Below are 55,913 nucleotides of genomic sequence, written 5' to 3'. Positions count from 1 at the left end.
CTATGGCCAGTTGATGCAGATATATTTCTCGGTCATTACCGATCCGACCATGTTAAATGCCCAAGGTCCGGACCGCGGCAAACATTATCGTAGTGCGCTGGTCCCGATGAACAATGCCCAAGCAAAGGCTGCGCGCGCTTATTTGGTGCAGCTTGGCAAAGGTAAATATTGGACAAGCCCGATCGTGACCAAGATTGAAGCCTATAAAGCCTTTTATCCGGCGGAATCCTATCATCAGGATTTCATGCAGAAAAACCCGAGCCAAGGCTATATTGTGCGCTGGGACAAGCCAAAAGTCGCCAATCTTAAACGCCATTTTCCAAAACAATATCGCGCGACACCGGTCGGCTAGCGCAGAGACCACCGGCCAATTAAAATCGCGTCAATTTAACCCACCGTTAGTTTTGCCGTCCTATTGTGATGTTATCGTTCATCCAGAACGCATATAAAACGGATAGGTCCATGGTATCGCACAATTTCGAATTTGCTATCGCGCTGACGTCCATAATAGTGGGTGCGGCTTTGGTCTGGATTGCACATAAGCATCCAGGTTAATCGCCTACACCAGTCTATTTAGGGCACAGCACCATAAGCATCTGACGGCCTTCCAATTTGGGATAGGCTTCGACCTTGGCGGTCTCTTTCATGTCTTCCTGCACCCGCTGCAACAATTGCATACCGAGTTGCTGATGTGACATTTCACGGCCACGGAAACGCAGCGTGACTTTGACCTTGTCGCCATTGTCGATAAATTTGGTGACGTTCTTCATCTTCACCATATAATCATGGCTATCGATATTGGGACGCATCTTGATTTCTTTAACGTCCTGCACCTTTTGCGTTTTACGTGCGGCATTGGCCTTTTTCTGGGCCTCATATTTGAATTTGCCGACATCCAGATATTTCGCAACCGGTGGCACAGCGTTTGGAGAAACCTCCACGAGATCAAGGCCAACTTCCTTAGCCCGATCAATCGCTTCGCTGGTATTCATCACGCCGAGGTTTTCACCTTTATCGTCAATGACTCGCACAGTATCGGAAATGATCAGATTGTTGAAACGCGGACCGCCTTTGACGGGCGGTGTTGGACGGCGTGGTGGTGCAGCTATGTTAAATACTCCTAATGTGTCTATTGCAGCGGCCAATAGCGGTAAATCGCAAGGGTCGCAAATTCTATTCACTATTTAATGTCTGAAGGCCTTGGGATCAATGGCCAGAATGATTATATGGCATAACATAGTTTTGCCGGTTGCTCTATTCTGACACATTTCCTTATCGGCCATGACTATTAAGAAGCGGTTATTTAGCGCTAACCGGCTTTAAATCCGGTGCAAGAGCTTCTTCTTTCAACAGCGCGACTGCCTCGTCCACAGTAAGGAACAATTGTTCTTTCTGCCCCAGTTTGCGCAGTGCAACCTTGCCTTCTTCGGCTTCGCGCATGCCAACCACCAATATATTCGGCACTTTCGCCAAACTATGTTCGCGCACTTTATAATTGATTTTTTCGTTACGCAGGTCGGCTTCGACGCGGATGCCGGAGGCTTTCAGCTTTGCGGTCAGTTCTTTTGCATAGTCATTGGCATCGGTGACGATGGTCGCGACAACAGCCTGAGTCGGGGCAAGCCATGCGGGCATGCGCCCTGCATGATGTTCGATCATGATACCAAGGAACCGCTCAAACGTTCCCAATATCGCCCGGTGTAGCATGACGGGGCGGTGGCGCGCGCCATCTTCGCCAATATAGCTGGCATCCAATCGTTCGGGTAGGACATAATCCAACTGGATCGTGCCGCACTGCCACGTCCGGCCAATGGCGTCGGTGAGATGGAATTCGAGCTTGGGCGAATAGAAAGCGCCTTCGCCGGGCAATTCTTCCCACGCATATTCTTCGCCATCGCGGCCTGCCTCTTGAACGGCATCGCGCAAATTCTGTTCGGCCTTGTCCCACATTTCATCGCTGCCGAAACGCTGTTCGGGGCGCAGAGCCAGCTTGATCGCATAGCTTTCAAAACCAAGATCCTTGTAAATTCTGTCGAGCAAATCACAGAAATGCCGGACTTCATCGACAATCTGGTCTTCGCGGCAGAAAATATGTGCGTCATCCTGCGTAAATTGGCGAACGCGCAGCAATCCGTGCAACGCGCCGTGTGGTTCGTTGCGGTGGCAGCAGCCAAATTCCGCCATTCGCATCGGCAGGTCGCGATAGCTCTTAATCCCCTGACGGAAAATCAGCACATGGGCAGGGCAGTTCATCGGTTTGAGCGCCATCATATCAGCATCGGCTGATATCACCGGTGCATCATCATCAATGCTGGGCACTTCGTCTGGAACAACGAACATATTTTCGCGATATTTGCCCCAATGGCCGGAGGCCTCCCACTGGCGGGCGTCCATGATCTGCGGGGTTTTGACTTCTTTGTAATCAGCGGCATCCAGCTTGCGCCGCATATAGGCTTCCAACTCGCGCCACATGATATAGCCTTGGCTATGCCAAAATACCGACCCCTGCGCTTCGGGTTGAAAGTGGAACAGGTCCATTTCCTGGCCAAGCTTGCGGTGATCGCGCTTGGCGGCTTCTTCTAACCGTATCAGATGGGCATTAAGCTGTTTCTTGTTGAGCCAGCCGGTGCCGTAAATGCGCGATAATTGCGGATTGCGCTGATCGCCGCGCCAATAGGCACCGGATACGCGCGTTAATTGAAAGGCTTGCGGGTCCAGCTTGCCGGTGGAAGCAAGATGCGGCCCACGGCACATATCCATCCAGTCGTCGCCGGACCGGTAAACCGTAATTTCGTCATCTTCGGGAAGCTCGGCGGCCCATTCCGCTTTGAACGTCTCGCCGTTCTTTTTCCAAAGCGCGATAAGGTCATTGCGCTCCCAGACTTCGCGGCGGAGCGGTTTGTCTGCCTTGATGATCCGGCGCATTTCTTCTTCGATCTTGGGCAGATCATCATCCGTAAACGGATCACCCATAGGCGCAAAGTCATAATAGAAGCCGTCATCCGTGGATGGACCAAAAGTGATTTGCGTGCCGGGATAGAGGCTTTGTACCGCCTCAGCGAGCACATGGGCAAAATCATGACGTGCCAGTTCCAGTGCTTCGTCTTCATCCCGCGAGGTGATCAGAGCCAGCTCGGTATCCACTTCCAAAGGCCGCATGATGTCGCGAATCTCGCCATCAATGCGCGCGGCCAAAGCAGCCTTGGCTAGGCCCGGCCCAATGTCGGCAGCGATCTGTGCCGGTGTAGTGCCCGATGCCACTTCACGCGCGCTGCCGTCGGGAAGGGTGATTTTGATCATATTCGTCATGGGCGTTCTATCTCTTATTTTTCTTAATCTTCACATTCTTCACACCAAGGAACCTTGGAAAACAGCTATTCTTGGCTTTTGATTGCCTTAGTCCATGGCCGCGTCAAGTCAACTATAACGACCACAGTTATGTGGGATCATGTAGGAAAGACCTTTGCCGCGATTTCAGGATGTCAGTCCAGCCAGAATAGTGGGTCTTTGCGACGGAAAGGTTTTCGCAATATATTGATGATAAAAAGGAATAACTCGCTACAACAAATGGATTAATCCGTTATGAGCAATGATTTCCCTGTCTGGCACCGCGATGGTAAAGGTGCGCGCAAACGAACGGTGCGGATTGAGACAATCGGCAAGACATTTCTGTTTTTCGAAAATCAATGGCGCAGCGAAGCTTATTATTTTGGCGATCTTGTCTATCGCGGATTAAAGGGCGGTTCGCATGTCTTTGGGCTGGATGACGGTATCAAGGCGCGGCCGCATTGGGAATTGGGATTTACCGGTACCCCTCCAGCGGAACTGACAACCATGTTGCCCAAAATCAAACAACCCGTGTTGAGCGGTGTCGGCATGCTGGTCATGGCGTTTCTGTGCCTCGGGATTGTTTATTACGGCTCTCCGCCTGTTTGAGTTCACGTTTGAGTTGATGTCGTCTGCGCTCCTGCGTAGGCAGAGGGCCGAAACAGCAGCGGAAACGAAAAATGGACGACGAAATTTCATATATCCAGCGCCCCGGCAGCGCGGACCTTGCTTATTGCTATCGTGCGGCCAAGCCGGGCGTGAAGGGTAGCACGCTGGTTTTCCTGCCCGGCTATATGTCGGATATGGAGGGCAGCAAGGCGCTGGCGCTCGACGCATGGGCAAAGGATCAGGGGCGCGCGATGCTGCGGCTCGATTATGCCGGATGCGGGGCGAGCGGCGGTGAATTTGAAAAACAAAGCCTGACTGACTGGCGCGACGACGTGCTGTTTTTGATCGAGAAACTAACGTCTGGTTCGATCACCTTGGTGGGAAGTTCGATGGGCGGTTGGTTGATGCTGCTCGTTGCTCTCGCCCGGCCGATGCGGGTTAAGGCGATGGTTGGCATTGCCGCCGCGCCTGATTTTACCGACTGGGGTTTTACGCAGGAACAGAAAATGACGATCCTGCGTGAGGGCAAGTTAGAGGAACATAGCGAATATAGCGATGATCCCTATGTCACGACCAATATTTTCTGGCAATCGGGTGAAGCCAATCGCATGCTGCATAAGGAAATTGCCTTTGATGGCGCGGTCCGGCTGCTCCACGGGCAGGGCGATGATGATGTGCCTTGGGCCTATGCGTTAGAGATTGCCAAGAAAATGCGTTCAGCCGATGTGCAGGTCCATTTGGTAAAGGACGGCGATCACCGCTTGTCACGCGATCAGGACATAGAGCTTTTGATCGACGTGGTATCGCGGCTTCCCTGAATCTGGAATTTGGATAGCTGTCATGATTATTTCTCTCGCACTGGCCCTTGCTGCCCCCGCTGATTTGTCTGTTCCGATGACGATGACCGAGGTGCGCTTTAACGAATGTGTGGACCTAGCGGTCGATGATCCAGTGAGCGGCGTTGTCGAGGCGAATAAGTGGCGCATTGAGGGCGGCGGATTTCTGGCGCGCCATTGTCTGGGCTTTGCCTATGCTGAGCAATTTAATTGGACAGCAGCGACGACGGCGTTTGTGGAAGCTGCGCGGGAAGCGGAGATTGCAAAATATCCCCGCGTCGCGAATTTCTGGGCGCAGGCTGGTAACGCAGCGCTTGCCGGCGATCAGCCGGAAAAGGCGCTCGAATATCTCAATGCCGCGCTGGTTCAGGGTAGCTTGCTAGGTCTGGAAAAGGGCGAAGTGCATCTTGACCGCGCCCGCGCCCATGTTGCGCTGAACCATTATGATGCTGCGAAATCCGAATTTGCGTCAGTCCATGAATTGGCACCGCAAGATCCTTTAGCCTGGCTATTATCTGCGACATTGGCGCGGCGGATGGGTGACTTGCCGCTGGCAAAAGCTGATATTGCAGTGGCGGCAAAGCTTGCGGCGCGCGATCCCGCCATTGCTCTGGAAGCTGGAAATATTGCCTATGATGGGGGCGACACCGCAGAAGCCAAGGCGAATTGGGAAAAAGCGGTCGAGATCGATGCAGAGAGTCGCCCGGCTAAAGCCGCAAAGAAATATCTCGCACAACTGGTGACGACCGCGCCCGAATAGTTATATATGCAGGCCTGATTCAATCTTTTCGGCAAGCGATCCTATCGCCGCATAAAATTACAGAGAGCACCCTGTCTATGATCCATAAAATCCTTCTGCCACTGCTGGCGGTTCCTTTGACACTATCAGCATGCAGCGGGGCGGATGAAGGTCCGACGGCGGGCCAGTATAAACAGACGGTCAAAATCACCGAACTGGATTTTCCTGGCCTATCCGATAAGGCCAAAAAGCAGACCATAGTTCAGATGGAACAGGCCGCCGGTGGAGGAACGGGCGGATTATTCTGCATGAAGGGCAGCGATGATGGGCAGCAATGGAAAGAGGCGGCGTCGCAAATGTCCGGCGCTTTGGGCGGCAACTGCGATACGATCAAGGATGAAGGCACTGTCACCTCGATTAACCTTGAGATGACCTGCAAGGGAACCGGCAAGGGCGACATGAATATCAAGATGACCGGACAAGCCCACCCCGAAGGTTATGAAAGCGCGATGGCGTTTGACATTAAAGACCCCGACAACGGTGAAACTGCCAGACTAGCTATGAGCATCGATGCGCAGCGGCAGGGCGATTGTCCTGGCTAATCTAGCAGTTTTATCAAGATTGCTGTGCCTGTTATCCCGTTAATCCAGATAGAAATTCACCGTCGTAACGACCCGCACTTTTTTATAGGGCGTGTCGGTTACACCGTATCCGCCGCCGTCACCGTCACGTGAGTTGATGGAGAAATAGCCTTGGGTGGCAGATTTAATCCCCCCGACATCGGTGCCGCTATCCTTAGCAAATTGTTCAGCGGATTTGCGGGCATCTTTTGTGGCGGCTGCGACCATCTCCGGTTTAATCTCGTCAAGCTTGGTGAAGGTGTAGCTCATGCCCGATCCATCCTCCAGCACTACGCCGCGGCGGACCAGATCAAATTGCCGCGCAACGGCGGCCTGCGCTTTATCAATATCGTTCGTGCGCAAAGAGAGGCGTTGGCGGATCGTATATTGGGGAATGCCATTATTCGAATATTGGTTCACATTGGCGCCGGTGGGTTTCAATGCATCGGCTTTAAAGCCGAGCTCGGTGAAAAATTTTCCGATCGCGGCGGTATCCTGATCGATGTCGGCCTGCGCGGCGGCAAGATTGCTGCTTTGCGCGCTATAAGCGATCGTCCAGGTTGCGAGATCAGCGGTCACTTCCCGCTCTGCCAACCCCCGCACCGTAACGCTGCGATCGGCCATTTTGGAACGGAGCAATCCGTCGCCCAACAAATAGCCACCCGCGATTAGGCCGATGGTCAGCAAGCTCGCGCTGACCAGCATGACATTATTCTTTTTGTCCAAAAATCTTGTGCCTTCAATATTATCTGCCATTAATCTTTCCCTCGCGTTCCAAGCCATCTAAACTGTCTCTATCGACCCGGTTCGGATGTGCCGTATCTGCGATGAACCGTTTCTGAATAGAGATGAATGGAGTTTTCCCGATGCCGATAAAATATCTACATACGATGCTGCGCGTCACCGATGTCGATGCGACGATTAAATTTTTCAATCTGCTGGGTATCGAAGAAGTCCGCCGTTATGATAGCGAAGAGGGGCGCTTTTCGCTAATATTCCTCGCTGCACCGGGGCAAAAGGACGTTGCAGAGGTTGAGCTTACTCATAATTGGCCCAATGAAGACGGCAGCGTCGAAGATTATGATGGCGGCCGCAATTTTGGCCATTTGGCGTATAGCGTCGATAATATTTATGCGCTCTGTCAGACATTGATGGATGCCGGTGTGACGATCAACCGTCCGCCACGCGATGGGCGCATGGCCTTTGTCCGGTCCCCCGATAATATCTCGGTGGAACTATTGCAGGCCGGTGATAATTTGCCAGTGCAGGAACCTTGGGCGAGTATGGAAAATATCGGCGAGTGGTAGGTTTTTGAAAGGCCTACGCGGCAGCTGAATCTGACCCAAATTTTGCTCTCATGTCGGATAAGTCAAAACTGACAACCTGATTGCGACCGTTATTTTTGGCACTGTAAAGCCGCTTGTCGGCTATCGCCATCACCGCACGTAACGATGCTCGTTTGGGAATCGCTGTCACGCCAACGGAAAATGTGACGGGTTGTTTGATGGTCGGCATCTGTTGATGAACTGCCTTGATTAAATTTTCACATATTGCGGTGAGCTGTGCTGCCGGGTTTCCCTTGCGGTTGTCGTCGCTGTTATTGCTCAGGAGCAGGGCAAATTCCTCTCCGCCAATCCGGGCAGAAAAATGACGCGATTTTGCAAGTTCCTTGCCGACTATACGTAACACATCATCGCCAACTTCATGCCCGTATAAATCATTGACGCGCTTGAAGTAATCAATGTCTAAAATGGCCAAATGACCATAGCTACGGTCGTTCAAATTGATCTGAAACGCTTTTTCAAACGCACGGCGGTTGCCAATTGCGGTAAGGCCATCGGTCTCCGCTAATATTGTCAGCTCAACCTGCTTCCGCATGGTATTTTCGTGCCTGAGGCGTAATTGTAATATCCGGTTGGCGACACCGAAAGCCAATATGATCGTTTCAAGCACAAGCGCGAAATAGAGACCATAGTCAAGCTCGGGAAACCCGACGTAGAGGTTCAGGCCGCGGGCGATTCGGTCTAAGGCAAATAGTGAAATCGGAGTCCATGCCGCGATCTGGAACCAGATGGCTTTGCTGCCGCGGCGTACCGCGTGGACCATTGTATAGGCTATTACGGCAATATAGGGCAGGAAGGACGCGTGATAATAGTCACGCGCATATAACTCATATCCTTCATCAAACCGAAGAAATATCGCGGTTACAAAGACCGGTATCATCGCAGAGACGAAAATAATCGGCTGTAACCAATCGGCGATTTTCCCGCGTTCTACAAAGCGGACCAAGAAAAACCCACTGGCAGCAACAGCAATAGCCAAGGTCCAATAGTTAAGAAGGAATTTTATCGTTAGATTCGTGTCGGGAAAGGCAATGAAGATCAGGCCAGAGGAGCTGAACGTATAAACCACTGTTCCGGCGATCATTAGGCTGTGCCACAACATGAAGCTGTGGCGCAGCGCTCCGTAAAAAAATACGTTGTAGATGAACGGCATGATTGCCATGCCACACAAAAGTCCGAACATGGCGGATAGTGGTAATTTGAGATTGTCCCAGATCCGTTTAGAGGCCAACTGGATCAGTGAAATCGAACTGATAATTTTGGGGTTGTCGATAACAATATAGATATTCTTGATTTTTTTGCGGATGCCCGGGACTTCGGATCCGGGCACAGGCAAGCCGTAATGACCTTTGGGACGCCAGCTGTCTACGATTGCGCGCTCCGAATAGCTAACCGATTTCACGCTACCGTCGTCTAGAACAGAGTGTATGGCCATGGATGTTAAGCCATTATTATCGCCCTGCACTTCAACTGTGCCTTTTGCTATGTCCTGATCTCTAAAAGGAATTTTTACCCAGACACGCGACCCCGTAAACGCGTATTTCCGGTCCGAACAATCAAATTTATTTTTAATCTTCAGAATGTCGTTTATCGAAATATTTTTGGATGTGCCATAGGTGCATAGCTCGTCAGACAGCGGAACCGCAGCGTGGACAGGGTTGGACAAAAGCGGCGTAAATCCAAAAATTATAAATGCCAAAATTATGGCCAATAAGCGCAATGTGCAAACCTTCCCAAAATTCCATTCGTCTAAGTCTTTGTCACGTAACGTAAAATGGTTATTTTGCGGTTAACCCTCGACAGCAAATAATGAGCGGCGTAAACATTCCACCATGCTTGAAATTATCCGCATCCCCGTATTGTCCGACAATTATGTTTGGTTGGTTCACGAACCGGCGTCCAAAGAAACGATGGTCGTCGACCCTGCTGTGGCTGAACCGGTGCTGGCGGAAGCCGAAAAGCGCGGTTGGAATATCACCCAGATATGGAACACGCATTGGCATCCTGACCATACGGGCGGCAATGCCGAAATTAAGCAAGCGACAGGATGCCATATCGTCGGACCGCAAGCGGAAAAGGATCGTATTCCGACGCTGGAAACATTGGTAAAAGAGGGCGATCTGGTCCGTTTGGGAAATGTTATAGCCGATGTCATTGACGTACCGGCGCATACGGCCGGGCATATCGCGTTTCATTTTTCCGACGAAAAAACTGTGTTCGTTGGTGACACGTTATTTGCAATGGGTTGTGGCCGCCTGTTTGAAGGTACGGCGGCACAAATGTTTGACAATATGCGAAAACTTTCCAAATTGCCCGGCGATACTATGGTCTATTGTGCCCATGAATATACCCAGTCCAACGGCGAATATGCGTTAGTCGCAGAACCGGATAATGAGGCGCTGAAAAAGCGGATGGAGGCGGTTTTGGCAGCCCGCGCGAAAGGTGAGGCCACTGTCCCGACGACCATTGCGCTGGAAGCCGCAACTAACCCATTCATGCGGGCGGCGACTGCCGAGATATTGGCCGAGCGGCGTATAGCCAAGGATGCGTTCTAGTTACGGATTTCGGTTTTTCTCGATTTATGATATTCTGCCGCATTGATGGGGGACATCAAAGGAGAATTCGCATGCGTAAAATTATTTTTGCATTGCCTCTGGCGTTGATGCTCGCAGCCCCAGCGGCGCACAGCGGCACTACTGAAGTCAAGCTGAGCGAAAAGGAACAGGCCAAGTTTGACAAGATTGTCGCTGGTCGTACAGCCGGAAAACCGGTGAGTTGCATCAACCGGAATGATCAGAGGAATATGACCGTCGTTGGTGACAAATATCTGATCTATAGTAGTAGCGGCAACTCAAAGACCATCTATGTGAATGAACCCTATGGTGGATGCAGAAATGTTGATCGTAACACATTGGTGACACGCAAGTCATCTTCGCAGCTTTGTCGCGGAGAGATCGCACAAGTTAAAGATTTGACCAATAATATGTTCGTCGACAGCTGTTCGTTCAGTAATTTTGTGCCTTATACCAAAATAGAAGATTAAGTTTGCATGGCAGCTGAGACGCGAGCCTATTTTTTGTAAAGCGCGGCTAGCCGGTCCTGATAGCGTTCGCGAATGACATGGCGCCGGATTTTCATGCTCGGTGTCAATTCTTCATTCTCGATTGCGAAAGGTTCATCGGAAAATTCAAATCGCCGGACCTTTTCAGTCACGGACAGGCTTTTATTCACCCGATCAACGGCGATTCCAACTGCGGATTTAAAGGCGGGATTTGCCTGTAATTTCAGGAAGTCATAGGTCATGCCTTGCGTGCGGGACCATTCTAGCGCCCATTCGGGGTCGGGCACGATCAGGCCGACCATATAGGGCCGTTTGTCGCCGGCAATCATCGCCTGCAGGATTTCCGGCTGCAGAGTCAGCATGCCTTCGACCTTTTGCGGCGCGACATTTTCGCCTTTATCATTGACGATCAGGTCTTTTTTGCGATCGGTAATCGCGAGCCGCCCCGCTTTGTCGATCAAGCCGATATCTCCGGTATGTAACCAGCCGTCGATAATGACCCGATCAGTTTCGGCTTTGTTACGCCAATAGCCTTTCATGACTAGCTCGCCGCGCACCAATATTTCGCCATCCTCGGCAATTTTTACTTCGGTATCGATCATCGGCGGGCCGACTGTGTCCATTTTTAACCCCGTGCGCGGTCTGTTGCACGCGATAATCGGGCCGGACTCGGTCTGGCCATAGCCTTGCAGCAATGTCAGCCCCAGCGACTGGAAAAAAACGCCAATTTCCGGATTAAGCGGTGCCCCTCCGGAAACCATGGCTTTGATCCGTCCACCAAAGCGCTGTTGTACTTTAGGGCGAAGCGTTTTGTTCAGGAATATATCCATCGGCTTGTCGCGCACCCGCTTTTTACCATTCGCCTGCCGTGCGCCCATGGCCACTGCTTTGCCGAGTAGATAATTAGGCATTTTACCCTGTTTCTCGACCGTTTTAATCAGCCGCTGACGCAGCACTTCAAATAGTCGCGGAACGACGACCATGATGGTCGGCCTGACGTCCTCGATATTCGACGCGAGTTTCTCCAGCCCTTCGGAATAGAAAATCTCTGCACCCAGTCCGATGGGAAAAAATTGTCCGGCGCTATGCTCATAAGCGTGGCTGAGCGGTAGAAAAGACAGAAAGACTTCGTCATCCCAGCCAAAGTCACTCTCGATCACTTCCGCCGGACCTTTAACATTATGCAGGATCGCGCCATGGGGCTGCATCACGCCGCGCGGTTTGCCGCCTGTTCCGCTGGTATAGATGATACAAGCAACGTCGTCGCGTTTTATGTCTGCCGCCTGCGCCGTCACTTCTGCGACGTCTCCATCGCTGCCGTGGATCAGGTCATTCCATTGGTGGATGTCAAATCCGCCGGATTGGCCAATACGAAGATCGGTCATGCCGATAACGATATCCGCATCCGATGATTTTATGACGGACGGGATAAGATTTTGTGCCAGCTTCTGGTTGGACACAATGACGGCCCTTGCGCCGCTATTGTCCAAAATATGCTGATGGTCGCCCGGTGTGTTGGTCGTATAAGTTGGAACAGTGATGCATTTCGCGGCCATGATCGCAAGGTCGGCAATGCACCATTGCGGACAATTGTCCGATACCAGCATGACACGGTCACCGGGGTTTAAACCGATTCTCTTGAAAGATTTGGCGAGCGCTGCTACTTGCCGCGCAGCCTCGGCCCAGCTGGTGGCTTGCCATTCACCGTCTATCTTGACGTTTAAAAATGGTTTGTCTCCGCCTTCGGCAGCACGCTGGAAAAACATGGAAACCAGATTCGGAAACCCGTCAAATTCGAGATAGCGGTTCTTTGTTTTTTTCGCCGACACTAAATTACCCTCTCGTGCGACCAGCCCGATTAGTGGCAAGTCCTTATGTGGTCACAGGCTAGCGCGGATAAAAGTTTCGGGCAATGGCTTATGGACGTCGCCTAAGAAAAGCCGGATTTTAAGGCAGTTCGCTGACCGCTTCACCTGTACTGCGCGGGTCGACCGCACCGACCCAGCCCTTGTCTGTTTTTTGTGCACCGGCAAGCTTCGATGGCAGATTGGTTGTCACTACAATATGTCCCAGCCGCGCTAAGTCGGGCTGTAGCTTCACCAGGTCGCTGCCATTTTCGATGAGCAGGCCCGATCCTCCGAAAAAGATATTGGGCAGCGCCATCGCGTCTTTGAGCGGCAATCCATAATCAAGAACACCGATAAGGGTCTTGGTTACATGCATGATGATACGCTTTCCGCCAGCGGACCCCAGAGCGAGAATGGGCTCGCCCTTCGCATTATAGACAATGGTGGGAGACATGGACGAGAGGGGGCGTTTGCCCGCCTGCACACGGTTGGCCACCGGCGCGCCGTCTTTTTCCGGCGCGAAGGTGAAATCGGTCAGTTCGTTGTTCAGTACCATGCCGCGGGCCAGCAACTGGCTGCCAAAGGGGCCTTCCACGGTCGAGGTCATGTTGGCAATATTGCCTTCGCGATCAACAGCGGTGAAATGGGTTGTTCCCGCCACTTCCGATGAAATGGCGGCTGTGCGCGGTACGGCTCCGGGAGGATTACCTGCGGGATAAGTCTCGATCCCCGGCAATTGCGGCCGCGTGCCTTGCAAAGCGATCAATTGCGAGCGTTTGGCGAGATATTTTTTGTCGATCAGGCCAGCGACGGGAACAGAGACAAAATCCTGATCAGCGAGATATTTTTCACGGTCTGCATAGGCGAGCTGCATGGCTTCCCCGATGACATGCCATGCACGGGCTGGGTCTTTTTCATAGAGCGCGCCCATATCAAATCGTTCGATTGAGCCTAAAATCTGAAGAACGGTTGTCGCACCCGAAGAGGGCGGCCCCATACCGCAGATGCGATATTCGCGGTAGCTGGAGCAAACCGGCTGGCGCAATATAGCGCTGTAATTGGCGAAATCCTGCTCGGTCAGGGTGGACGGGTTGCTCGGTGCATTAGCGACAGCATCGGTAATCGCTTGGACGGTCTTGCCGGTGTAAAAAGCATCGGCCCCGCCTGCCTGGAGTTCGCGCAGCAACTTGCCAAGTTCAGGATTTTTGATGATAGTACCGCGCGGCGCAGGCGCGCCATTGCGCCAGTAAAGCTTTTGCATTTCTGGGAAATTGACCCAGAGCTTCTCAAGCCGTTTCATCCAGTCATATTGTGGCGCGCTGACCGCATAACCTTGTTCGGCCAGTTTGATAGCGGGCTCAAACAGTTTTTCCCAAGGCAGCTTGCCCCATTTTTTATGGGCCATTTCCATCAGCCGCATATTGCCGGGAACACCGACGGATTTGCCGCCGGGTGCTGCCGCTAGAAAATCCATAGGTTGACCATCTTTGTCCAGGAAACGGTCTGCATTTGCCGTTGCAGGAGCCATTTCTCGTCCGTCAATTGTTTCCATCCAGCCGCTTTTCGCGTCATGGTGCACCAAGAATCCGCCGCCGCCAATGCCGCTCGATTGCGGTTCGACGACCGTTAGTACCAACATCATCGCCATGGCCGCATCGCTGGCAGACCCGCCTGCTTGCAATATTTGAAAACCCGCTTTGGTGGCTTCTGGATGTGCGGAGGCAGCCGTGCCTGCATTTTGGGCGTTGGCCGGAACGACCAAGAGCGTGAGCAGGGAAAAAGCGAATAAAGCTAGGAGTCTTTTCATGGCGTCAAGTTTTATGGATGGCTTGCCTTTTTAGCAAATCATTTGTCGCTCCCCTATATTCCCCCCTAGCTCCCCTATATTCCCCCCTATACGTCGTCAGCCCCCACAGCTGCGGCGACGGACGAAAATCCATCCTGCTTCAAAAGCCGGGCCAGCCCGCAGCTCATGGCGCGGGCCATGGCCGGGCCCTCATATATCATGGCGGTATAGAGCTGCACCAGAGACGCCCCGGCGCGGATGCGTTCATAGGCATCTGCGGCATTGGCGATGCCGCCAACTCCAATAAGCGGAATCTTTCCGCCGCTTGCCTTGCGAAAATCCTTTAGCCTTTGCAGGGCCAAGTCTTTCAGGGGTGCGCCCGACAGACCACCGGTTTCCTCTTTATTCGAGGAAATCAGGGAAGGTCGCGTGATAGTTGTGTTAGAAATGATGAGCGCATCTATTTTCTGTTTCATGCTGACATCGACAATATCGTCAATATCCGCTGGTTCCAGATCGGGCGCGACTTTCAGGAATACCGGCACTTTGGAAGTCCCGCGTGCCTGCATGACCGCCGCGAGCAATTCTTCTAGCGCGCCCTTGTCCTGAAGCGCTCTTAGACCCGGCGTATTGGGTGAGGAGATATTGACTGTCAGATAGTCCGCGAGGGGCGCCATATTTTTGACGCCGATAACATAGTCAGCAATCCGGTCTTCGCTATCCTTATTGGCACCGATATTAATGCCCAGCACGCCGTCACCCATGCGTCCGCGCATCCGTTTCAAGCGCGGCGTAGCTTTTTCCTGACCCTGATTGTTAAAGCCCAAGCGGTTGATCACTGCCTTGTCTTCGGGAAGCCGGAATATACGTGGCTTGGGATTGCCCGGCTGGGCGCGCGGTGTCAGCGTGCCGACCTCGGCATAGCCAAAGCCCATACGGATCAAGGCATCAGGCACTTCGCCATTTTTGTCAAAACCGGGCGCCATGCCAATCGGATTGGTGAAATCCAGACCAGCGACCGTGGTGGCCAGTACGGAATCGGATTTGGGCGCCGCCCCCAAGGGCAATGCCTTTAATCCGGCGATAGTCAGACCATGGGCTTTCTCTGCTTCCAGAGCGAAAATAAACGGGCGTGCGAGATCATATAGCATGGCTGCGCCTATGGCATCACTGGACAGAATCGGCAATGCTTCCCGCATTAAGTTTCGGTCAGAAATCGCGCCCGATTTTTTGGGCGCAGCGGCACGTAAATATGATATGGCCGATATGATTAAGTGCGTCCGAGCGAGAAAGAGGCATGAATGACCTACACGTTGATTACCGCCAATCGTAACTATTCCAGCTGGTCGCTGCGGCCATGGATGCTAATGTCTGCTCTCAAAATTCCATTTAAAAATGAAATTATCTATTTTGAAGAAGATAATTTCGAGCGGTTTCGGGAATTTGCACCAAACGGGCAAGTTCCTTGCTTGCAGGACGAGGACCGTACGATTTGGGATTCCCTCGCGATTGTCGAATATCTTGCCGAGCGGCATAAGGGCGTTTGGCCCGTGGACGAAAAAGCGCGGGCATGGGCGCGCTGTGCGGTCGCCGAAATGCATGGCGGCTTTGCGGCGCTGCGCGATCAATGCCCGATGAATATCGGGGTTCGTGCCAAGCTGAATGAGGTTGACGCGCCGCTTCAGCGCAATTTGGACCGGATCAGCGAATTATTTGCAGAAGGCTGGGATAATTTCGATGGTCCGTGGTTGGCTGGTGATCGCTTTACAGCGGTTGATGCCTTTTATGCGCCGGTCGCTTATCGCGTGCGGACATTTGACCTCGATATCGGGGCCAAAGGCCGCGCTTGGGTCGATTATATTATCGCGCACCCCGCGATGCAGATTTGGGAAGCGGAAGCCTTGGCCGAAGCGCATCGCGAAATCAGCCATGAAGAAGAAATAGCCGCGAGTGCTTCTATAATTGACGATTTAAGAGTGCCGGTTTAGTTTGGAACGCTGTTAAAAATTTATGTTCTCTGTGGCGTGTGGAGCAGGCTGCGCGATGCTTGACGGGTGCAAATCAATAGTTCATGGCCGCGCTAAATGATGCCGCATTGCAGCAATTGATCTAAAATTCCATCCGGGGGGAGAGCTATATTATGGCATTACACAGCGATTTTAAACGCGACTGGCTATCCAATCCGAAAACCGAATTTTTGGCCGGTCTGGTCGTGGCGCTCGCTCTGATTCCTGAAGCTATCGGCTTTTCAATCATTGCAGGTGTTGATCCGCGTGTAGGGCTTTATGCCAGTTTCTCGATCGCTGTGATTATATCCATGGTCGGCGGACGGCCGGGCATGATCAGCGCGGCGACTGCTGCGGTGGCGGTGCTGGTGGTTCCGTTGGTGCGCGATCACGGCGTGGAATATCTTTTTGCGGCGACCATCTTAATGGGGATTTTTCAAGCCATAGCCGCCTTGCTGCGACTTGACCTGTTGATGCGTTTTGTTTCCCGGTCGGTGATTACCGGCTTTGTGAATGCGCTCGCGATCCTGATTTTCATGGCGCAATTGCCGCAACTGACCGGCGAAGCCTTTACGTGGCAGACCTATGCTATGGTCGCTGCCGGTCTTGCGATTATCTATGGTTTGCCAAAGCTGACAAGCTGGGTGCCGTCCCCATTGGCGGCGATTATCGTGCTTGCCGCTGTCAGCATCTATTTTAAAGCGGACGTATCGACCGTGGGTGATATGGGTGAATTGCCGAACAGTCTGCCGTGGATTCATATTCCGCAAATCCCGATTACGTGGGAAACATTGGCGATTATCGCACCTTATTCTTTGGCGATGGCGGCTGTCGGCCTGCTCGAATCCTTGCTTACCGCATCGATTGTCGATGATATGACGGAAACGCGTAGCGATAAGAAACGCGAAACCTATGGTCAGGGTATTGCCAATTTCGTGACCGGCTGGATCGGCGGCATGGGCGGCTGTGCGATGATCGGTCAATCGGTGATCAACATTAAATCCGGCGGTCGGCGGCGTCTTTCGACCTTTGTCGCTGGCGTTATGTTGCTGGTGCTGATTGTCGGTCTAGGGCCGCTTGTGGCGCAAATTCCAATGCCCGCGTTGGTTGCTGTTATGATTTTTGTTGCTGTCAGCACTTTCCGCTGGAAAAGCTTTACCGAAATTACCCACCATCCATGGCCATCCAATGTCGTCATGATTGCTACTGTGGTCATGGTGGTTGCAACCCATGATCTGTCCATCGGTGTACTGACCGGTGTATTGCTGTCAGGTATATTCTTCGCCTGGAAAGTGCGTCAACTCGTCACGATTCAGGATGTTGTCGAAGGAACAACGCACCGTTACGTTTTTGCGGGTCAGATATTCTTTGGTTCCGTCGATATGCTTTATGAAGCGATGGAGTTTAATGAAGAAGGCATTGATACCGTAGTTATTGATGTTCACGACGCGCATTTCTGGGATATCTCGGCCACTGGTATACTTGATAAGATTGTCGACCGGCTCAAGAATGAAGGCAAGACAGTCGAACTCATCGGTATGAATGAAGCCAGTGCAACATTGGTCGAAAAATATAGCGAGAATGAACGGCCGTTTGAAAGCCTGGGCATCATCGGACATTGATTTTGAATCGCCGTGCTGCGTTATTATGCGCGGCGCGGCAATGCAGAATAGTTCCGTGCGGTGAGCATTGTTTTGTTGTTTGTGCGATTAACTGTATCTACGTTGTAGAACAGAAAATTGTTCAAACCCCATAGGAGCATAGCCCATGATCAAACTGCACCATCTGGAATATAGCCGTTCGACACGCATCATTTGGCTGCTGGAGGAACTCGGTCTGGAATATGAAATGGTGCGGCATCAGCGGCATCCCGAAACCATGCGCGCGCAGGCTGACCTTGCCGCGATTCATCCGCTGGCAAAGGCCCCGACGGTGATTATTGATGATCATCTTATGATGGAATCGGGCGCGATAATAGAATATATTCTGGAACAATATGGAGAAGGGCGATTAGCCCCTGCGCCGGGTTCAAAAGATCGGGCCGAATATCTCGAATGGTTGCATTTTGCAGAAGGCACCTTGGCCAATCCGGTGATTATGCAGATGCTTGGGCCCCGTTTCGGCGGATTAGGTGACGGCTATGCGCCTTTTATCGAAGGGGAAGTCGTCAAGCTGCTGGACTATGTTGAACATCATATCGACAACCGTGAATTTCTAGTGGGCGACGGGTTTACCGGCGCTGATATCAATATCACTTATGTAATCGAACTTGCTTTGGCGGCAGGGATGCTCGCCAATCGTCCTGCATCCATGGATTATGGCAAGCGGATGATGGCACGGGCTGCCTATAAGAAAGCGATTGAGCTGGGCGGCCCGGTTGTATTCGCGCTCGCGGGTTAGTGTCTGCTTTTGCGGCGCTGGGCGGCTTCAAACCGCGCTTGCGGACTCTCTGACCACAGCCTGTCCGGTTTCGCGCTGCACCTTTAATTCGGCCTTTAGTTTGGTGGGATCACGGGCGAAGACAAAGCCAAAGCTCACGCCGCCGTCCTTACCGATGGTGGCGTGATGCAGCTTATGTGCCTGAACCAATCGCTTGGCATAGCCGCGTTTGGGCACATATTTGAAATAGCGCTGATGCACCAGACCGTCGTGGATCAAGGTATAGATGATCCCGTAGCATAATATGCCTAGCCCGATCCATGTGCCAGGTTCCCATGCGGAACTGCCCATGATCATCGGACTGCCAATCACAAACATCGAAATGCTCATTATGGCTCCGGCAATGCCGTAAAGATCATTTTTCTCAATCGCCTTATCATGGGGCTCATGGTGGTCGCGGTGCCATCCCCAGCCGAAACCGTGCATGATATATTTATGAGCGCCCCACGCGATACATTCCATCGCGATGACGGAGGCGAGTATCGTGGTTATGATTGCGAAAATGTTCATATGACGAAGATACGCCTTTCGATGCGGCTTTTGAAGTCACTTCTGACTTGCACAGACAATTGATGTAGGTAAACGAAGCACCATATTGGTAAAAAGGATGATATAGACACGGCATGACCGAAGCAAAAACCTTGTATGAGAAAATCTGGGACGCGCATGTCGTAGACCAGCGTGACGATGGCACGGCGCTTATCTATATTGACCGGCATCTGGTCCACGAAGTCACGAGCCCGCAGGCTTTTGAAGGACTTCGTAAAGCGGGACGCAAGGTTCGGCGCCCGGATTTGACGCTGGCTGTTCCTGATCATAATTTGCCGACCACGGCGCGCCTTGATGCAAATGGAAAAAAAATCCCCATTGCCGATCCACAAAGCGCAGCGCAGCTTGAAGCTTTGGAAGCCAATGCGCCCGCATTCGGGATTAAATATATTGGTGCGAGTGATGCAGAGCAGGGCATTGTCCATGTGATCGGACCGGAACAGGGATTTACCTTGCCGGGTACCACTTTGGTTTGCGGGGACAGCCATACTGCGGCGCATGGCGCTTTGGGTTCGCTGGCATTTGGCATTGGTACGAGCGAAGTCGAACATGTGCTTGCGACGCAAACTTTGCAGTTATCGCGCTCGAAATCGATGGAAGTCCGGGTGGAAGGTCTGCTTGGCCCCGAAATTAGCCCCAAGGATTTGATCCTCCACATCATTGGCGTGATAGGCACAGCGGGCGGAACTGGCCATGTTATCGAATATCGCGGTGAAGTATTTGAGAAAATGTCGATTGAAGGCCGCCTGACGGTATCTAACATGTCGATAGAAGGTGGCGCGCGCGCTGGTTTAATTGCGCCGGATGACAAGACGTTCGCTTATCTGAAAGGCCGCCCCATGGCGCCCAAAGGGGCCGATTGGGATGAAGCGGTCGCTTATTGGAAAACGCTGCCGACCGATGAAGGCGCGCGCTTTGATAAATCGGTTACGATTCAGGCAGCCGATGTTGTGCCAACTGTTACCTGGGGGACGAGCCCGGAAGATGTTGTCGCTGTTACTGGCCATGTGCCAGCACCAGAAAGCTTTGCCGATCCTGCCAAACAGGATGCTGCTCGCAAATCACTGGAATATATGGGGTTGACCTCTGGTCAGGCCTTGGCCGACGTTACGGTTGAAAATATCTTTATCGGCAGCTGTACCAATAGCCGGATAGAGGATTTGCGCGCTGCTGCTAAAGTGCTGGACGGACGCAAAAAGGCGGATGGTGTGAAATGGGCGATCGTAGTTCCGGGATCAGGCCTCGTTAAAGCAATGGCGGAAGCAGAAGGATTGGACAAGATCTTTACTGCTGCCGGATTTGAATGGCGGGAACCGGGCTGTTCAGCCTGCCTTGGTATGAACCCGGATAAGGTGCCATCTGGTGAACGTTGTGCATCTACGTCCAATCGCAATTTTGTTGGTCGTCAGGGCCCGGGTGCTAGAACCCATCTTATGTCTCCGGCCATGGCTGCTGCGGCTGCTGTAACGGGCAAACTGACAGACGTTCGAGAATTAATAGGATAAGATTTAGATATGACAGACGATAAAAAAGGGCCTGAGGATAAAGGCACAGACCATATTGACGCTGGCGAAAAGAACGACAAATGGTCGACTGGTGTCAAAGTGGGCGCTGCTGTCGGTTCGGCGGCTTTGGCTGCGGCGCTTATTTATGCCGGTCGTCATAAAATGCGCACATTGGATGAATTTAAGACACCAAAACCAAAGCCGGGTACCCGCTATGAAAATGAACCCGTCGATGATGCAGATGAAGAGGGCGCAGAATGAAACCTGTTAGCAAAGTGGAAGGCCGCGCGATTCCCTTTGGCCGGAAAAATATCGATACCGATGTGATTATTCCCGCGGCATGGCTAAAAACCATTTCACGCGAAGGCTTGGGCGAGGGCGCATTTGAAACTATTCGCAAGCAAGAAGGTAATATTTTTGACGATCCCGAATATGCTGGCGCGTCCATCCTTATCGCGGGCGATAATTTCGGATGTGGGTCAAGCCGTGAACATGCCGCTTGGGCGCTGGATGACATGGGCATAAAAGCGATTATTGCACCGAGTTTTTCGGACATATTCTCCAGTAACGCGTTTAAAAATGGGTTGTTGGCGATCCCGCTGCCACAAGAAGCAGTTGATCGTTTGATGGAAGTTGCAAAAACCGATCCGATCACCATTGATATGGAAAGCATGAGTGTCACCACACCATTTCAGGATCGCTTCACTTTCGAGATGGACCCGTTTCGGCAACAATGTCTGATGAACGGTCTAGATGAAATAGACCTGACAATGGCAAAGTCGGACGCCATAAAAACTCATGAAAACAGGGTCGATGCTGAACAAGCTTGGCTTAGACCAGTTGCTGCCTGAGCAGAGCTGACGAGATTACAGGAAAGAGGATGAAATTATGAAAGCATTAATGTCCACAAAAGTGGGTGGCCCTGATAGCCTGGAAATGCTGGAGGTTGATAATCCGGTTGCTGGCGAGGGGCAGGTGGTCATCGATGTAAAAGCATGTGCGATCAACTATCCTGATGTCCTGATCATTCAGGATCTCTATCAGTTTAAACCGCCCCGGCCTTTCGCTCCCGGCAGCGAGGTTTCCGGTGTTATCGCAGAGGTAGGCAAAGGCGTTACCGGCTTGAAAGTTGGTGACCGTGTAGCTTCCGCCACCGGCCATGGCGGTTTGGTTGAGAAAGTTGCAGCTGATTATAACAGCGTTTTTAAAATTCCCGATTCCGTCAGTTTTGAAGACGCGTCTGCTCTCTTGATGACTTACGGCACGTCTATTCACGCTCTGGTTGATCGGGGTCATATCAAAGAAGGCGATACACTATTGGTGCTTGGCGCATCTGGCGGCGTTGGCATCGCTGCGGTTGAACTGGGCAAAGCCTTTGGTGCGCGTGTTGTCGCTGCTGTCTCGTCCGAAGAGAAAGCAGAATTTGCCAAAGCCGCTGGTGCTGACGAAACCGTCGTTTATGGCCGCGCGCCTTTTGACAAAGATGAGTCCAAAGCTCTGGCAGCGCAGTTTAAAGCAGCCGTAGGCCCCGATGGCGCGGATATTATTTATGATGCGGTTGGCGGCGACTATAGTGAACCTGCTGTTCGGTCCATTGCTTGGGAAGGTCGTTTCCTGGTGGTTGGTTTCCCAGCTGGAATCGCGAAATTGCCGCTGAACCTGACATTGCTCAAATCATGTGACGTTTGTGGAGTTTTCTTGGGCGCTTACGCTGCGCGCGATCCAGCAGGCAATCGGTCGCACGTGAACCGGCTGTTCAAGCTTTGGGGACAGGGTATGATCAAACCACGTGTGTCAGAAGTTTTTGACTTTGCGGACGCCGGAAAAGCGATTCAAAAAATGGCAGATCGCGGTGCGATGGGCAAATTGGTCGTGAAAGTTGCAGACTAAAGGGAATTGGCCCTTGCTGGACATGCAACCAGTACCTATTTCTATGAAATATGATCCAACAGGGGATCAATGCCGATAAGGAAATATTATGAGTGGTTTTGATGATCGCGAAAAAGCATTTGAAGCGAAATTCGCACATGATGAAGAACTTCAGTTCAAAATTACCGCTCGCCGCAATCGTTTGCTAGGCGAGTGGGCTGCAGAGAAAATGAATCTGACGTCGGAAGAAACCGACGCCTACGCGAAATCGGTCGTGCAGGCGGACTTTGAAGAAGCTGGCGATGAAGATGTTATTCGCAAGCTGCTTGGTGATTTAACCTCTGCTGGGGTCGAGATTGACGATGCTGGTATTCGCACCGCGCTAACCGACAAAATGGTCGAAGCGCGGCGCCAGTTTATTGAAACAGCTACATAGGAACATATACAATGCCAATGGCGAGTGACGACATTAAGGCAATGATATTGGAAGCCTTTCCGGACGCGATGGTCGAAATTCAGGATCTTGCCGGTGACGGGGATCATTATGCGGCCAAAGTGTTGGCACCGGCATTTGCTGGTATGAACCGGGTCAAACAACATCAGGCCGTCTATGCGGCTCTCAAAGGTAAAATGGGTGGAGAGCTGCACGCGTTGCAGCTGACTACTGGAGTGCCCGGCTAGGCCGGATTGCAGCCTGCACCCCAAAAGGAGAATGAAGATGAATGACGCCGTAAATGCAAAAATTGATACCATGGTCCAATCCAGTGATGTCGTATTGTTCATGAAGGGCACGCCGCTTTTTCCGCAATGCGGATTTTCCAGCAAAGCGGTTGCGATATTGGAACATCTGGGCGTCGGCTTTGAATCCGTCGATGTCCTTCAGGACATGGAAGTGCGTCAGGGCATTAAGGAATTTTCCGAATGGCCCACCATCCCCCAGCTTTATGTCAAAGGCGAATTTGTTGGCGGTAGCGACATCATGATGGAAATGTATGAAGCTGGCGAATTAGGCGAATTAATGGCCGAGAAAAAGGTTGCACCAGCAGAAAGCTGAGCCGCTTTTTTAGCGGGATTGGCCTGACTTAATTGTCAGGCATTTCGATCAACCACATACCAATGGCAAGACAGATGCTGCCAGTCGCCATGGCACCGGCGATGAGTTGCAGGTTCATGCCCTTCATGGGTTTGGCATCATGTGCGCTCATCCGTCTTTGCACGCGGCAGCCGTTGCGCTGTGCCATGTAAAAAATGAAGATACCGATCAGAATGAACAGGCTGGCAATCGCTCTGGGCAGCCAAAAGGGCTGAAGCTTTCCGAACAGGGCGTTAAACCCCAGACCGATGCCGACCGCAGCTAAACCGGTTCGCATCCACCCGGCGAATGTCCGTTCATTGGCTAGAACTGTGCGGTCTTCGGCCCAATCGGTGCGGCTTTTGGCTAGATCGGTGCGGTTCTCAGCCAAATCAATTTTGCTATTTTGTTCTTCCGCCACTTTTTCTGCCCCATCTGTTTCCTGTCTTTAGATAATGGTTACAGAGCCATAATGTTCCACCAACCAATCAGAAGAATCAAAAACGGCCCGGATTAGGAGATCCGAGCCGTTATGATTTGGGTATCAGTGTAAGTAGTCTAAAATCTTTAATGAGAGGGGACTGCGGAGACCAGTACGCTGTCCCTCTCATTGGCGTTTCATGGGTGTGAAACATAGGAACATAGATAACCTTGCACCGCGCGTGCCAGTTTCCATCGAGATTGATATTATAAGCACTTAGATGGTTAAAGATGCGTTAACTTTTTCGGAATTGTAAGATTTTTCGACATAAAGGCAGATGCGCTCTGGTTCGTATCCAGATTCAAGACTTTTCACCACTCATCGCAGAAATCCAATTTTACATTTACAAATTCGGCTAAAGAAACTACAGATGTAGTCAGTAGCGAGTCTCATTGCGTTATATAGGGAGAAACGGGATATGGTCGAACGTATCAGCGATGCCGAACATGAGATTATGGAAGTGCTTTGGCAAAAAGCACCGCTCACCGCTACGGAAGTGGCCGACCGCGTTGCCGATGCAAAAGGCTGGTCGCTGCAAACTGTCAAAACCCTGTTATCCCGTCTCGCTGCAAAGGCCGTAATCGGCACGGAACGCGAAGGTCGACGGTTCCTATATTCACCATTGGTAGAGCGCGATACCTATCTGGCGGGTGTTTCCCGCAAATTTGTCGATCGTCTTTTCGGCGGAAAAGTAACGCCTCTTGTTGCGCATCTGGCCGAAGCGGATCAGCTGACCGACGATGATATCCGGGAAATCGAGGAGCTATTGAGGGAGTTGAAGGGATGATCAACTGGACGATAGATACGATGGTGTCGATGAGCTTGCTCATGGCATTGGTACTGATAATCCGGAAACCGGTCAGCAATTTTTTTGGGGCACATATCGCCTATCTGCTTTGGGCTTTGCCGCTCGCGCGGTTGTTCATGCCGACATTGACGTTACAAGCACCGCCGCCCGTTGATGTTGGCGAAGCTGCTGCTACTGCCACCACACCGCTATTGTCTGAAATCGCAATGATTTCACCGGGTCAGACCGACGCCGTCAGTGCTCTTGCCTCTATCGACTGGGCTATGATTGCGCTGGTTATCTGGATCGGCGGCGCAGGCCTGTTGTTTATCAGCAAGTTGGCCGCCTATTTTCAGTTTCGCGAAGATATAGTCTCTGATGGCCAGTTGGTTGGCCGCCATGGGCGGATAAAGATTCTTGAAACGGCTGCTGTTAGCGGACCTTTGGCTTTCGGAATTTTCGAAAAATATATTGCCGTCCCGACCAATTTCTCCCGCGATTATGCCCCGCGGGAGAGGGAGCTGGCGCTGGAGCATGAAATTTCCCATCATGAATCCGGTGATCTCGCCGCGAATTTTGTCGGTCTGTTGGTACTTTCGCTCCACTGGTTTAATCCGGTTGCATGGTATGCGTGGATAGCCTTTCGTCAAGATCAGGAAACCGCCTGTGATGCGCGCGTTTTGCAAAATAGTGGCCGTGAATTGCGGGCTATATATGGGCGCACCATTGCTAAATCCGTGTCTGGTCATCAGCTTGGTTTGGCCAGTCCGCTCAACCAAAAGAACAAGATTAAGGATCGGCTGAAAATGCTGGGTCAAAAGGAAAAGTCCACTTTTCGCAAGCGGGTCGGCGCATTGATGGTCGGTGCCAGCACGGTGGTGGCATTACCGTTAACCGCGACGGTGACCTATGCCGAGGAAGTCTCAGCAACTCCGCAAGAAAGTGCGATGGCCGTGGACAGTGACAATGTCACAGGTGCTGCCGGATACCAGCAAAATAACCATCATAATAGCGAGGGCGGCAGCAGCATTATCGTCGCTGTAAAAAATGCAGATGGTTATAAATATAAGATCGATAATAATGGCCGCAGTTTCGAGTTCCAGTCGCCACGGAAATTGAAAAATGAGCAAATATCTGAAAAATTGCGCGAAATGGGCGGGTCTGGGCAAAATATTAATATTCCTGTGGCGCCTATTCCGCCAGTTCCACCGGTACCGCCTGTAGCCCCTGAGCCATTGAATATCACGATGCTGAACGGTGAAAAAAACTGGGCACAGGTTCGGGCCAGCGGGAACGAATATGTCCACAAGATCCAACATAATGGCCGGACCGTGATATTGCGGACCAATAAACAGTTAAGCAAAGATCAGGTTCGCTCTATGGTCGAGAAAGCCGAAAAATCACGCCGCGAAGCGGACGAAGTGCTGCGAGAAACGAAATTTCATGGCCGGGATGCCCACGCTGCACTGGCCGAAGCCGCTCAGGAATTGAAGCAGGCGGAGCGGGAGTGGAAACAGAAAAATAAAGAGCTTTCGCATCTGGACAGGCACACCCGTTCGGAAGTTGAGCGTGCCTTACAAGAGGCACGGCAGGAAGTCCGTGAGGCGCAGCAGGAGGCGGCCCAAGCCATTAGGGACGCTGAACAGGACGCCCGCGAGGCACAGCGCGAAGCCATTGAAGCTGCCCGTGAAGCGCAGCAAGAAGCCCGCGAAGGGAAAAGTGTGGCCGCCCGGGTATGGGGTGTCTCGCAAATCGTTTTCAAACCTATTTCCAAGTCTGTTGCTAGCAGCGTGAACGAGTCCAGTGGGAGGAATATCTCGCGGAATTCTAACGCAGCCAGAAACCGGAACGCCAATTGCGTGGTTATGAACAGGGGAATTGCTTTTGCAGGGCAAGGCACGATGAAAGATCGGACTTTGGCTGTAGTTGCAGGCTGCGGGGCATTCGAGGTCAAGATTGACGAACAGGCCATTTTGAAAGTTGCGCGTGAAGGTCTTGAACAAGCCCGCGCTGAGGCTGCTAAATGCGATAGTAAAGATGTTCAGCATGACGGGAAGATCAAGGCTAAAAATCAGCTTTCCATGACCTGAAACCCACCAAAAACCATCGTCACCAAATCGGGAGGGGTCTGTTTTGCAGGCCTCTCCCCTTTTTTTGGCGATTTTCATGGTTGTTTTATGGTCGGGATATGCCACATCTTGATCATGAATGCAGATTTTGATCCCGATAGCTTCCCGACCGGCCTTGCAGAACAGCTAGAACCGCTGGTTATGCGCGTGCTCGCCGGCAATCCCAGCCCCTATACCTTCACCGGTACACAGACTTATGTCGTCGGCCATAAGAGCGACCGCGCGGTCATCGATCCGGGGCCAGCGATTGACGAGCATATTGATGCGATATTGGCGGCGGTTGGTGATGCCAAAATCACCGCGATCATGTGCACCCACACGCACCGCGACCATAGCCCTGCGGCTATTCCGCTGGCTGCCCGCACTGGCGCGCCAATTATCGGCTGTGCGCCGTTGGTCATCAATGACGACGGGCCGCGTGCGGATGAGAGTTTCGATAAAACATATAATCCCGACCGGGTGCTGACAGACGGGGAAATTCTGTCCGGCGATGGTTGGACGATAGAGGCAGTCGCAACGCCAGGGCATACGTCCAATCACCTGTGTTTCGCGGTGCAGGAATCGGGTGCCATGTTTACCGGTGACCATGTCATGGCATGGTCGACCAGTGTCATTGTTCCGCCGGATGGCGATATGGCCGACTATATGGCTAGTCTGCAAAAAATCTATGAACGCAAGGACAAGGTCTATTATCCTGCCCATGGAAAAAAAGTTGATAAACCGCAGCAGTTGGTCCGCGGCATGATGGGCCACCGCAAACAGCGCGAGCGCCAGATACTTAAGCTGCTTGAAAGCGGCGCATCGGCCATTCCGGAAATGGTAACGAAAATGTACAAGGGACTGGACCCGCGCTTGACGGGTGCGGCTGGCCAATCGGTTAAGGCGCATTTGATCGACCTTCAGAATCGCAAATTGGTCAGTGTTGATGATGACATCTGGAAAATATCTGCATGAACCGCCGTTATGCCATTCCCTTGGCCATCATGGCGGGGGTGCTGATATTATTGGGCGCGTTGTCATGGTTGCTGCTCTCAAAATTCGAAAGCGGGTTCAGCCCGGACCCTGTGTCAATTGCCAGCGCCAGCCTTGACGGGCTGCGCGAGCAAAACCGCCTGACGGTTTTTTCCGCCAGCTATAATGCGACGGTAACGACCACCGTTACCCGTATGGGACTGACAGCACGCAAGACGCTGATCATGCCAGGATCGGTGCGTTATGAGGTGGATCTGGGCAAGCTGGATGCTGACAAGGTTCGTTGGGATGAAAAAACAAACACGCTGTCGGTCGAGATGCCGCCGATAGAAATTGCCCGCCCAGAGGTGCAAATCGATCGCATTCAAAGCTATGATGATGGCGGCATATTAATGGCGCTGACGGATGCGGAAAAAACATTGGATCAGGCTAATCGGCAAAAGGGCGTTGCGGAACTGGCAAAGCAGGCGAAAAGCCCGTTGCAAATGCGATTGGCCCGCGATGCCGCGCGGCGGGCGGTGGAATCCAGCTTTGTATTACCTTTGCGCGCCGCTGGTTTGGATGCGAAAGTAGACGCCTTTTTTGATTTTGAGCGCGGCGCGGACAATGCGGATCGCTGGGATGTGTCCCGTTCGATCAAGGATGTGCTGGGGGATAAGGAAAAGCAAGGGACGGAATGATGGGCAATCAAACGAAAGGTCTGATCGGCCTGATGGTGTTTCTTCTAATCAGCGCATGCGGGCAGGAACCCGAGGAACCACCCATTTCCAAGACTGCAGACTTCGAGCTTCCCGCACCGATCAGCAATAATGCCGTGGCCTTGGCCGAAGGCCCTGATGGTCCCACACTCTATAGCTTTAACGGTCTGAAATCGGGGAAGAACTGGCAAGACACCAGCAATGCGGCCTTTGCCTGTGTCATCAGCTCCGAAAAATGCGAAGAAATTGCCCCTGTGCCAGTAAGCGAAGGGCGTTTGGCCAGTGCTGCTGTGACCGTGGCAGGCAAAATCTATCTCTTCGGCGGTTATACAGTGGCGGAAAATGGGGATGAGGTTTCTACGCCTGAGCTGTTCGTCTTTGATCCCAAAACACAGGATTATAAACGCCTGACCGATATGCCGACGCCGGTAGATGACATGGTCGTGCTGCCCTATCGCGGGCGCTATATCTATCTGGTATCCGGCTGGCATGATGAAGCCAATGTCGGGCTGGTCCAGCTCTATGATACGCAATTTGATATATGGAGCATGGCGACCGAATTCCCCGGAAAGCCGGTATTTGGCCATGCCGGTGGGCTGGCCAATCATAGCATGATCATCACCGATGGCGTTGCCGTGGCCGGGCTGGTTGAGGGACGGCGTAAATTTGCAGCTGCGCCCTTTGCATGGCGCGGTGATATTGATCCCGGCGATCCGGCGCGGATTAGTTGGCGCGCCGTAAAGCCCCATCCCGGAGAGACATTTTACCGGATGGCGGCCATCGGCGATAATGATCGCGGCCAAGTGATTTTTGCGGGCGGCGGCGATAATCCCTATAATTATGATGCTATCGGCTTTGATAAGATTCCCGCCAAGCCATCGGACCGGATTTTTGTCTATGACCTTAAATCCGATGCGTGGCAGGAAAAGGGTAGGCTCGCGGAGCCGAGCATGGATCACCGCGGGCTCGTAAAGTCGGGTAAAAATTACTATATCATGGGTGGAATGGATGCGGATCAGGCTGTAACAGCGCGGATTATGAAGTTCCGCATCGATGATTGATCTTCGCTGCTGCGTCGTGGCATAGCGACAGTAAGATACTTAAAGGAAAAGATAATGGACGCACGTGGTGGAATCGGTGGCAGCTTGGCTGGAGTGGATATTGTTGAGGAAATCAACAAGCTGCGTAAAGAGCGCAACGCGATCATCCTCGCCCATTATTACCAGAAACCGGAAATTCAGGATATTGCGGATTTTGTAGGAGACAGTCTGGAGCTTTCCAAAAAGGCGGCGGAAACCGATGCCGATGTGATTGCCTTTTGCGGTGTGAAATTCATGGCAGAAACGGCGAAAATCCTGTCACCTGAGAAGATTGTCGTGCTCCCTGATATGGATGCGGGCTGTAGCCTTGAAGACAGTTGCCCGCCTGATAAGTTCAAAGCATTCCGCGACGAACATCCCGATCATATTGCGCTGACCTATATTAACTGTTCTGCCGAGGTGAAGGCGCTGAGCGACATCATCGTGACCAGTTCATCTGCCGAGCATATTCTTTCGCAAATTCCGCTCGACCAGAAAATCATCTTTGGACCGGATAAACATCTTGGCGGCTATATCGCCAAGAAAACCGGCCGCGATATGTTGCTGTGGCCTGGTGTCTGTATCGTGCATGAGGCGTTTAGCGAGACTGAGCTGTTGAAACTGCAAACCCAGCATCCCGGCGCACCTGTGGCCGCTCATCCCGAATGTCCGGCCTATATTCTCGATCACGCGGACATGGTCGGTTCGACCAGCGCGATCCTGAAATATGCTAAGGAATTTGAAGGCGATACGATCATTATCGCGACCGAGCCGCATATCATCCACCAGATGGAAAAAGCGGTACCGGAAAAGAATTTCATCGGCGCCCCCGGTGCGGATGGCAACTGCAACTGCAATATCTGCCCGTATATGGCGCTCAACACGATGGAGAAGCTTTACATCGCCCTGCGCGATCTGGAACCACGGATCGAGATGGACGAAGAGCTCCGCCTGCAGGCCCGCAAGTCGATCGACAAAATGATGGAAATGGCCAGCGCAACCGTGGGGCAGGGTGATTTGGGACCGGCTGATCTGGCGCATAAGGGGTGATGATGGCGGCGTCCACCGCACCACTTTTGACAGATTGGTTGGCCGTTGGTGCATCATCCTTGACAATGCTAGCAGCTTTTTCTGCCCTTATTATAGCATGGAAGGCACCCAAGGCTGCTGCTCGTTGGGCTGATCGTTATCGTTCAGAATCTGAAAAAGCTAATGAGCGTGAAAAACTCAGGACTAATGTTTTTATCTCCTTAATGAAATGTCGTTCTCAGCTTGTGCATCAAGATGCATTAGCTGCATTGAACCTACTCGATGTTGCATTTGCGGAGGATAAACCCGTAAGAGATGCTTACCGATCCTTCATTGAAGCAACAGGCGAAAGTCCTTCAAACTACACAAAAATCTTGGAAAGATATTATGTAATCATTGAAAAAGTTGCACAGGCAGTCGGGATGTCGGACCAGATCAGCACTTTCGATGTTCGAGGTGGCTATTATCCAACCGTCCTAGGGAAGTTCGATGAGGCCGCAATTGCCGATGCTGAAGAAAAAATAGCAAGAAGACAAAAGGCTCCGAAATGACCTTCACCCTAGACCGCTTCGACCTCAATGCCTTCGTGCAATCCACCCTCGCCGAAGATCTCGGCGCGCCATATGGGGAAGGTGGCCGCGATGTCACATCTGAAGCGGTAATTCCCGTTGACGCCATCTTCACCGGTGTGATGGATAGCCGTGATGATGCGGTCATCGCGGGATTGCCGATTGCGGAGGCTTTCTTTCGGTCGCTCGATCCTAACGTTGAAATCGAAATCTTGGTTCAGGAAGGTGAAGCGGTCACCGCAGGTACTGATATCATGCGCCTGAAAGGCAAGGGCCGCGCGTTGCTGACGGCAGAACGTAGCGCGCTGAACACTGTGCAGCATTTGACCGGCATTGCGACGATGACCAATGAATATGTCCGTAAAATTCAGGGTACGAACTGCACTTTGCTCGATACGCGCAAGACCATTCCCGGACTGCGTGTGCTGGAAAAATATGCCACGCGCATGGGCGGCGCGCAGAACCATCGCATGGGTCTGTGGGACGCAGCCATGATCAAGGATAATCATGTCGCGGTCGCCGGCAATATTAGCGAAGCGGTCAAGCGCGCCGTGGATGCAGGGATTAAAAAAATCATTGTTGAAGTGGACCGGGTGGAACAGATCGAACCGGCACTGGCGGCAGGGGCGACCCATTTGTTGCTCGACAATATGAAACCAGCGACCTTGCGCGGGGCCGTGACCCTGATCGGTGGCCGCGTGGTGACAGAGGCTTCAGGCGGCGTTACGCTGGAGACGATTTTTGACAAAGCCAATACTGGCGTGGACTTTATTTCGGTTGGCCGTTTGACCCAAAGCGCACCGGCGGCAGACATCGGGTTGGACTTTGAGCAGGTTTGATGCACAATAGTCTGTGCAATTTGACAATTTCGGCCATAGGCTTTGCGGCTATATTCATACCATCGGTGGCCCAGGCCCAAGCCTATCAGTGCGGTTCTGCATCCCAGATAAAATCCGCCGCGCCGGCCCCCAAACCAGCCGATGAGCCGCGCCGGATCAAGCCGATCACCGGCTATACGCTGGCGATGAGCTGGTCGCCGGAATTTTGCCGTCTGCGCAAGGATAGCAAGCGCGATAAAACCCAATGCAGCGGGGATGATGGCAGTTTCGATTTCATATTACACGGGCTTTGGCCGGAGGCGCAGGGGACAGCCTATCCGCAATGGTGCAGCGCGACCAAGGCGTTGCCGCCAGCGATAGTGAAGCGCAATTTCTGCATGATGCCATCGCCGCGCCTGATGTCTAATGAATGGGCGAAACATGGCACCTGCATGGCCAAGCGGCCGGAAACCTATTTCCGGATTTCGCGGATCATGTTCGGTGCCGTGGAATTCCCCGATATGGACCGGCTATCGCGCAAACCGTTGACGGCGGGCGCGCTTCGCGAAGCCTTTGTGGCTGAAAATGAAGGATTGGGACCGGATATGATCCGGTTGAAGATCAACCATCGCGGGTGGCTGGAAGAAGTCCGGCTATGTCTGGGGCCAAATTTCCGACCCCGTCGCTGCCCAAACCATATGAGGGCGGTGCGGGATGACATGCCGGTCAAAATCTGGCGAGGGGCGTAGCGGGATTCACCTAATAACCTCGTCATCCTGAACTTGTTTCAGGATCTATCGCGGCATCGTTATTCAGATCCTGAAACAAGTTCAGGATGACGATGGTGGGCTTTCCTACACACCGCTATATGTGATAATCCCGACCCTGTTCTTTCTCCGTCTAAAATATTGATACGGCTTGCTTTTCATGGACCCCATGCCCGCAACGAGGGTGTGTGACATGTGTGAATTTTGGATTATAATTTCGCGGTGGGATTTGAACACAAGACCCTGTGATGTGTGTGAACTTTGGCGCTAACCCTCAATCGTTCGGGTGCCGGGATGATGCTTGTCGAGATGCTTGGTAATGATCCGTAAATTGCGGCTGTTCGAGCGCCAGATAAAGTCGAATATATCACCTGCCAACGGGATCGCGCCCAAAGCGGTATCAATCCCGACATTGGTTGCCATGCGGGTAAGCTGCCATTTGGACATGCCCAGATTGCGTGCTTCCCAGACGATATAGGCGCCCATAAGTGCGGTGGCGATATCACCGACGACAGGGATTAGGCCGACCAATGAATCGAGTCCTATGGGTCGATTAATGCCGGGGATAACAAAGGCGCGCTCCAGCAGCTTTTCCATGGCTTCGACACGGGCGCGCACCGCTTGCGGATCGCGGCTTACATCGGGTAATTGTTCGGCCAATCGTTTGAGCTGTTCTTCCGAAATCGCCATATGCACTCCTACTATATTGCGCACCTACATGGTTAGGATATGGGAATCCCAACTAGCGAATTCAATGGATGCCAGCCGCGCGCGTTGACCGCAAAGCCGCGCTGGGCGGGCCTACTGATCGACCAGCGGACCGGGACTGCCAATGGGATATAGCTATAATATTGGACCATCATAACCTCGGTTTCTGCATAGATCCGAGCCTTGATTTCCAAATTGGTCGCGGCATTGCCCTCTGCAATTTTGGCGTCGGCATCGTTCAGGCAGACCGGAGTTTTGGCGCAGGTCAGGCGGGATAGAAACCATTGGGCGCTGTCATAGGGCGCGATTTCATCGATCAACCGGACATCCGCAGCCTGATCCAGTGTCGTTTGGCGGGCATCCAAGCCTATGCGGCGCAAATCCGAACGAATACGTAGGAACAATATGTCTGCCCCCGAGGCATCAGGCAAGGCTATGGTCAGAGGCATGACCGGGCCTTCTAGCGCGACCCACCGTTTCACATGCTCACGCGCAAATTTCTGGCGGGCCTGCATGTTCATGCTGGCCCAATTGGGCCGCGCGTTAATGCCCGCAACATTTAACGCATCGGGGATGATTTTCAGGCGGCTTTGCCAGGCTGTTACGCTGGGAAAGGACGTTAATAGGGCAGGGCGATCAATTGCCATGGACAATATTTCGCGGTTTTTGGGTAAGGACCAAAATCCGTTCGCTTTTAGAAATTTCAGCCCGAATAAACCGGCGACCGGATTGAGCTTCAAATCATTGCTACTCACGCCGGACTCATCAACAAGCGGAAGGTGGTGAAATTGCCCATTCAAGACCAGATCGGTATAGCCTGCGGTATAGCGGGCCAGTGCTTTTGCGGCGCTTTCGCTGCGCACCATGACCAGGCGCGGGTCGTCCTCTGTTTCATTGTCCGGGGATTTTGCATCCCCCTTGTCATTTCCGTTTTCCGGTGAGGCCTGATTGAAAATGCCAAGCGTATAGGCACGATCATTTTTCACTTCGCTCATCGGACCGGCCCCGTGGCTAGCGCGGAATAAACCCATTTCCGGCTGTGCCATGAGCTGCAGAAAATTCGGATGCGGTGATTTGAGCCGGATTTCAATCACGCGGCCTGTCATGGAGATTATCTCGTCAATCGCCTGTAGGTCTTCACCAATACGGCTGGGGCGCAATTCCTTAATCCGTTGGCGTAGCAGTTTTGCAACGCGTTCTGATGTTATTTGCCGTCCGTCATCCCATTTCGCTTCGTGGAGGCGGAAAATATAGCTGAGCCCGTCGTCCGTTACGATCCACCGTGCGGCGAGTGCCGGGACTACGCGGCCTTGTTCATCAAATCCGACCAGTCCTTTGGCAATGGCGGCACGGGCGGTGGCGGAAGCATAATTTAGATTGATCCCAATCGGCTTTATCGCGGGATCGCCATCGTCGATTATCGAAACGCGCGCGCGATCATCGTCTTGAGGCATGCCGCAGGATGACAAAAATAGCGATGCCGTGGCGATGACAAAAAATGCTTTGAAAACAGGGCGGCGGCGATGAATCATTTTGGCCTTATACGCAGAGTATAGCTGGGATGCACATTGGAAATATTATCCTTCCATCCGTCAATTCGTTTTCCGACAAGGGAACGGGTTACATAGAAATAAAGCGGCAATATCGGCATGTCCTTTATCAAGATTTCATCGGCGCGGCGCATCAGCGCGTTTCTTTTGTCTGGATCAGCCGTCGCAATAGCCTGTGCAACAACGGCATCATAGGCGGGATTATCATAGCCCGAATAATTTCCGGCACCATTGGCCGACTGATGCACCGTGAGGAAATTCTCCGCCACTGGTAAATCCGCGATCCATCCCGACCGCGCGAGCGCAAAATCATGCTGCCTTAGCGCTGCAAAATGCAGGGCCGCTTCGCTGTTAAACAGACTGGCCTCGACAAATAGCGGCTTCCACATGGCGGCTAGCGCGACCGAGACGCGGCGATGTTCGGCGGAACTGTTAAACCGGATTTCGAATTTTAAGGGATGGGCCGAATCATAACCAGCCTGACGGAGCAATTTTCGCGCTGTTGCCAGCCGCTTTTCCCGCGGCCAATCTGCCCATGCGGGTTTTGCACTAATGCCGCCGGTCATCTCAGCGGGTAGCAGATTCCATGCTGGAATATTGCCGGTCGCGATCACTTTTTCCGCTATCCACCGGCGTTCCACAGCCATCGATAGCGCGGTTCGAACCCTGACATCGTCAAACGGCGCTCTGCGGGTATTAAATGCAAAATAATAGCTGCCCAAATAGGGCATGCTATGAGCCAAACCCGGATGGTTCTCGTTCAACCATTGGTGACGGCTGGCGGGATAATCGGCGGCAATATCGGCCCCGCCTGCCAATATGAGCCGCATCGCTGACAGGCTGTCATCCATGGGTTTCCAGATAATCCGTGCCGTGGGAGCCGGTTCGTCATGCCAATGGGGATTGCGGGTCATCAGCGCATGATCGTTAAGCTGCCATGTGGCTAATTGATATGGGCCGCTGGACACCATCGGCCGTTCACTGGTCCATCTGTCACCGATTTTCTCAATGCGGTGCAGCGGCAGGGCAGCCATTGCCGGATGGGAGAGTAAGACCGGTAGTGAGGGCGACGGCGCGCGCAGCGACACAACGACATATGGACCTGAAGCCGTTACCGCTGCGATATTGGCGAATAGTGCTTTGGTTGGAGAGGCTGTTCGGGAAGACTGAAGGCGTTGCCATATTTGCGGAAACACTGACGCCTCAAGCGCTGTCCCATCGGAAAACCGTAATTCATCGCGCAGCGGAAAAGTCCAATGCAATCCATTTTCGGAAACGCTCCAGCTTTTTGCCTGTCCCGGTTCTGCGTCGCCGGCGGCATTAAGCCGCGTCAACCCTTCAAACTGGTCAGCGGCAATGCGTAGCGACGCCAGATCGGATATTTTCTGGGGATCAAGGCCCTTGATCTCGGAATCGGATAGCCGGACAATCTGATCCGGACCCGGCATGCTGTCTGCGCTCGGCTGGCTTCCACATCCGGGGAGCAATAGGGCGAAGGTGAAAAGAGTGAATATGCGCATAGGACATCAGTAAATGTTTTTGCAGGATCGACAAATGGTTACTCTGATGATGAGGGCATTTCTTCCATTAAATAGACTTATGTTTACGGATCAGTTATTATATGATAAATATCATTTATGATGTTTAATATATCAATCCTTGTAATATGATCACTTCTCAGCAAATGAGAGCTGCAAGAGCTTTGCTGGGAATTGACCAGCGGCAATTGGCTAAATTTGCCGGGCTTTCACTCCCGACAATCCAGCGCATGGAGGCATCTGACGGACAGGTGCGCGGCGTGGTTGATACGCTCGTCAAGGTGATCGGTGCTTTGGAAAGCCAAGGCGTTGAACTCATCGGAGAAAATGCGCCGAGCACCGGCAGTGGTCGCGGCGTGCGCTTGCGCGAGAATTTGGAAGGAAAATCTTCCGGGCAGGTGAGTTCTGCTCTGTTCGACCAAGCCGAACCTAAAGCCACTGAGGGCTAGATTGGTGCAAAAGTTTGAACCGAAAATTATTACCACTATGCGTGAGGGTTATAACCTAAGCAGTTTTAAGGCCGACAGCACGGCCGGACTGACGGTCGCCATTGTTGCGTTACCGCTATCGATGGCACTTGCCATTGCCAGCGGCGCATCTCCCGATAAAGGTTTGATTACAGCAGTCATAGCAGGGTTTCTCATTTCGGTTCATGGGGGATCACGGGTTCAGGTTGGCGGCCCAACCGGTGCTTTTGTTGTCGTGATCTTCAACGTCATAGCGCAACATGGCTATGACGGGTTGCTGCTAGCCACACTGATGGCAGGTTTTATCCTGATCGCCGCAGGCCTATTTGAGCTTGGCCGCTTGATCAAATATATTCCGCATCCCGTTGTCACCGGCTTTACCGCAGGAATAGCGGTGATTATCGCATCCAGTCAGGTGAAGGATTTTTTCGGACTGGCAGTGGACAATGTCCCGGCGGAATTTCTCCCTAAGTGGCAAGCCTATTTCGGTGCAATTTCGACCACTCATATTTTAACTATGAGCATTGGTGTCTGGGCTTTAGCGATCATGATAGCTCTGCGCAAATATGCACCAAAAATGCCGGGGTTCCTGATCGCTATAATTGCCACATCACTCATGGTGGCGGTTCTCAAACTTCCTGTTGATACGATAGGAACTCGCTTCCCCGATATTTCTCCTGGACTTCCCATACCGTCCTTGCCCGAAATGTCGTGGGCGAAAGCGGTTGAGGTGTTGCCATCCGCTTTCACGATCGCGTTTCTGGCCGGGATCGAGGCACTGCTTTCAGCTGTAGTTGCGGATGGCATGATCGGCACGCGGCACCGGTCCAATCAGGAGCTGATGGGGCAGGGCATCGCCAATCTCGGGTCAGCCTTCTTTGGTGGACTGCCCGCCACTGGCGCGATTGCGCGCACCGCTACTAATATCAAGGCTGGCGCAAAGACACCGGTTGCCGGGATGATGCATGCGATATTTATCCTGCTATTCATTTTGGTCGGGACGGACTTGATGGCTTATGTACCGATGGCGGCTCTTGCCGCGATTCTATTTGTCGTCGCTTGGGGTATGAGCGAATTTGACCGGTTTATCGCGCTGCTGCGCATGCCCAATAGTGACCGAGCCGTTCTGCTGCTGACATTTGGATTGACGGTGTTTGTGGATTTAACCGTGGCCATCGGTGTCGGTGTGACGCTTGCATCGCTACTGTTTATGGCAAGGATGAGTGAGACGGTCAGCGTTCAAAATGGCGCCGACGGTTCAAATGAGGCTGATCCGGATGTTGAGGAACTGGGGCAGCGCGATGATCTTCCGAAAGGCGTGGAGGTTTTTCGTATCAACGGGCCGGTCTTCTTCGGGGTTGCAGGTGAGTTGCTCGACGCGATGCGCAAAATAGGCCGCAAGCCAAAGGTCATTATCTTGCGTATGAGGCTGGTTCCTTTGCTCGATGCCAGCGGGGTCACGATGCTTGAAGAATTTATCGCGCAGGCGAAAATATCCGGTGCCAAAATCATATTGTCTGCGGTCCGGCCGCAACCACTGGAAATGCTCACCCGCGTTGGCTTGATTAATAACGAGGGCGATCTATTCTTTGAGAGCAATTATAAGGCTGCATTGAAACGGGCTGAAAATTTGGCGGATGCCACGCTACGTTAATCATGAGACTGCTCAGTTTTATATGGCGCTGTTCTTTGTATTATGAAGGTGCATTTTTTCGAAGTTCCAGTTCATGAATGACTAGCTGAGCCAATTGACTGAGCAGTTCGATGGATTCATCGTCAAACTCTCTGGGGGTGGTATCGATTGCACATAGTGATCCGATATTGAATCCACCGGGCGTTAAAAGCGGTACGCCTATATAACTTCGTATGTTGGGATTACCAGTGACCAGAGGGTTTTTACTAAACCGGGAATCCAGCCACGCATCTTCGACAATCATGGGCTTTGCATTTTTGATGGTGTGCGTACAAAATGAAATGTCGCGTGCAGTTTCATCCACATCTAGGCCTTGCCGCGATTTGAACCATTGCCGGTCAGCATCGACAAGGGAAATGGCCGTTATCGGGCAGCGGAGCGCCATCTCCACAACTTTGGTTATACGATCAAATCGTTCCTCATGGCCGGTATCGAGTATATTATAGCGGTGAAGAGCTGCCAGCCTACCCTGTTCATCATTCAATTTTGTCATTAGGTTCATTGTGTCGGAATTCCTGTAATTTAGACTTTACGGCGCACGGTCTCTGATAATTTCGAGGTGCAGTGTGGTAAGTAGACTGGCAGTTCAGTGGCTCATATTTCCGCCCGAGCGTCCCTCTCTGAGCAAAGATTCCGCAAGGAAAATTAGATATTCTGGATCGAATGGTTTCTTAATATAGCCGTCAGCGCCGGCATAGGCGGCCAGACTGACGTCCTTCTCACTGGTTCGCGCGGTTAGCATGAGGACCGGCGTATTGTACAAATCACGACTAAGGCGAATGGATCGCAATACCTCAATCCCTGACAATTCCGGAATAGAACAGTCCAGAATCACCAGTTGAGGTTGCTTGATGTTTATGGCCTTTAAAGCAGCTTTGCCGGTCCCAACAAGGCCTACGACATGCCCGACGCTGGCCAATGTATCCCGAACAATTTCGCCCATGATATCATCATCTTCAGCATATATTATCCGGGCCATTAGATATATCCTTCCGTTTGGGCGATGGAGAATAAAATATCCGCATGGTCCGCGATTTTATCAGCCCGTTCCGAACGGCTCCAACTACGGATGCCATCTTCAATTTTCTTTGCCTGTGTACCGAGCTCCGGTTCACCGAACATGGCCGCTGTGCCCGCTAATTTATGCAATTGACCGCTGACTTCTGCCAGTTCGTGATCTAGAAATGTTCCCACCTGAATAAGACCCGTCAGGCTCCGAATGGCTTGGTCGCGCCTATTTGCATATCGGTTGTTCAATTCATCCGAGAACTGGTTTTTTTTGACGGGTCGAGGTGCCTCTGATGTTTTGGGCGACACTCGTGAGATTGTCTGCTCAACAACCTTTTCCAATATGTCCATCATGATGGGTTTTGCGATATGACCTTGCATACCTGCCGCAAAACAGCGATCAATATCGGCCTGATCGGCATTTGCAGTAATGGCCACAATGGGCAGGGATTTTTCTGAAACACCGCTAGCGCGGATCATGCGCGTAGCTTCAAATCCGTCCATGACCGGCATCTGGAGGTCCATTAATACCAGATCAATCGGACTGTTCGCCGATAGCGCGGAATCAATCCATGCAACCGCTTCCGCTCCATCAACCGCCAATTCCGTATGATATCCGAGTTCTTCGGTCATCGCCTTTATGAGGATCTGATTGATATCGTGATCCTCTACTAACAGCAAATGGCCTTTGGGTATGGGAGGTGCCGAAATTTCAGGCCTACCATCGGAGGACCCATTAATTTGTTCGCTATTCATTTTTGCTCCTCCTCATGATCGAGATTGCGAGCCTACCCTTTTGGCCTGACACGTTCCTATTGGTTAACGTCCAAGTCCGGCATTTCTTAAGCGCGCTCCTTTTTGGAGTTTGGATTTGGGCATGAACGCAACAATTTGCTGCGAACTGCCATTTTACTTCATTGAATATATGAAATTGGGCCGCCCTCGAGATTAAGTTTCGCGCGATTTAACCGTTACCATGATGAAGGACACCGGTTGAGCAATTCAACTTTTGCAATTGATGTCGGTTTTGCAGTTTGCCCACTGCCAAGCCAAAGAAGGAAATGTGGGATGGCGAGAATATTAATAGCGGACGACGATGCACTCATCGGAGAAGTGGTGTCCCATATATTGAAAGAACGTGGCCACGAAGTTGTTGTTGCAGATGATGGAGCGGAAGCTTTGGAGATGATCCTTCTTGATCGCCCGGATATTATCATTCTCGATAACCTTATGCCGGGCCTAAAAGGTATTGAAGTATTCACCAGATTACAGAATCGCACAACGACCGCCACCATACCGGTGATTATGTTGACGGCACAAACAGGTCGGAACCATATGGTAGAGGCTTATGATGCAGGTGTGACGGACTATATGACCAAGCCATTTGAGCCGGCATGCCTAGCCGACAGAATATCGGATATTGTCGACAGAAAATGCCGTAAATTACAGTCATCCGAGGAACCGGTTTGAACTTTATTCCATCTTATTTAGCTCTCTCGAACCAGAGGAAAGAAAAGCTCGTAAATTCGGTCATTATGTTGTCCAGCCTATTGGGCTTGGTAGCATTGCTCGTACTTACTATTTGGGCTTGGAAAATGGCGGATGCCAACACCTATGATCGTAACTTGGCGGCGTTTGATTCCCTTGCAGTTGACAATGCTTATGCGATGCAGAGCCGGCTAAATTCTTACCGGCAGAGCTTGGACGGGGGGGCAGCGATATTTGACACTATGGATTCTGTTTCTCTTGAGCAATGGAGAGCCTATGTTGCCGTATTGAATATTAAGGAGACGCTTCCGGGAATTAATGGTCTCGGCTTCGTCGAGCCAGTTCGGCGTTCTGAAATAAATGACTATTTACAGTCCACCCAAGACAGGGGTGTAGACAATATCAACATTCATCCGCAAACTGATCTCGATGAGATATTTTCCATTTCCTATATTGAACCGATAGCCGCAAATAGAGCCGCCGTCGGATTAGATATAGCATTTGAAAAAAATCGACGGAAAGCCGCTTATCACGCGAGAGATACGGGAAAGGCGACAATCACGAAGCGGATTTATCTTGTTCAGGATGAGACCCGAAGCGCCGGATTTTTGCTGATGCGGCCAACGTATCATCAGGGGCATATCCTAAAAACAGATGAACAACGGCGTGCTGCCTTTCGCGGCTGGGTTTATGCACCTTTTATCGCAACACGTTTTATGGAAGATCTGACAAGCAGTCAGGGTGAGACGCTCGATATAGAAGTTTATGATGGCAGGAAACCATATGCTACTAATTTGATTTTTCGTAGCAATGCCGATGATTCAGTTCGTGTTCCACGTTATTCGATTACACGCACTTTTCATATGATGGAGCAAGAATGGACAGTAGTCTGGAAAAGTACGCCAGCGTTTGAAGCCCGTGTGTCCAGTCGGGAGCCGCTATTCATCTTAATGGGCGGTATGATGGTATCGGTCGGGTTTGTACTTATAATTTTCTTCCATGTCCGGCGTGAATCCTACGTTCGCAACGAAGTTAAAATCAAAACGGAAGAGCTTGTCCAAAAGGAACGGGAAGTCAGTCATGCGTTGGCCCGCGCCGAACTGGCTACGGAGGCAAAGTCAAAATTTCTCGCTAATATGAGTCATGAAATTCGCACACCCATGAACGGTGTTATCGGGTTCACTCAACTGCTCAACGACGATAATCTCAACGAAAAGCAAAAACGATATGTTCAAATGATCTCCGATTCCGGTTCGGTGATGATGAATTTGCTGAACGATATTCTCGATATATCGAAGGTTGACGCAGGATTGATGGAGATAAACGCTACTCCGATCGACGTGCGCCATATTATACAAAACTGTATGAAAATGATTTCTCCAACGGCAGAAACAAAGCAAATCGAATTGATTACCGAAGTCGACGCCCGACTTCCCCGACTGATCAAGGGAGATGGCTTGAGATTGCGCCAAATCATTCTCAACTTGCTAGCCAATGCCGTGAAATTCACTGACAATGGACATGTACAGTTGGAAGCCAGATATCTGCCGACTGTGCCGAATGGGTCCGCCGACCATCAGCATTCTGAATTATGGATTTCAGTCTCTGACACCGGCATAGGTATCGCCCGTGAACGTCAAGCCGCTATTTTCGAACCCTTTCGGCAAGCGGATGAATCCACTGCCCGGAAATATGGTGGTACAGGCCTCGGCCTGTCGATCAGCAATCAACTGGTTAAGTTAATGGGCGGTCATATGTCCATGGAAAGCGAATTGCTCCATGGTTCGGTCTTCACGTTCAGAATTCCTGCAGAAAATTGTGCGGAACTTAATCATGGCGGCTTGGATCATCAGGATGAACAGCCTGATGCTGCGGCGGCGCTTCCTAGTATTCGCAGAAAAAAGACAAAAATCTTGGTTGCGGAAGATCATGATGTGAATCAAATGCTGCTTTCCGAAATGCTCACCAACTTAGGCTATGATTATGAAATAGCGGATAATGGCATTGATGCGGTTGCGTTGGTGGGGCAAGCCCGAGAGAAAAAAAGCCAGTTTGATTTGGTGTTAATGGATATTCAAATGCCATATATCGACGGCCTGAAAGCCACGCAAATAATCCGAAAAGATGGTGTTTCGGCGGCGGAATTACCGATCATTGCACTTACCGCAAATGCCTATGCGCAAGATATTAGCGACTGTTTAGCAGCAGGTATGCAAGCGCATCTGGCAAAACCTTTCTCCGTTGAAGATTTGCAGGATCTGATCCAAAAGTGGGTTGGGGCTCGTACAGAAGCTCAAGCTGCATAGTTATGACGCATACGCGCACGTGTCTCCAATTTCGAATATCGGTCCGGCGTTGCTGATAATATCTTTAATGGGCAATCCTCTCCATCATCTGCCGGATTAATTTGTTTAATCTTATCGACCCAACCGGTTTTTCCAGATCTGGGCCGTGACTTTTGCTATGTCGGGCCAGGATAAATTTCTATATTTCGATAATTATCAAAATGGCATTGACCCCGATATAATCATTCCATATTACGACAAATATCGAATTAAGGAGTGAATGATGGAACCGGATCAAGCCGTTGAAGCGCTGGCATCGCTTGCGCAGGAACATAGGCTGGCAATATTTCGCCTGCTGGTGCAAGCTGGAAGTGATGGGATGATCGCTGGCGAGATTGCTGATAATCTGGGTGTTCCCGCGAGTACGCTCTCCTTCCATCTTGCGCACCTGACACGGTCCGGTCTGATCAGTCAGGAACGCAAATCACGAATGCTGGTTTATAGAGCGGACTATTCCGCAATGAACCGGTTGGTCGCCTATCTTGTGGAAAATTGCTGCGCGGGGGATGCTTGCGCGGTTGACCTGCTTGCCACCCAAGGAGTCTGTTTATGAAGCGTATGCACATTCATGTGTCGGTTGAAAATATCCAAAAATCAGCCGCCTTTTATTCGAAACTCTTTGGCACAGATCCAATTGTGCTCAAGGATGATTATGCCAAATGGATGCTGGACGACCCCTGCGTCAATTTCGCCTTGTCCAGTCACGACGGTGCTCATCGGGGCATCGAACATGTGGGCATTCAGGTGGACGACGCAGAAGAGCTCGCCGAGGTCTATGACCGTATGCGGGACGCTGGCCAACCCATTTTTGATGAAGGGGCAACCGTCTGCTGCTATGCGCAATCGGACAAAAACTGGACCGCCGATCCTGATGGTATCGCGTGGGAGGCGTTTCTGACTCAGGGCGAAGAGACGGAATATGGCAATCGCGTTGATTTGGACCAGCTTGCTTCAGCTAAGGCAGTAGCCGGTTCCTGCTGCACGCCTGCTGTTGCCCCAGCAGGCACTGGGTTTGCCAACAAACATTTGGCTGTGGATGTTTCCTGTTGTGGAGAAAAACCATGAACGAAAAAGTCTATAATATTCTGTTTCTGTGCACCGGAAACTCGGCTCGTTCGATTCTGGGCGAGGCTTTGCTTAATCACGATGGAGAAGGGCGTTTCAGGGCCTATAGTGCAGGCAGCTTTCCCAAGGGAGAAGTGCATCCAATGGCGATGCAAGTTCTGTCGGGCTTGGGTTTTGAAACGGATGACTTGCGTTCAAAAAGCTGGGACGAATTTGCTGCACCGGATGCGCCGCAAATGGACTTTATTTTTACCGTTTGTGACAATGCTGCAGGCGAGACCTGCCCAATTTGGCCGGGGCATCCGATGACAGCGCATTGGGGAATCGAAGATCCGGCGGCAGCGGATGGAACAGCGCAAAAAGAGGCATTTCTGATGGCGCTTCGATATATGCGGAACCGGATAGCCTTATTCCTTAATTTGCCATTTGAAGCGCTTGATGAACTTAGCCTCAGAACACAGCTTAATAATATCGGTGAGCAAGAATCAGCAAAAGAGCAAGTCTGATGGGCTTGTTTGAACGCTGGTTGTCGCTCTGGGTGGGGCTTGCCATATCGGCAGGTATTTCCCTCGGCTATGTTGCTCCTTCCTTATTCGGGTTTATCGCAGGACTGGAAATCGCATCGGTTAATCTTGTGGTCGCCGTACTGATTTGGGCAATGATCTACCCGATGATGGTCGCTGTCGATTTTTCGAGCCTCAAGGATATTGGCAGCAAGCCAAAGGGACTGATTATAACTTTGGTTGTGAACTGGCTGATTAAACCGTTTACGATGGCAGCGCTAGCGGTGCTGTTTTTTGATTATATCTATAGTGGGATGATTCCCGGTGAAGATGCACAGCAATATATTGCTGGACTAATCCTGCTTGGTGCCGCGCCCTGCACAGCGATGGTATTTATCTGGTCGCAAATGACAAAGGGCGACGCTGCCTACACGCTGGTGCAGGTGTCGGTGAATGATCTTATCATGATTGTCGCTTTCGGGCCGATTGTTGCCCTGTTGCTTGGCGTTACCGATATTGTCATCCCATGGGAAACCTTGCTGTTATCGGTCGGGCTTTATGTCGTCATACCGTTGGCCGCTGGCGCAGTTACTCGTCGAAATCTAATTTCCATGCATGACGGGGATGTTGAAGCCGTGGACCGTTTCACAGCTTCACTGAAGCCACTATCGATAATCGGTTTGCTGGCAACGGTCATACTCTTATTCGCGTTTCAGGCAAAAACCATCCTGTCGCAACCGTTACTTATCCTCCTCATTTCTGTGCCCATTATCATACAATCTTACGGTATTTTTGGGCTCAGCTATGCAGCCGCATGGGCGTGGAAACTTCCCCATAATATCGCGGCCCCCTGTGCGATGATCGGCACCTCAAACTTTTTCGAGCTAGCTGTTGCTGTGGCGATTGGACTTTTTGGCCTTTCCAGCGGTGCGGCTTTGGCAACGGTTGTGGGCGTGCTGGTGGAAGTACCCGTCATGCTGTCGCTTGTCGCCATAGCTAATCGGACGAAGGGGCATTTTGCAAATGAGTTGCGATTTAATTGAGAATCATTCGCAAATATGCCATGAGACCCGGGAGGGTAGTATTTTGAACTAAGGAGCCCGTCAAAAATGACCCGCCTTCCATCCGAACTGGTGACCGCGTCTGCTCGTTGCTGGCGATCAGCGCGGGACAGTAATGTCCCCGTTCAGCAACGGCTTCATGTATTGCTGTCTCCGCATAGCGGTGGGATGCTCGCTCCGGTTTTCGATAGCCTGTTGACGTTATATGAGGGTGCGCTTGGTCGGCCTCTTGCAGTGGGAGAGGCTGGAAATATCTCTGATGACGAGCATCTCCTGATCGGTCTACTCGATGGATCACGTTTGCGCCGCGCCTGTATCGCTTGTCCTGTTGGCGCCGCTTCCGCTTTGGATTGCGCTATTTGCTCGACGCGGATTATGATCGGTTTAGCCTCGCCTATGCAGTCTCTCGCGTGAATATCGCTGCCACTGCAGCGGGGTTTGACGGAAAGTAAAAATGGATATAGCTCGCCATTAGCGAGCCTGAGCGATAAACCGGCTCGACCACGCCTCCATTAGGGTTGCTTCCTTTTCCTATCGGCATAAGCGGCGTTTCCAATTTTGAATAATGGAAGCTGTGGCCGCACAATGTTCCGGAAGGTAAGTCAATTTGTTGCAGCCCTAATGCACTAAGGCGCGTTTGCATCTTCGCATGTCCCTCCATTAGTCCCGCCATTTTAGAACGCTTTCCGCTGCTATTTTCTAGCGTGTCCACACAGAATAGCATACCGCCGCATTCTGCTAAAATAGGGGTATGACGAGCATGATGATCGCGTAAATCCTCGATTATTTTTAGGCTGTTCGAAAGTTGTTTCAGATGCAGCTCAGGATAACCGCCGGGTAGCCATATGGCATCACAGTCGGGAATATGACTGTCTGATAATGGAGAGAAAAAAACGACCTCGGCCCCCAATCCCTTCAGCAATTCTATATTGGCAGGATAGATAAAAGCAAAGGCCTCATCCTGTGCGATGGCAATGCGTGTACCATCAAGCATCAGGGGCGTCTCGGTCGCCATATTGGGAGCATCAAACTGGACGGGTTCTGGCAAAAACTTTGCTTCTTCAGGTAGGAGCGCAGCGGAGCGCTCCAGTCGATGCTCTATATCGTCAATTTCAGAAGCCTGCACTAATCCCAAATGGCGCTCGGGCAATGTAATGCTTTCATCGCGTGCGATCGCTCCGAGCCAGCGAATATCCCCTTTCAGGCTGTCTTTGAGCATCGCCGCATGGCGTTCTCCCCCGACCCGATTGGCTAATACAGTGCTCATTGTAACATCGTCACGATATGTAGCCAAGCCATGCGCGAGAGCGCCAAAGCTCTGCGCCATGGCTGATCCGTCTATTACGCCTAAAACCGGCAGGCCGAAGCGCGCGGCAAGATCGGCGGTTGAGGGATTGCCGTCATACAGGCCCATAACGCCTTCGACCAATATCAGATCGGAAGTTTGCGCGGCTTGATACAGCATCGCTCTGATATGATCCTCGCCGCCCATGAACAAGTCGATTTGATAAACCGGCCGGCCGCTAGCGCGCGCAAGGATCATAGGGTCAAGAAAATCCGGTCCGCATTTGAACAGGCTTACTTTCCGGCCAATACTGCGATGATAGCGCGCCAGTGCGGCAGTCACCAATGTCTTACCTTGTCCGGACGCTGGAGCAGATACCATCAGCGCCGGACAAAATGTGCTCTTGTTCAACGGTCAATGCCTGCCTGCGCGCGAATGCCTGCGCGAAAGGCATGTTTGACATCGCGGATTGCGCTAACGGTGTCTGCCGCATCGATAAAAGCATTATCTGCTGACCGGCCGGTTATAACGACATGTTGCATCGGCGGGCGACCATTAATGGCAGGCATGATTTCATCGAGAGAAAGATAGCGGTAGGTAACGAGATATGTCAGTTCGTCGAGTATGACGAGATGAATCTCGGGATTGGCGAGCGCCTGTTTCGCCTTCTCCCAACCAGCCTGCGCCGCTGCAATATCACGCTGGCGGTTTTGTGTTTCCCATGTGAAGCCTTCCCCGCATTTTTCCCAAATGACATCGGGATGGTTAGCGAAGAAGGCGCGTTCACCAACATTCTCTGCGCCCTTTATAAACTGGAATACCGCCGCTTTATGGCCATAGCCCAAAGTGCGGGCGACCATGCCGAAGGCGCTGGAAGATTTTCCTTTGCCATTGCCGGTTATAACCAACAACAAACCCTTATCCTCGGTGGCAGCTGCGATTTTTGCGTCAACGCGCTGCTTTTGCTTTTGCGCGCGCTCTTTGTGGCGCTGATCTGTCTCGTCGTTCATTTGATGCGCGCTCCTGCACTGGAAGGCACGATGACATTCAACGCAATATGAGTAGCCGCAGCAACGCCGCACCAAGTTAATGTCGCCAGCAACGATCCAGGGAAATAGCGCTGCGCACGACTTGCAAATTCCGAGATATTTTGGTCAGTGAAATGTCCGGAAAGCATATAAAAACCACCGCTTGAACAGAGGTGTGCAATAATTGACGCAGCGCAAATAGTGAGGAGAATATATAGAAGTGCTTTTGGATCAGGACCGAAGCGCTTGGCCGAAAATTGGCCCGCAAACCACATTACGCCATAGGCGGGGACCAGCATCCAATAGGCTGGCGTGAAGCAGAAAGAGGAGCCACCCTTCACGCCGATGACAACAAGATCGATAGCAAAAGCGAGCAGGAACAAAGCGGGGAAAGCAAGTCGGTTACGGATGTAAAAGCCGGCGATGAAAAAGCTGGCCCAACTGGTGTCGGGGAGATGAACATACTGACTGATCGAATGGGTTCGCGTCGCCAGCATTACGAGAGCCAGAACTGCGGAAATGACAAGGTCTAAACGTGTGGATTTTACCATGGATAGAGGCTCCATATTATCATGAATAAGGGGACGGCGTGCAAATGCCGTTTGTGGAGCGGTCGGAAATTTGACGCGCCGATAAGAGGCTGCGCTATGCAGCCTTGCCTGTGGATTTAGATGCTTATAGTCATGGTGCTTCTCCCGGTTACGTATGCAAAAATGCCGCTACGCAAGGGAGTTTCCCTCGTTCACCCGGTACATCCCGCCCGCGCGAAAAACGACGGCAACAGGCCGGTTTCCTGACTTCTCGGTTCGTCGCGCTTCTGCCGCCTTCTCGGAGAAATATCTCCAATGGCTTTGTGGCGAAGCGCTCACCGATTACAGTTGCGGGAGCAGTGCCGGTTTGATTCTGAATATCTTCAAAACTATCCGGACTTCCCGATTAAGCCCTTGCGAGCACCCGTTGCAGCTCTTTGCATAAGCAAGAGTTTCCGAGCGCGCAAGATAGCAAATCGAAATTTTATACTTCCTCTCTTGCGCAATATTGCACTGCGATATAGGAGCGAATTTGCGACAGGTTCCCCGCAAGGGGATTCAAAGGGAACGCGGTTTAACACCGCGGCTGCCCCTGCAACTGTGAGCGGATAGTCATCGGCCATATGCCATTGGGATCAGTGAAAAGGTTCTGAGAAGGCGGCTCGACCGGCATTGACCCGCAAGCCAGGAGACCTGCCTGTTGTAGTCGTTCTTCGTCCGGACAGGGTGTGTCGGGTGAACGGGGTATTCCTCGAGCAGCGGCAGCTTTGCCTTGTGCGTTCAGAACGCATGAGGGGCAGTGTCGCGTGTGTAGTGAATGCAGCTGTCCTTTATGTGGTCTGGGCGACGGGGCTTGATCGTCAACTGGAAGGACAAACATGCCCAAATTACGTCTATTTTACACCACAGCTTTGCCTATTTTCATTTTATTTCAATCGGTTAATGCCAAGGCGGAAGATGTGGAGTCGAGCCCGCTCGACGCAGAAATTGTGGTAACCGCATTGCGCGTACCCGTTGCGCGCGACCGAGTCGCCTCAAGCATCACGGTACTCGACAAAGCGGCCATTGAGCACGAACAACCCATTAGCATTTCCGATGTGCTGGTCCGTACACCGGGGATTAGCCTAAGCCGCAATGGCGGATATGGCACCGCAACATCGCTGCGCATTCGCGGGGCGGATTCGGGACAAACGATATTAGTGATTGATGGAATGCGGCTCGCCGACCCGTCTTCAACAGCCAGCGGATATAATTTTGCCAATTTACTAACCGACGATGTTGCCCGCATTGAAATATTGCGCGGTCCGCAGTCAATATTGTGGGGCAGCGATGCGATTGGGGGTGTTGTAAACGTCCAGACAGCCAGGCCGACGAAAAGTCTTGAAGGCAAGTTCGCCATAGAAGCGGGATCTCGTGAAACAGCCAATGCCCGTGCAGCAATAGGGGGAAGTAGCAAATTGCTGGACTGGCGTGTCGCCGGTTCGGTCTTCACCACGGACGGCATATCCGCGCGCTCGTCCGGTACCGAAGATGACGGCTATAACCGCCAATCCGGAAGCGGAACCGCAACTATCCACCTGTCAGAGAATATTACGGCGGATGTTCGAGGCTATTATGCAAATGCGCGAAGTGAATTTGACGGGTTTTCCGGCGATTCCAATGTGTATGGACTGACCCGCGAATGGACGATCTACACCGGCCTTAATGCGGAATTTCTCGACGGGCGGTTCAACAATCGCTTTGCTATTTTGCACAGTGACATAGATCGGGAAAATTATGATCCTGCGCGCAATATTCGGACCATAAATTTTGATGCTAAAGGCAAAGTGCGACGCTTTGAATATCAGGGTAGTTTCGAAATTTCACCTGCGGCTGATATTGTGTTTGGCGCAGAGCGCGAAGAACAGCGCATGCACACCGGCTCACCTAGTGATAGCGCGGATCCCTATACAACGGTTCGATCAGAGGCCGATATCGACAGCATCTATGGACAACTTCGCTTTTCACCCATTGGCGGAGTAACGCTCAGCGGCGGATTGCGCTATGATCATCATAGCCGGTTCGGCGGTAGCACGGTGTTTAGTACCGGCGCGGCCTGGGCGCTAAATGACGGTACCACGGTTTTGCGGGCAAGCTATGATGAAGGATTTAAGGCACCATCACTTTATCAGCTATTCAGCCTCTACGGCGCGGCAAACCTGCAACCCGAAAAAGCAAAAGGTTGGGAAATTGGCGCCGAGCAAGCCTTGTTCGAAGAAAAACTTCGTTTCTCCGCTACATATTTTCACCGTGATACCGATGACTTAATCGACTTTGCTTATTGTCCGACAAGCGGCACCCTGCCGGAGATATGCTTTGTTCCCGGTACCACTGATACGCGCTTCGGCTATTATGCCAATGTAAAACAAAGCCGTTCACAGGGAGTGGAAATCTCAGCGGCTGCGCGACTGGGCGGATTTTTTGCTGACGCCAATTATAGTTGGATATCGGCTGAAGATCGTTCCGTTGGAAGCAATTTTGGTGAACAATTAGCCCGTGTCCCCCGCCATTTGGCCAATGGGCAAATCGGTTATGAAATGCCCTTTGGTATCAAGACGAGTGTAGCTATGCGCTACTCGGGTAAAACGTTGGACCGTAATGGCGGCTCCACAATACTCGATGATTATTTGCTGACCGACGTTCGAGCCGAGTGGGCCGTAGCGCCAGAGTTGGCATTATTCGGTCGCGCAGAAAATCTGTTCGACGTCGATTATGCGACAGCCAATGGTTATTCGTCACTTCGTCGCAGTATATATTTTGGTGTGCGGGGCAGCTTTTGATGCTGCACCCCGCAGATCGCGGCCCGGCTGTGGTGGTGTGTAATACTTGCCGTCTGTCAGCTGAAAGCCGCGAAGACGAAAACGGTAAACGCGGCGGGCAATTGCTCGCCGCGGCTTTGCGCGAGCTGAGTCAAAACGAACCGGAATTTTCAGGAGTTGCGGTGCAGGAAATGGCGTGCTTATTCGCTTGCTCACGTCACTGTGCAGTGCATATCCGCGCGCCCGATAAGCTGGGCTATGTTCTGGGTGGTTTTGCGCCGGACGAAAAGGCGGCACGGGCCATATTAGAATATGCTTCCCATCATGCAAAAAGCGCCGAAGGACAGGTGCGCTATGCCGATTGGCCAGAAGGAGTAAAGGGGCATTTCATTACGCGCACGCCGCCCGAAGGATATGTCGCGACATGAACCGATTTACGAGCATAGCCGATTTTAATGCGGCGTTCGGAAACATGCCGCAACCTGATTTCGCTGCTATTGAAGCTGCTTCTGCTCGACAGGCCGAATTGACCAAACCGGCGGGGTCGCTTGGCCGGCTAGAGGAAATCGCAATCTTCATGGCGGGGTGGCAGGGCAGACCGCGGCCCAAATTGGAACGCCTGAAAGCGGCGGTTTTTGCTGGAAACCACGGCGTCGCGGCGCAAGGGGTAAGTGCTTTTCCGATCGAAGTCACGGCTCAAATGGTCGCCAATTTCCGAGCAGGCGGCGCAGCAATTAACGCGTTAGCGGGCGCGTGCGGAGCGGAGCTGGCGGTTGTCCCGATTGATCTGGATCGGCCCACGGAGGATATAACCAGCGACGCCGCGATGAGCGAAGCCGATTGTCTTGAGGCGCTTTCCATAGGTGCCTCCGTCGTCAAGCCCGACATGGACCTGCTGTTCGTCGGAGAGATGGGGATTGGAAACACAACACCTGCCTCCGCCCTGTGCGCACAAAGCTATGGCGGCAGCGCATCAAGCTGGACGGGGCGTGGCAGTGGCGTTGATGATGCCGCGCTTGCCCGTAAAACCCAAGCTGTGGAACAGGCCTTGGCTCTACATGGACCACATTGCGATAGCCCGTTTGAAATATTGCGCCGGCTGGGCGGCCGTGAAATTGCGGCTATGGCGGGGGCAATATTGGCGGCGCGGTTGGAGCGGGTTCCGGTGCTGCTCGACGGGTTTATTTGCTGTGCGGCAATAGCGCCGCTGGCTGCTGCATTGCCGCAATTTACCGATCATTGTATTGCCGGACATTGTTCGTCAGAGGCCGGCCATGTTCGGCTGTTAGAAGCATTGGGATTGGACCCGCTCATCCAACTGAATATGCGATTGGGCGAGGGGACTGGCGCTGCGGTGGCGGCGCAAATTGTGCGTTCTGCGATCGCTGCGCATGAGAGCATGGCGACTTTTGCAGAAGCAGTAGTAGCGCAGCCTTCATGAAGACCAAAACATTCCATATGATGCGCCACGGAGAGCCGGAAATAGCCGGTTTGTTATTGGGCATTACGGATATGGCTTCGATGGCTGTTGGAAACTGCGCTTGTGTAGCGCGGGCTGAAGAACTGGAAATATCCGAACTGATTAGCTCGGACCTTGCCCGCGCAACTGTTCCTGCTCAGGAAATTGCCGTTCGGCACAATGCTCCGTTGAAAATTGACGCACGCTGGCGGGAACTGGATTTCGGCGCATGGGATGGAATGTCTCCCGCGATCGTCGATGCCAGCGCACTTCATGCCTTTTGGGACGACCCCACAGCGAACCCTCCTCCAAAAGGGGAGAGCTGGTCTGTGCTAAGTGCCCGTGTAGAGGCAGCTTTGCTCGACATATCACACGGCACATTGGTGGTTGCACATGCAGGGTCTATTCGTGCCGCATTATGCCATTTGCTAGGGTTGAGTTATAGGCAAGCTTGGGCATTTCACTTACCCTATGCTGCGTTGGTTAGCTTGAAGATATGGACTGGCCAAGATGTTCCAACGGCGCAGATTACAGGGCTTCGGACATGAAGCGGCTGGTGCTTGCGCTGCAATTTCTGACCAGTCTGCCACTGCCATCGGTGAAAGCTGATGCAGTGGATTTTGCAGCGTCCATGCGCTGGTTTCCCGTCGCAGGGCTGGCCATCGGCGGGGCAGTGGCAGGTGCGGCGTGGATAGGGATGCGGATTGATCTATGGCTCGGTGCCTTATTGGCACTGATAGCATGGGTCGCGATAACCGGCGCTCTGCACCTTGATGGGCTGGGCGATATTGCGGACGCGGCTGGTGCGGCGCATGGTGATCGTGATCGGCTTAGCGAAGTGCTGGAGGACCCGCATATCGGCAGCTTTGGCGTGGTTGCCATAGGGCTTCAGCTGATGACGAAGTTTGTTCTTTTGCGCCTGACGTTAGAGGACATACCTCTGTGGATATTGCTAGTTATCGCGAGCTTAGCGCGGATCGGGCCGCTTGTCTGGACATTATTCTTACCACCGCTGCACGAAGGCTTGGGCAGTAAATTCCGCAGCGAGATCGCTTGGCCTCATGTGACCGTGTGGATGCTCGTTGCTTCGATTGTCGTTTGGTTTGCACCGCCGCTTGGCGTGTGTTTCGGTTTATTCGCGCTTTGGGGGCTTTGGATAAGGCGTAAGATTGGCGGTATTTCAGGCGATGGTCATGGTGCAGGCATAGAGCTTGTCGAGAGTGGGCTTTTGCTGGCGATGATAGGCTTGTCATGAAGGAACAATTTACTTGGCACGGCGGAAGACTATCCGATGCGCGGGCGCATTTTGGCGACAGCGGAGAGCCATGGATTGATCTTTCGACAGGCATAAGTCCATTTCCGTGGGTAGATGCTGCGGATATTTTGCCAGATTGGCTGGCCCTACCTGATCCGGCAAAACTGGATAAAATGGAGGCGATAGCAGCACAATATTACGGTGTGCATCCCGCCAATATCTGCGCAGTGCCAGGCAGTGAAATGGGTCTGCGTTTGCTCGATCCTATACTCGCTTTGCCCGCCCTATATTTCACGCCCTGTTATCGTACTCATGCGGATATTTTTCGGGATAGCCGTGGAATAAGCGGGTTTCAGACGCCTGATCGGCCTTCCGCTGTACTACTAGCCAATCCCAATAATCCCGACGGATATGTGGTTCCACAGGAGACGCTTAAGAGATGGTTGGAGGATCTGGAGGATATAAAAAGCTGGCTGATTATTGATGAAGCCTTTGCCGATGTTATGCCGGGCATCTCCATGGCCGAGATGGTTGACGACAACCGTCGGCTGATCCTTACGCGAAGCTTTGGCAAATTTTTCGGGCTAGCCGGCGTTCGGCTGGGATTTATATTGGGCCCCAAAAGGATCGTTTCTGCTTATCGCAAGCTTTTGGGCGACTGGCCGGTTTCCGGCGGAGCGTTGGATATTGGTATCGCTGCTTATAGCGATCACCCTAGCACCAATGAAATGCGCGCCGCGATCACGGATCGGGCAGCTCAACTTGATGATATTTTGCACCGCCATGGCTACACACCCTTGGGACATTGTCCGCTATTTCGCCTGATCGAGACTGGATCAGCGCTTGCCCTGTTTGAAAGGCTGGCACAGCGGCACATATTGACGCGGCCATTTGATGGAAACCTGAACTGGTTGCGCTTCGGTTTGCCCGCCGATGACGACGCTTTGGAACGACTAGATAGAGCGCTTTTAAGTGGCTGAATCGGTAGCTTTATTTGCCCTGCTGCTCGATGCCGCCATTGGTTGGCCCCATTGGATTTATATCCGGATCGGTCACCCGGTTGGTGGCTTCGCCCATATCATCAACATATGTGAGCAGCTTTGGAACAAGAGCCAATATCGCGGTGTGTCCCGAAGAATTTCAGGCATATTGACGGCAATGATTTTGCTATTGGTCGCCGGAGGCACAGCTTGGT

The 55,913-nt window shown here is 52.1% G+C and carries 61 protein-coding genes and 2 riboswitches (2 of these 63 cut by a window edge); of the genes, 43 read left to right on the top strand and 18 right to left on the bottom strand.

The window, feature by feature from the left end; translation table 11 throughout:
• Window positions 1–352, top strand: the final stretch of a protein-coding gene (msrA, locus tag V7676_RS13405) for a peptide-methionine (S)-S-oxide reductase MsrA (RefSeq protein ID WP_335660205.1). 374 nt of this gene lie to the left of the window's left edge; only the last 352 of its 726 coding nucleotides appear in the window; the start codon falls outside the window, past its left edge; the stop codon is at window positions 350–352.
• A gap of 217 nt (window positions 353–569) precedes the next feature.
• Here the strand turns inward: msrA and infC are convergent, their stop codons facing one another.
• Window positions 570–1,109: a translation initiation factor IF-3 gene (infC, locus tag V7676_RS13400; RefSeq protein ID WP_335660276.1), complete on the bottom strand. Its 540-nt coding sequence runs from the start codon at window positions 1,107–1,109 to the stop codon at window positions 570–572.
• Between the two features lie 190 nt (window positions 1,110–1,299).
• The gene (gene thrS / locus V7676_RS13395) at window positions 1,300–3,309 is read right to left on the bottom strand and encodes a threonine--tRNA ligase (protein WP_335660204.1); all 2,010 of its coding nucleotides are present in this window, start codon (window positions 3,307–3,309) and stop codon (window positions 1,300–1,302) included.
• A 273-nt stretch (window positions 3,310–3,582) separates the two neighbouring features.
• Here thrS and V7676_RS13390 point away from each other — a divergent pair, with 273 nt between their 5' ends.
• The 4 genes from V7676_RS13390 (at window position 3,583) to V7676_RS13375 (ending at window position 6,113) form a co-directional block, all read left to right on the top strand.
• The gene (locus tag V7676_RS13390) at window positions 3,583–3,936 is read left to right on the top strand and encodes a hypothetical protein (protein ID WP_335660203.1); all 354 of its coding nucleotides are present in this window, start codon (window positions 3,583–3,585) and stop codon (window positions 3,934–3,936) included.
• Between the two features lie 71 nt (window positions 3,937–4,007).
• On the top strand, window positions 4,008–4,754 hold the full coding sequence (locus tag V7676_RS13385) for an alpha/beta hydrolase (protein WP_335660202.1): 747 nt from the start codon (window positions 4,008–4,010) through the stop codon (window positions 4,752–4,754).
• Between the two features lie 22 nt (window positions 4,755–4,776).
• On the top strand, window positions 4,777–5,532 hold the full coding sequence (locus V7676_RS13380; protein ID WP_335660201.1) for a tetratricopeptide repeat protein: 756 nt from the start codon (window positions 4,777–4,779) through the stop codon (window positions 5,530–5,532).
• Window positions 5,533–5,609: 77 nt separating this feature from the next.
• Window positions 5,610–6,113 carry a DUF3617 domain-containing protein gene (locus V7676_RS13375; protein WP_335660200.1) on the top strand — a complete coding sequence of 168 codons (504 nt, stop codon included), beginning with the start codon at window positions 5,610–5,612 and terminating at the stop codon, window positions 6,111–6,113.
• Window positions 6,114–6,152: 39 nt separating this feature from the next.
• Here V7676_RS13375 and V7676_RS13370 read toward each other — a convergent pair whose 3' ends face one another.
• The gene (locus V7676_RS13370) at window positions 6,153–6,887 is read right to left on the bottom strand and encodes an SIMPL domain-containing protein (protein ID WP_335660199.1); all 735 of its coding nucleotides are present in this window, start codon (window positions 6,885–6,887) and stop codon (window positions 6,153–6,155) included.
• Between the two features lie 110 nt (window positions 6,888–6,997).
• Here V7676_RS13370 and V7676_RS13365 point away from each other — a divergent pair, with 110 nt between their 5' ends.
• On the top strand, window positions 6,998–7,438 hold the full coding sequence (locus V7676_RS13365) for a VOC family protein (protein ID WP_335660198.1): 441 nt from the start codon (window positions 6,998–7,000) through the stop codon (window positions 7,436–7,438).
• Window positions 7,439–7,451: 13 nt separating this feature from the next.
• Here V7676_RS13365 and V7676_RS13360 read toward each other — a convergent pair whose 3' ends face one another.
• Complete coding sequence (locus tag V7676_RS13360) at window positions 7,452–9,173, bottom strand: sensor domain-containing diguanylate cyclase (RefSeq protein WP_335660197.1); 1,722 nt, start codon at window positions 9,171–9,173, stop codon at window positions 7,452–7,454.
• A gap of 133 nt (window positions 9,174–9,306) precedes the next feature.
• On the opposite strand from V7676_RS13360, the gene gloB reads away from it, so the two are divergent.
• Together gloB and V7676_RS13350 are read left to right on the top strand one after the other, a co-directional pair.
• Window positions 9,307–10,029, top strand: a complete 723-nt coding sequence (gene gloB, locus V7676_RS13355; protein WP_335660196.1) for a hydroxyacylglutathione hydrolase — start codon at window positions 9,307–9,309, stop codon at window positions 10,027–10,029.
• 71 nt (window positions 10,030–10,100) lie between these two features.
• Window positions 10,101–10,517, top strand: a complete 417-nt coding sequence (locus tag V7676_RS13350; RefSeq protein WP_335660195.1) for a hypothetical protein — start codon at window positions 10,101–10,103, stop codon at window positions 10,515–10,517.
• 26 nt (window positions 10,518–10,543) lie between these two features.
• Here V7676_RS13350 and V7676_RS13345 read toward each other — a convergent pair whose 3' ends face one another.
• The 3 genes from V7676_RS13345 to V7676_RS13335 form a co-directional block, all read right to left on the bottom strand.
• Window positions 10,544–12,301 carry an AMP-dependent synthetase/ligase gene (locus tag V7676_RS13345; RefSeq protein WP_335660275.1) on the bottom strand — a complete coding sequence of 586 codons (1,758 nt, stop codon included), beginning with the start codon at window positions 12,299–12,301 and terminating at the stop codon, window positions 10,544–10,546.
• A gap of 181 nt (window positions 12,302–12,482) precedes the next feature.
• Entirely contained in the window at window positions 12,483–14,189 is a 1,707-nt protein-coding gene (gene ggt, locus V7676_RS13340) for a gamma-glutamyltransferase (protein ID WP_335660194.1), read from the bottom strand.
• Between the two features lie 86 nt (window positions 14,190–14,275).
• The gene (locus V7676_RS13335) at window positions 14,276–15,367 is read right to left on the bottom strand and encodes a quinone-dependent dihydroorotate dehydrogenase (RefSeq protein WP_335660193.1); all 1,092 of its coding nucleotides are present in this window, start codon (window positions 15,365–15,367) and stop codon (window positions 14,276–14,278) included.
• 102 nt (window positions 15,368–15,469) lie between these two features.
• On the opposite strand from V7676_RS13335, the gene V7676_RS13330 reads away from it, so the two are divergent.
• The 3 genes from V7676_RS13330 (at window position 15,470) to V7676_RS13320 (ending at window position 18,574) form a co-directional block, all read left to right on the top strand.
• Window positions 15,470–16,156: a glutathione S-transferase family protein gene (locus tag V7676_RS13330; protein WP_335660192.1), complete on the top strand. Its 687-nt coding sequence runs from the start codon at window positions 15,470–15,472 to the stop codon at window positions 16,154–16,156.
• A 152-nt stretch (window positions 16,157–16,308) separates the two neighbouring features.
• On the top strand, window positions 16,309–17,796 hold the full coding sequence (locus tag V7676_RS13325; protein ID WP_335660191.1) for a SulP family inorganic anion transporter: 1,488 nt from the start codon (window positions 16,309–16,311) through the stop codon (window positions 17,794–17,796).
• Between the two features lie 145 nt (window positions 17,797–17,941).
• On the top strand, window positions 17,942–18,574 hold the full coding sequence (locus V7676_RS13320; protein ID WP_335660190.1) for a glutathione S-transferase family protein: 633 nt from the start codon (window positions 17,942–17,944) through the stop codon (window positions 18,572–18,574).
• Between the two features lie 27 nt (window positions 18,575–18,601).
• On the opposite strand, the gene V7676_RS13315 is transcribed toward V7676_RS13320, so the two are convergent.
• Entirely contained in the window at window positions 18,602–19,123 is a 522-nt protein-coding gene (locus V7676_RS13315; protein ID WP_335660189.1) for a sterol desaturase family protein, read from the bottom strand.
• Between the two features lie 113 nt (window positions 19,124–19,236).
• Here V7676_RS13315 and leuC point away from each other — a divergent pair, with 113 nt between their 5' ends.
• The 7 genes from leuC (at window position 19,237) to grxD (ending at window position 23,590) form a co-directional block, all read left to right on the top strand.
• Window positions 19,237–20,667: a 3-isopropylmalate dehydratase large subunit gene (leuC, locus tag V7676_RS13310; RefSeq protein WP_335660188.1), complete on the top strand. Its 1,431-nt coding sequence runs from the start codon at window positions 19,237–19,239 to the stop codon at window positions 20,665–20,667.
• 9 nt (window positions 20,668–20,676) lie between these two features.
• The gene (locus tag V7676_RS13305; protein ID WP_335660187.1) at window positions 20,677–20,928 is read left to right on the top strand and encodes a hypothetical protein; all 252 of its coding nucleotides are present in this window, start codon (window positions 20,677–20,679) and stop codon (window positions 20,926–20,928) included.
• On the top strand, window positions 20,925–21,518 hold the full coding sequence (gene leuD, locus V7676_RS13300; protein ID WP_335660186.1) for a 3-isopropylmalate dehydratase small subunit: 594 nt from the start codon (window positions 20,925–20,927) through the stop codon (window positions 21,516–21,518). The genes V7676_RS13305 and leuD overlap by 4 nt, the downstream gene beginning before the upstream one ends.
• Before the next feature lie 37 nt (window positions 21,519–21,555).
• Entirely contained in the window at window positions 21,556–22,557 is a 1,002-nt protein-coding gene (locus tag V7676_RS13295; RefSeq protein ID WP_335660185.1) for an NADPH:quinone oxidoreductase family protein, read from the top strand.
• Between the two features lie 88 nt (window positions 22,558–22,645).
• Window positions 22,646–22,972 (top strand): DUF1476 domain-containing protein, encoded by a 327-nt coding sequence (locus V7676_RS13290; RefSeq protein WP_335660184.1) that lies wholly within the window; start codon window positions 22,646–22,648, stop codon window positions 22,970–22,972.
• A gap of 11 nt (window positions 22,973–22,983) precedes the next feature.
• Entirely contained in the window at window positions 22,984–23,217 is a 234-nt protein-coding gene (locus V7676_RS13285; protein ID WP_335660183.1) for a BolA family transcriptional regulator, read from the top strand.
• A 37-nt stretch (window positions 23,218–23,254) separates the two neighbouring features.
• On the top strand, window positions 23,255–23,590 hold the full coding sequence (gene grxD / locus V7676_RS13280) for a Grx4 family monothiol glutaredoxin (RefSeq protein ID WP_335660182.1): 336 nt from the start codon (window positions 23,255–23,257) through the stop codon (window positions 23,588–23,590).
• Between the two features lie 28 nt (window positions 23,591–23,618).
• Here the strand turns inward: grxD and V7676_RS13275 are convergent, their stop codons facing one another.
• Window positions 23,619–24,029: a YidH family protein gene (locus V7676_RS13275; protein ID WP_335660181.1), complete on the bottom strand. Its 411-nt coding sequence runs from the start codon at window positions 24,027–24,029 to the stop codon at window positions 23,619–23,621.
• A gap of 478 nt (window positions 24,030–24,507) precedes the next feature.
• Here V7676_RS13275 and V7676_RS13270 point away from each other — a divergent pair, with 478 nt between their 5' ends.
• The 9 genes from V7676_RS13270 to V7676_RS13230 all read left to right on the top strand — a co-directional run bounded on the left by V7676_RS13270 (window position 24,508) and on the right by V7676_RS13230 (window position 32,919).
• Window positions 24,508–24,876 carry a BlaI/MecI/CopY family transcriptional regulator gene (locus V7676_RS13270; RefSeq protein WP_335660180.1) on the top strand — a complete coding sequence of 123 codons (369 nt, stop codon included), beginning with the start codon at window positions 24,508–24,510 and terminating at the stop codon, window positions 24,874–24,876.
• On the top strand, window positions 24,873–26,966 hold the full coding sequence (locus V7676_RS13265) for a M56 family metallopeptidase (RefSeq protein WP_335660179.1): 2,094 nt from the start codon (window positions 24,873–24,875) through the stop codon (window positions 26,964–26,966). The genes V7676_RS13270 and V7676_RS13265 overlap by 4 nt, the downstream gene beginning before the upstream one ends.
• A 114-nt stretch (window positions 26,967–27,080) precedes the next feature.
• Entirely contained in the window at window positions 27,081–27,959 is an 879-nt protein-coding gene (locus tag V7676_RS13260) for an MBL fold metallo-hydrolase (protein WP_335660274.1), read from the top strand.
• The gene (locus V7676_RS13255; RefSeq protein WP_335660178.1) at window positions 27,956–28,657 is read left to right on the top strand and encodes a DUF4230 domain-containing protein; all 702 of its coding nucleotides are present in this window, start codon (window positions 27,956–27,958) and stop codon (window positions 28,655–28,657) included. The genes V7676_RS13260 and V7676_RS13255 overlap by 4 nt, the downstream gene beginning before the upstream one ends.
• Window positions 28,654–29,736 carry a Kelch repeat-containing protein gene (locus V7676_RS13250; RefSeq protein WP_335660177.1) on the top strand — a complete coding sequence of 361 codons (1,083 nt, stop codon included), beginning with the start codon at window positions 28,654–28,656 and terminating at the stop codon, window positions 29,734–29,736. Before V7676_RS13255 ends, V7676_RS13250 begins: the two co-directional genes overlap by 4 nt.
• 54 nt (window positions 29,737–29,790) lie before the next feature.
• On the top strand, window positions 29,791–30,804 hold the full coding sequence (gene nadA / locus V7676_RS13245; RefSeq protein ID WP_335660176.1) for a quinolinate synthase NadA: 1,014 nt from the start codon (window positions 29,791–29,793) through the stop codon (window positions 30,802–30,804).
• Window positions 30,804–31,334 (top strand): DUF6680 family protein, encoded by a 531-nt coding sequence (locus V7676_RS13240; protein WP_335660175.1) that lies wholly within the window; start codon window positions 30,804–30,806, stop codon window positions 31,332–31,334. The genes nadA and V7676_RS13240 overlap by 1 nt, the downstream gene beginning before the upstream one ends.
• Window positions 31,331–32,191: a carboxylating nicotinate-nucleotide diphosphorylase gene (nadC, locus tag V7676_RS13235; protein ID WP_335660174.1), complete on the top strand. Its 861-nt coding sequence runs from the start codon at window positions 31,331–31,333 to the stop codon at window positions 32,189–32,191. Before V7676_RS13240 ends, nadC begins: the two co-directional genes overlap by 4 nt.
• A complete protein-coding gene (locus V7676_RS13230) occupies window positions 32,191–32,919 on the top strand; it encodes a ribonuclease T2 family protein (protein ID WP_335660173.1) in 729 nt (242 codons plus the stop codon). The genes nadC and V7676_RS13230 overlap by 1 nt, the downstream gene beginning before the upstream one ends.
• Before the next feature lie 285 nt (window positions 32,920–33,204).
• Here V7676_RS13230 and V7676_RS13225 read toward each other — a convergent pair whose 3' ends face one another.
• The 3 genes from V7676_RS13225 to V7676_RS13215 are packed head-to-tail and all read right to left on the bottom strand — an operon-like array spanning window position 33,205 to window position 36,643.
• Window positions 33,205–33,627 (bottom strand): DUF4112 domain-containing protein, encoded by a 423-nt coding sequence (locus V7676_RS13225; RefSeq protein WP_335660172.1) that lies wholly within the window; start codon window positions 33,625–33,627, stop codon window positions 33,205–33,207.
• Between the two features lie 32 nt (window positions 33,628–33,659).
• Window positions 33,660–35,177 (bottom strand): ABC transporter substrate-binding protein, encoded by a 1,518-nt coding sequence (locus V7676_RS13220; protein WP_335660171.1) that lies wholly within the window; start codon window positions 35,175–35,177, stop codon window positions 33,660–33,662.
• Window positions 35,174–36,643 (bottom strand): peptide ABC transporter substrate-binding protein, encoded by a 1,470-nt coding sequence (locus V7676_RS13215; protein ID WP_335660170.1) that lies wholly within the window; start codon window positions 36,641–36,643, stop codon window positions 35,174–35,176. The genes V7676_RS13220 and V7676_RS13215 overlap by 4 nt, the downstream gene beginning before the upstream one ends.
• 218 nt (window positions 36,644–36,861) lie before the next feature.
• Here V7676_RS13215 and V7676_RS13210 point away from each other — a divergent pair, with 218 nt between their 5' ends.
• Window positions 36,862–37,182, top strand: coding sequence for a helix-turn-helix domain-containing protein (locus V7676_RS13210; RefSeq protein ID WP_335660169.1), 321 nt, complete (start codon window positions 36,862–36,864; stop codon window positions 37,180–37,182).
• 4 nt (window positions 37,183–37,186) lie between these two features.
• Window positions 37,187–38,854, top strand: coding sequence for a SulP family inorganic anion transporter (locus V7676_RS13205; protein ID WP_335660168.1), 1,668 nt, complete (start codon window positions 37,187–37,189; stop codon window positions 38,852–38,854).
• Window positions 38,855–38,894: 40 nt separating this feature from the next.
• On the opposite strand, the gene V7676_RS13200 is transcribed toward V7676_RS13205, so the two are convergent.
• The 3 genes from V7676_RS13200 to V7676_RS13190 form a co-directional block, all read right to left on the bottom strand.
• Window positions 38,895–39,395, bottom strand: a complete 501-nt coding sequence (locus V7676_RS13200; RefSeq protein WP_335660167.1) for a GAF domain-containing protein — start codon at window positions 39,393–39,395, stop codon at window positions 38,895–38,897.
• 84 nt (window positions 39,396–39,479) lie between these two features.
• Window positions 39,480–39,872, bottom strand: a complete 393-nt coding sequence (locus V7676_RS13195; RefSeq protein ID WP_335660166.1) for a response regulator transcription factor — start codon at window positions 39,870–39,872, stop codon at window positions 39,480–39,482.
• The gene (locus V7676_RS13190; protein ID WP_335660165.1) at window positions 39,872–40,657 is read right to left on the bottom strand and encodes a response regulator; all 786 of its coding nucleotides are present in this window, start codon (window positions 40,655–40,657) and stop codon (window positions 39,872–39,874) included. Before V7676_RS13190 ends, V7676_RS13195 begins: the two co-directional genes overlap by 1 nt.
• 312 nt (window positions 40,658–40,969) lie before the next feature.
• Here V7676_RS13190 and V7676_RS13185 point away from each other — a divergent pair, with 312 nt between their 5' ends.
• The 7 genes from V7676_RS13185 to V7676_RS13155 all read left to right on the top strand — a co-directional run bounded on the left by V7676_RS13185 (window position 40,970) and on the right by V7676_RS13155 (window position 46,777).
• A complete protein-coding gene (locus tag V7676_RS13185) occupies window positions 40,970–41,371 on the top strand; it encodes a response regulator (RefSeq protein WP_335660164.1) in 402 nt (133 codons plus the stop codon).
• Window positions 41,368–43,695 (top strand): CHASE domain-containing protein, encoded by a 2,328-nt coding sequence (locus tag V7676_RS13180; RefSeq protein ID WP_335660163.1) that lies wholly within the window; start codon window positions 41,368–41,370, stop codon window positions 43,693–43,695. Before V7676_RS13185 ends, V7676_RS13180 begins: the two co-directional genes overlap by 4 nt.
• Window positions 43,696–43,957: 262 nt before the next feature.
• Window positions 43,958–44,287 (top strand): ArsR/SmtB family transcription factor, encoded by a 330-nt coding sequence (locus V7676_RS13175; RefSeq protein WP_335660273.1) that lies wholly within the window; start codon window positions 43,958–43,960, stop codon window positions 44,285–44,287.
• Window positions 44,284–44,799: an ArsI/CadI family heavy metal resistance metalloenzyme gene (locus V7676_RS13170; RefSeq protein ID WP_335660162.1), complete on the top strand. Its 516-nt coding sequence runs from the start codon at window positions 44,284–44,286 to the stop codon at window positions 44,797–44,799. Before V7676_RS13175 ends, V7676_RS13170 begins: the two co-directional genes overlap by 4 nt.
• On the top strand, window positions 44,796–45,305 hold the full coding sequence (locus tag V7676_RS13165) for an arsenate reductase ArsC (protein ID WP_335660161.1): 510 nt from the start codon (window positions 44,796–44,798) through the stop codon (window positions 45,303–45,305). Before V7676_RS13170 ends, V7676_RS13165 begins: the two co-directional genes overlap by 4 nt.
• Window positions 45,305–46,345, top strand: coding sequence for an ACR3 family arsenite efflux transporter (arsB, locus tag V7676_RS13160; protein WP_335660160.1), 1,041 nt, complete (start codon window positions 45,305–45,307; stop codon window positions 46,343–46,345). The genes V7676_RS13165 and arsB overlap by 1 nt, the downstream gene beginning before the upstream one ends.
• Before the next feature lie 66 nt (window positions 46,346–46,411).
• Complete coding sequence (locus V7676_RS13155) at window positions 46,412–46,777, top strand: hypothetical protein (RefSeq protein WP_335660159.1); 366 nt, start codon at window positions 46,412–46,414, stop codon at window positions 46,775–46,777.
• Here V7676_RS13155 and V7676_RS13150 read toward each other — a convergent pair.
• The 3 genes from V7676_RS13150 to V7676_RS13140 are packed head-to-tail and all read right to left on the bottom strand — an operon-like array spanning window position 46,758 to window position 49,227.
• A complete protein-coding gene (locus tag V7676_RS13150; RefSeq protein ID WP_335660158.1) occupies window positions 46,758–48,059 on the bottom strand; it encodes a cobyrinate a,c-diamide synthase in 1,302 nt (433 codons plus the stop codon). The genes V7676_RS13155 and V7676_RS13150 overlap by 20 nt on opposite strands.
• Window positions 48,056–48,658 (bottom strand): cob(I)yrinic acid a,c-diamide adenosyltransferase, encoded by a 603-nt coding sequence (gene cobO / locus V7676_RS13145; protein WP_335660157.1) that lies wholly within the window; start codon window positions 48,656–48,658, stop codon window positions 48,056–48,058. Before cobO ends, V7676_RS13150 begins: the two co-directional genes overlap by 4 nt.
• Window positions 48,655–49,227, bottom strand: coding sequence for a hypothetical protein (locus V7676_RS13140; protein ID WP_335660156.1), 573 nt, complete (start codon window positions 49,225–49,227; stop codon window positions 48,655–48,657). The genes cobO and V7676_RS13140 overlap by 4 nt, the downstream gene beginning before the upstream one ends.
• Before the next feature lie 215 nt (window positions 49,228–49,442).
• Window positions 49,443–49,649: riboswitch (cobalamin riboswitch) on the bottom strand.
• A gap of 79 nt (window positions 49,650–49,728) precedes the next feature.
• Window positions 49,729–49,921: riboswitch (cobalamin riboswitch) on the top strand.
• A gap of 163 nt (window positions 49,922–50,084) precedes the next feature.
• Here V7676_RS13140 and V7676_RS13135 point away from each other — a divergent pair.
• The 7 genes in view from V7676_RS13135 to cbiB are tightly spaced (each overlapping or abutting the next) and all read left to right on the top strand, a layout consistent with a single transcriptional unit that may run on beyond the window.
• Complete coding sequence (locus V7676_RS13135; protein WP_335660155.1) at window positions 50,085–52,025, top strand: TonB-dependent receptor plug domain-containing protein; 1,941 nt, start codon at window positions 50,085–50,087, stop codon at window positions 52,023–52,025.
• Window positions 52,025–52,432 (top strand): DUF1636 domain-containing protein, encoded by a 408-nt coding sequence (locus tag V7676_RS13130; protein WP_335660154.1) that lies wholly within the window; start codon window positions 52,025–52,027, stop codon window positions 52,430–52,432. Before V7676_RS13135 ends, V7676_RS13130 begins: the two co-directional genes overlap by 1 nt.
• Entirely contained in the window at window positions 52,429–53,445 is a 1,017-nt protein-coding gene (gene cobT, locus V7676_RS13125) for a nicotinate-nucleotide--dimethylbenzimidazole phosphoribosyltransferase (RefSeq protein ID WP_335660153.1), read from the top strand. Before V7676_RS13130 ends, cobT begins: the two co-directional genes overlap by 4 nt.
• On the top strand, window positions 53,442–54,011 hold the full coding sequence (locus V7676_RS13120; protein WP_335660152.1) for a histidine phosphatase family protein: 570 nt from the start codon (window positions 53,442–53,444) through the stop codon (window positions 54,009–54,011). The genes cobT and V7676_RS13120 overlap by 4 nt, the downstream gene beginning before the upstream one ends.
• The gene (cobS, locus tag V7676_RS13115; RefSeq protein WP_335660151.1) at window positions 54,008–54,718 is read left to right on the top strand and encodes an adenosylcobinamide-GDP ribazoletransferase; all 711 of its coding nucleotides are present in this window, start codon (window positions 54,008–54,010) and stop codon (window positions 54,716–54,718) included. Before V7676_RS13120 ends, cobS begins: the two co-directional genes overlap by 4 nt.
• Window positions 54,715–55,698 carry a threonine-phosphate decarboxylase gene (locus V7676_RS13110; protein ID WP_335660150.1) on the top strand — a complete coding sequence of 328 codons (984 nt, stop codon included), beginning with the start codon at window positions 54,715–54,717 and terminating at the stop codon, window positions 55,696–55,698. Before cobS ends, V7676_RS13110 begins: the two co-directional genes overlap by 4 nt.
• A protein-coding gene (gene cbiB / locus V7676_RS13105) for an adenosylcobinamide-phosphate synthase CbiB (RefSeq protein WP_335660149.1) crosses the window boundary here: on the top strand, window positions 55,691–55,913 show its 5' portion. 713 nt of this gene lie beyond the right edge of the window; 223 of the gene's 936 nt are visible here — the first part of the coding sequence; it begins with the start codon at window positions 55,691–55,693; its stop codon lies beyond the right edge, outside the window. The genes V7676_RS13110 and cbiB overlap by 8 nt, the downstream gene beginning before the upstream one ends.

It is taken from the genome of Parasphingorhabdus sp., from assembly GCF_036963805.1.
Classification (GTDB): Bacteria; Pseudomonadota; Alphaproteobacteria; order Sphingomonadales; family Sphingomonadaceae; genus Parasphingorhabdus.
This window is presented reverse-complemented; position numbering and strand designations above follow the sequence as displayed.

Bases quoted from the DNA above. Each gene is read 5' to 3' on its own strand.
- thrS (WP_335660204.1), bottom strand. From the start codon at position 3,309: ATGACGAATATGATCAAAATCACCCTTCCCGACGGCAGCGCGCGTGAA.
- V7676_RS13390 (WP_335660203.1), top strand. From the start codon at position 3,583: ATGAGCAATGATTTCCCTGTCTGGCACCGCGATGGTAAAGGTGCGCGC.
- V7676_RS13385 (WP_335660202.1), top strand. From the start codon at position 4,008: ATGGACGACGAAATTTCATATATCCAGCGCCCCGGCAGCGCGGACCTT.
- V7676_RS13380 (WP_335660201.1), top strand. From the start codon at position 4,777: ATGATTATTTCTCTCGCACTGGCCCTTGCTGCCCCCGCTGATTTGTCT.
- V7676_RS13375 (WP_335660200.1), top strand. From the start codon at position 5,610: ATGATCCATAAAATCCTTCTGCCACTGCTGGCGGTTCCTTTGACACTA.
- V7676_RS13370 (WP_335660199.1), bottom strand. From the start codon at position 6,887: ATGGCAGATAATATTGAAGGCACAAGATTTTTGGACAAAAAGAATAAT.
- V7676_RS13365 (WP_335660198.1), top strand. From the start codon at position 6,998: ATGCCGATAAAATATCTACATACGATGCTGCGCGTCACCGATGTCGAT.
- gloB (WP_335660196.1), top strand. From the start codon at position 9,307: ATGCTTGAAATTATCCGCATCCCCGTATTGTCCGACAATTATGTTTGG.
- V7676_RS13350 (WP_335660195.1), top strand. From the start codon at position 10,101: ATGCGTAAAATTATTTTTGCATTGCCTCTGGCGTTGATGCTCGCAGCC.
- V7676_RS13345 (WP_335660275.1), bottom strand. From the start codon at position 12,301: ATGTTTTTCCAGCGTGCTGCCGAAGGCGGAGACAAACCATTTTTAAAC.
- ggt (WP_335660194.1), bottom strand. From the start codon at position 14,189: ATGAAAAGACTCCTAGCTTTATTCGCTTTTTCCCTGCTCACGCTCTTG.
- V7676_RS13335 (WP_335660193.1), bottom strand. From the start codon at position 15,367: ATGCGGGAAGCATTGCCGATTCTGTCCAGTGATGCCATAGGCGCAGCC.
- V7676_RS13330 (WP_335660192.1), top strand. From the start codon at position 15,470: ATGACCTACACGTTGATTACCGCCAATCGTAACTATTCCAGCTGGTCG.
- V7676_RS13325 (WP_335660191.1), top strand. From the start codon at position 16,309: ATGGCATTACACAGCGATTTTAAACGCGACTGGCTATCCAATCCGAAA.
- V7676_RS13320 (WP_335660190.1), top strand. From the start codon at position 17,942: ATGATCAAACTGCACCATCTGGAATATAGCCGTTCGACACGCATCATT.
- V7676_RS13315 (WP_335660189.1), bottom strand. From the start codon at position 19,123: ATGAACATTTTCGCAATCATAACCACGATACTCGCCTCCGTCATCGCG.
- leuC (WP_335660188.1), top strand. From the start codon at position 19,237: ATGACCGAAGCAAAAACCTTGTATGAGAAAATCTGGGACGCGCATGTC.
- V7676_RS13305 (WP_335660187.1), top strand. From the start codon at position 20,677: ATGACAGACGATAAAAAAGGGCCTGAGGATAAAGGCACAGACCATATT.
- leuD (WP_335660186.1), top strand. From the start codon at position 20,925: ATGAAACCTGTTAGCAAAGTGGAAGGCCGCGCGATTCCCTTTGGCCGG.
- V7676_RS13295 (WP_335660185.1), top strand. From the start codon at position 21,556: ATGAAAGCATTAATGTCCACAAAAGTGGGTGGCCCTGATAGCCTGGAA.
- V7676_RS13290 (WP_335660184.1), top strand. From the start codon at position 22,646: ATGAGTGGTTTTGATGATCGCGAAAAAGCATTTGAAGCGAAATTCGCA.
- V7676_RS13285 (WP_335660183.1), top strand. From the start codon at position 22,984: ATGCCAATGGCGAGTGACGACATTAAGGCAATGATATTGGAAGCCTTT.
- grxD (WP_335660182.1), top strand. From the start codon at position 23,255: ATGAATGACGCCGTAAATGCAAAAATTGATACCATGGTCCAATCCAGT.
- V7676_RS13270 (WP_335660180.1), top strand. From the start codon at position 24,508: ATGGTCGAACGTATCAGCGATGCCGAACATGAGATTATGGAAGTGCTT.
- V7676_RS13265 (WP_335660179.1), top strand. From the start codon at position 24,873: ATGATCAACTGGACGATAGATACGATGGTGTCGATGAGCTTGCTCATG.
- V7676_RS13260 (WP_335660274.1), top strand. From the start codon at position 27,081: ATGAATGCAGATTTTGATCCCGATAGCTTCCCGACCGGCCTTGCAGAA.
- V7676_RS13255 (WP_335660178.1), top strand. From the start codon at position 27,956: ATGAACCGCCGTTATGCCATTCCCTTGGCCATCATGGCGGGGGTGCTG.
- V7676_RS13250 (WP_335660177.1), top strand. From the start codon at position 28,654: ATGATGGGCAATCAAACGAAAGGTCTGATCGGCCTGATGGTGTTTCTT.
- nadA (WP_335660176.1), top strand. From the start codon at position 29,791: ATGGACGCACGTGGTGGAATCGGTGGCAGCTTGGCTGGAGTGGATATT.
- V7676_RS13240 (WP_335660175.1), top strand. From the start codon at position 30,804: ATGATGGCGGCGTCCACCGCACCACTTTTGACAGATTGGTTGGCCGTT.
- nadC (WP_335660174.1), top strand. From the start codon at position 31,331: ATGACCTTCACCCTAGACCGCTTCGACCTCAATGCCTTCGTGCAATCC.
- V7676_RS13230 (WP_335660173.1), top strand. From the start codon at position 32,191: ATGCACAATAGTCTGTGCAATTTGACAATTTCGGCCATAGGCTTTGCG.
- V7676_RS13225 (WP_335660172.1), bottom strand. From the start codon at position 33,627: ATGGCGATTTCGGAAGAACAGCTCAAACGATTGGCCGAACAATTACCC.
- V7676_RS13220 (WP_335660171.1), bottom strand. From the start codon at position 35,177: ATGATTCATCGCCGCCGCCCTGTTTTCAAAGCATTTTTTGTCATCGCC.
- V7676_RS13215 (WP_335660170.1), bottom strand. From the start codon at position 36,643: ATGCCGGGTCCGGATCAGATTGTCCGGCTATCCGATTCCGAGATCAAG.
- V7676_RS13210 (WP_335660169.1), top strand. From the start codon at position 36,862: ATGATCACTTCTCAGCAAATGAGAGCTGCAAGAGCTTTGCTGGGAATT.
- V7676_RS13200 (WP_335660167.1), bottom strand. From the start codon at position 39,395: ATGAACCTAATGACAAAATTGAATGATGAACAGGGTAGGCTGGCAGCT.
- V7676_RS13195 (WP_335660166.1), bottom strand. From the start codon at position 39,872: ATGGCCCGGATAATATATGCTGAAGATGATGATATCATGGGCGAAATT.
- V7676_RS13190 (WP_335660165.1), bottom strand. From the start codon at position 40,657: ATGAATAGCGAACAAATTAATGGGTCCTCCGATGGTAGGCCTGAAATT.
- V7676_RS13185 (WP_335660164.1), top strand. From the start codon at position 40,970: ATGGCGAGAATATTAATAGCGGACGACGATGCACTCATCGGAGAAGTG.
- V7676_RS13175 (WP_335660273.1), top strand. From the start codon at position 43,958: ATGGAACCGGATCAAGCCGTTGAAGCGCTGGCATCGCTTGCGCAGGAA.
- V7676_RS13170 (WP_335660162.1), top strand. From the start codon at position 44,284: ATGAAGCGTATGCACATTCATGTGTCGGTTGAAAATATCCAAAAATCA.
- V7676_RS13165 (WP_335660161.1), top strand. From the start codon at position 44,796: ATGAACGAAAAAGTCTATAATATTCTGTTTCTGTGCACCGGAAACTCG.
- arsB (WP_335660160.1), top strand. From the start codon at position 45,305: ATGGGCTTGTTTGAACGCTGGTTGTCGCTCTGGGTGGGGCTTGCCATA.
- V7676_RS13155 (WP_335660159.1), top strand. From the start codon at position 46,412: ATGACCCGCCTTCCATCCGAACTGGTGACCGCGTCTGCTCGTTGCTGG.
- cobO (WP_335660157.1), bottom strand. From the start codon at position 48,658: ATGAACGACGAGACAGATCAGCGCCACAAAGAGCGCGCGCAAAAGCAA.
- V7676_RS13140 (WP_335660156.1), bottom strand. From the start codon at position 49,227: ATGGTAAAATCCACACGTTTAGACCTTGTCATTTCCGCAGTTCTGGCT.
- V7676_RS13135 (WP_335660155.1), top strand. From the start codon at position 50,085: ATGCCCAAATTACGTCTATTTTACACCACAGCTTTGCCTATTTTCATT.
- V7676_RS13130 (WP_335660154.1), top strand. From the start codon at position 52,025: ATGCTGCACCCCGCAGATCGCGGCCCGGCTGTGGTGGTGTGTAATACT.
- cobT (WP_335660153.1), top strand. From the start codon at position 52,429: ATGAACCGATTTACGAGCATAGCCGATTTTAATGCGGCGTTCGGAAAC.
- V7676_RS13120 (WP_335660152.1), top strand. From the start codon at position 53,442: ATGAAGACCAAAACATTCCATATGATGCGCCACGGAGAGCCGGAAATA.
- cobS (WP_335660151.1), top strand. From the start codon at position 54,008: ATGAAGCGGCTGGTGCTTGCGCTGCAATTTCTGACCAGTCTGCCACTG.
- V7676_RS13110 (WP_335660150.1), top strand. From the start codon at position 54,715: ATGAAGGAACAATTTACTTGGCACGGCGGAAGACTATCCGATGCGCGG.